The organism is Paenochrobactrum gallinarii (genome assembly GCF_014205685.1).
In the GTDB taxonomy this organism is placed as follows: Bacteria; Pseudomonadota; Alphaproteobacteria; order Rhizobiales; family Rhizobiaceae; genus Paenochrobactrum; species Paenochrobactrum gallinarii.
In genome coordinates, this window is record NZ_JACIIU010000016.1 from 1 (window position 1) to 45,809 (window position 45,809).

The 45,809-nt window shown below is 47.7% G+C and carries 42 protein-coding genes and 2 pseudogenes; 23 read left to right on the forward strand and 21 right to left on the reverse strand.

Features of this window, described 5'->3' with window-relative positions; translation table 11 throughout:
- Positions 1-330: 330 nt before the first annotated feature.
- Positions 331-1,068, reverse strand: coding sequence for a putative nucleotide-diphospho-sugar transferase (locus FHS77_RS12770; protein ID WP_184223987.1), 738 nt, complete (start codon positions 1,066-1,068; stop codon positions 331-333).
- Between the two features lie 323 nt (positions 1,069-1,391).
- On the opposite strand from FHS77_RS12770, the gene FHS77_RS12775 reads away from it, so the two are divergent.
- The 7 genes from FHS77_RS12775 (at position 1,392) to FHS77_RS12805 (ending at position 7,347) form a co-directional block, all read left to right on the forward strand.
- Positions 1,392-1,580 carry a hypothetical protein gene (locus FHS77_RS12775; RefSeq protein WP_184223989.1) on the forward strand — a complete coding sequence of 63 codons (189 nt, stop codon included), beginning with the start codon at positions 1,392-1,394 and terminating at the stop codon, positions 1,578-1,580.
- A 614-nt stretch (positions 1,581-2,194) separates the two neighbouring features.
- Positions 2,195-2,863, forward strand: a complete 669-nt coding sequence (locus FHS77_RS12780; protein WP_246431332.1) for an amino acid ABC transporter permease — start codon at positions 2,195-2,197, stop codon at positions 2,861-2,863.
- An 8-nt stretch (positions 2,864-2,871) separates the two neighbouring features.
- Entirely contained in the window at positions 2,872-3,522 is a 651-nt protein-coding gene (locus FHS77_RS12785) for an amino acid ABC transporter permease (protein ID WP_184223991.1), read from the forward strand.
- Positions 3,509-4,237, forward strand: coding sequence for an amino acid ABC transporter ATP-binding protein (locus tag FHS77_RS12790; RefSeq protein WP_184223993.1), 729 nt, complete (start codon positions 3,509-3,511; stop codon positions 4,235-4,237). Before FHS77_RS12785 ends, FHS77_RS12790 begins: the two co-directional genes overlap by 14 nt.
- Before the next feature lie 39 nt (positions 4,238-4,276).
- Positions 4,277-5,065, forward strand: a complete 789-nt coding sequence (locus tag FHS77_RS12795) for a transporter substrate-binding domain-containing protein (protein WP_184223995.1) — start codon at positions 4,277-4,279, stop codon at positions 5,063-5,065.
- A gap of 110 nt (positions 5,066-5,175) precedes the next feature.
- The gene (locus FHS77_RS12800; protein ID WP_184223997.1) at positions 5,176-6,180 is read left to right on the forward strand and encodes a M14 family metallopeptidase; all 1,005 of its coding nucleotides are present in this window, start codon (positions 5,176-5,178) and stop codon (positions 6,178-6,180) included.
- Between the two features lie 90 nt (positions 6,181-6,270).
- Complete coding sequence (locus FHS77_RS12805; protein WP_184223999.1) at positions 6,271-7,347, forward strand: LacI family DNA-binding transcriptional regulator; 1,077 nt, start codon at positions 6,271-6,273, stop codon at positions 7,345-7,347.
- A 45-nt stretch (positions 7,348-7,392) separates the two neighbouring features.
- Here FHS77_RS12805 and FHS77_RS12810 read toward each other — a convergent pair whose 3' ends face one another.
- Genes FHS77_RS12810 through FHS77_RS12840 form a run of 7 tightly spaced genes read right to left on the reverse strand, consistent with a single transcriptional unit; the run spans position 7,393 to position 14,537 of the window.
- The gene (locus tag FHS77_RS12810; RefSeq protein WP_184224001.1) at positions 7,393-7,737 is read right to left on the reverse strand and encodes a RidA family protein; all 345 of its coding nucleotides are present in this window, start codon (positions 7,735-7,737) and stop codon (positions 7,393-7,395) included.
- A 47-nt stretch (positions 7,738-7,784) separates the two neighbouring features.
- Positions 7,785-9,086, reverse strand: coding sequence for an alanine racemase (locus tag FHS77_RS12815; protein WP_184224003.1), 1,302 nt, complete (start codon positions 9,084-9,086; stop codon positions 7,785-7,787).
- On the reverse strand, positions 9,079-10,026 hold the full coding sequence (locus tag FHS77_RS12820; protein WP_184224005.1) for an amidohydrolase family protein: 948 nt from the start codon (positions 10,024-10,026) through the stop codon (positions 9,079-9,081). The genes FHS77_RS12815 and FHS77_RS12820 overlap by 8 nt, the downstream gene beginning before the upstream one ends.
- Entirely contained in the window at positions 10,023-10,976 is a 954-nt protein-coding gene (locus FHS77_RS12825; protein ID WP_184224007.1) for an ABC transporter permease, read from the reverse strand. The genes FHS77_RS12820 and FHS77_RS12825 overlap by 4 nt, the downstream gene beginning before the upstream one ends.
- The gene (locus FHS77_RS12830) at positions 10,976-11,932 is read right to left on the reverse strand and encodes an ABC transporter permease (protein ID WP_184224009.1); all 957 of its coding nucleotides are present in this window, start codon (positions 11,930-11,932) and stop codon (positions 10,976-10,978) included. The genes FHS77_RS12825 and FHS77_RS12830 overlap by 1 nt, the downstream gene beginning before the upstream one ends.
- Positions 11,932-13,464 carry a sugar ABC transporter ATP-binding protein gene (locus tag FHS77_RS12835; RefSeq protein ID WP_184224011.1) on the reverse strand — a complete coding sequence of 511 codons (1,533 nt, stop codon included), beginning with the start codon at positions 13,462-13,464 and terminating at the stop codon, positions 11,932-11,934. Before FHS77_RS12835 ends, FHS77_RS12830 begins: the two co-directional genes overlap by 1 nt.
- Before the next feature lie 8 nt (positions 13,465-13,472).
- A complete protein-coding gene (locus FHS77_RS12840; RefSeq protein ID WP_184224013.1) occupies positions 13,473-14,537 on the reverse strand; it encodes an ABC transporter substrate-binding protein in 1,065 nt (354 codons plus the stop codon).
- 201 nt (positions 14,538-14,738) lie between these two features.
- Between FHS77_RS12840 and FHS77_RS12845 the strand changes: the two genes are divergently transcribed.
- Positions 14,739-15,524, forward strand: a complete 786-nt coding sequence (locus FHS77_RS12845; protein WP_184224015.1) for an IclR family transcriptional regulator — start codon at positions 14,739-14,741, stop codon at positions 15,522-15,524.
- 51 nt (positions 15,525-15,575) lie between these two features.
- Here FHS77_RS12845 and FHS77_RS12850 read toward each other — a convergent pair whose 3' ends face one another.
- Positions 15,576-16,754 (reverse strand): glycoside hydrolase family protein, encoded by a 1,179-nt coding sequence (locus FHS77_RS12850; protein WP_184224017.1) that lies wholly within the window; start codon positions 16,752-16,754, stop codon positions 15,576-15,578.
- 217 nt (positions 16,755-16,971) lie between these two features.
- On the opposite strand from FHS77_RS12850, the gene FHS77_RS16505 reads away from it, so the two are divergent.
- Positions 16,972-17,175: a transposase gene (locus FHS77_RS16505; RefSeq protein ID WP_374786270.1), complete on the forward strand. Its 204-nt coding sequence runs from the start codon at positions 16,972-16,974 to the stop codon at positions 17,173-17,175.
- 207 nt (positions 17,176-17,382) lie between these two features.
- Here FHS77_RS16505 and FHS77_RS12860 read toward each other — a convergent pair whose 3' ends face one another.
- Positions 17,383-18,441 (reverse strand): NAD(P)H-dependent flavin oxidoreductase, encoded by a 1,059-nt coding sequence (locus tag FHS77_RS12860; protein WP_184224022.1) that lies wholly within the window; start codon positions 18,439-18,441, stop codon positions 17,383-17,385.
- Positions 18,442-18,591: 150 nt separating this feature from the next.
- On the opposite strand from FHS77_RS12860, the gene FHS77_RS12865 reads away from it, so the two are divergent.
- The 5 genes from FHS77_RS12865 (at position 18,592) to tsaA (ending at position 22,501) form a co-directional block, all read left to right on the forward strand.
- Positions 18,592-18,975 carry a winged helix-turn-helix domain-containing protein gene (locus FHS77_RS12865; protein WP_184224024.1) on the forward strand — a complete coding sequence of 128 codons (384 nt, stop codon included), beginning with the start codon at positions 18,592-18,594 and terminating at the stop codon, positions 18,973-18,975.
- A 145-nt stretch (positions 18,976-19,120) separates the two neighbouring features.
- Complete coding sequence (locus FHS77_RS12870) at positions 19,121-20,149, forward strand: iron ABC transporter substrate-binding protein (RefSeq protein WP_184224026.1); 1,029 nt, start codon at positions 19,121-19,123, stop codon at positions 20,147-20,149.
- Positions 20,149-21,192, forward strand: a complete 1,044-nt coding sequence (locus FHS77_RS12875) for a FecCD family ABC transporter permease (RefSeq protein ID WP_184224028.1) — start codon at positions 20,149-20,151, stop codon at positions 21,190-21,192. The genes FHS77_RS12870 and FHS77_RS12875 overlap by 1 nt, the downstream gene beginning before the upstream one ends.
- The gene (locus FHS77_RS12880) at positions 21,189-21,977 is read left to right on the forward strand and encodes an ABC transporter ATP-binding protein (protein ID WP_184224030.1); all 789 of its coding nucleotides are present in this window, start codon (positions 21,189-21,191) and stop codon (positions 21,975-21,977) included. Before FHS77_RS12875 ends, FHS77_RS12880 begins: the two co-directional genes overlap by 4 nt.
- Positions 21,974-22,501, forward strand: coding sequence for a tRNA (N6-threonylcarbamoyladenosine(37)-N6)-methyltransferase TrmO (gene tsaA, locus FHS77_RS12885; RefSeq protein WP_184224032.1), 528 nt, complete (start codon positions 21,974-21,976; stop codon positions 22,499-22,501). Before FHS77_RS12880 ends, tsaA begins: the two co-directional genes overlap by 4 nt.
- 49 nt (positions 22,502-22,550) lie before the next feature.
- Here the strand turns inward: tsaA and iolG are convergent, their stop codons facing one another.
- A complete protein-coding gene (gene iolG / locus FHS77_RS12890; protein WP_184224034.1) occupies positions 22,551-23,558 on the reverse strand; it encodes an inositol 2-dehydrogenase in 1,008 nt (335 codons plus the stop codon).
- A gap of 238 nt (positions 23,559-23,796) precedes the next feature.
- Between iolG and FHS77_RS12895 the strand changes: the two genes are divergently transcribed.
- The 6 genes from FHS77_RS12895 (at position 23,797) to FHS77_RS12920 (ending at position 30,969) form a co-directional block, all read left to right on the forward strand.
- Complete coding sequence (locus tag FHS77_RS12895) at positions 23,797-24,618, forward strand: MurR/RpiR family transcriptional regulator (protein WP_184224035.1); 822 nt, start codon at positions 23,797-23,799, stop codon at positions 24,616-24,618.
- A 135-nt stretch (positions 24,619-24,753) separates the two neighbouring features.
- On the forward strand, positions 24,754-26,670 hold the full coding sequence (locus tag FHS77_RS12900; RefSeq protein ID WP_184224037.1) for a bifunctional 5-dehydro-2-deoxygluconokinase/5-dehydro-2-deoxyphosphogluconate aldolase: 1,917 nt from the start codon (positions 24,754-24,756) through the stop codon (positions 26,668-26,670).
- A gap of 64 nt (positions 26,671-26,734) precedes the next feature.
- Positions 26,735-28,558, forward strand: coding sequence for a 3D-(3,5/4)-trihydroxycyclohexane-1,2-dione acylhydrolase (decyclizing) (gene iolD, locus FHS77_RS12905; RefSeq protein WP_184224039.1), 1,824 nt, complete (start codon positions 26,735-26,737; stop codon positions 28,556-28,558).
- A gap of 3 nt (positions 28,559-28,561) precedes the next feature.
- Positions 28,562-29,461 (forward strand): myo-inosose-2 dehydratase, encoded by a 900-nt coding sequence (gene iolE, locus FHS77_RS12910; RefSeq protein ID WP_184224069.1) that lies wholly within the window; start codon positions 28,562-28,564, stop codon positions 29,459-29,461.
- A 3-nt stretch (positions 29,462-29,464) separates the two neighbouring features.
- The gene (gene iolB / locus FHS77_RS12915) at positions 29,465-30,292 is read left to right on the forward strand and encodes a 5-deoxy-glucuronate isomerase (protein ID WP_184224041.1); all 828 of its coding nucleotides are present in this window, start codon (positions 29,465-29,467) and stop codon (positions 30,290-30,292) included.
- Positions 30,293-30,669: 377 nt separating this feature from the next.
- On the forward strand, positions 30,670-30,969 hold the full coding sequence (locus tag FHS77_RS12920; protein WP_184224043.1) for a DUF1344 domain-containing protein: 300 nt from the start codon (positions 30,670-30,672) through the stop codon (positions 30,967-30,969).
- A gap of 74 nt (positions 30,970-31,043) precedes the next feature.
- Here FHS77_RS12920 and FHS77_RS12925 read toward each other — a convergent pair whose 3' ends face one another.
- From FHS77_RS12925 to FHS77_RS12965, 9 genes and pseudogenes are all read right to left on the reverse strand, one after another.
- Positions 31,044-31,847, reverse strand: a complete 804-nt coding sequence (locus FHS77_RS12925) for an inositol monophosphatase family protein (protein ID WP_184224045.1) — start codon at positions 31,845-31,847, stop codon at positions 31,044-31,046.
- A 26-nt stretch (positions 31,848-31,873) separates the two neighbouring features.
- Positions 31,874-32,935 carry an ABC transporter ATP-binding protein gene (locus FHS77_RS12930; RefSeq protein WP_184224047.1) on the reverse strand — a complete coding sequence of 354 codons (1,062 nt, stop codon included), beginning with the start codon at positions 32,933-32,935 and terminating at the stop codon, positions 31,874-31,876.
- The gene (locus FHS77_RS12935) at positions 32,932-35,151 is read right to left on the reverse strand and encodes an ABC transporter permease (RefSeq protein ID WP_184224049.1); all 2,220 of its coding nucleotides are present in this window, start codon (positions 35,149-35,151) and stop codon (positions 32,932-32,934) included. The genes FHS77_RS12930 and FHS77_RS12935 overlap by 4 nt, the downstream gene beginning before the upstream one ends.
- Before the next feature lie 79 nt (positions 35,152-35,230).
- Entirely contained in the window at positions 35,231-36,256 is a 1,026-nt protein-coding gene (locus FHS77_RS12940) for an ABC transporter substrate-binding protein (RefSeq protein ID WP_184224051.1), read from the reverse strand.
- A gap of 254 nt (positions 36,257-36,510) precedes the next feature.
- Positions 36,511-37,572, reverse strand: a complete 1,062-nt coding sequence (locus tag FHS77_RS12945; RefSeq protein ID WP_184224053.1) for a sn-glycerol-3-phosphate import ATP-binding protein UgpC — start codon at positions 37,570-37,572, stop codon at positions 36,511-36,513.
- The gene (gene ugpE / locus FHS77_RS12950; RefSeq protein ID WP_184224055.1) at positions 37,572-38,420 is read right to left on the reverse strand and encodes a sn-glycerol-3-phosphate ABC transporter permease UgpE; all 849 of its coding nucleotides are present in this window, start codon (positions 38,418-38,420) and stop codon (positions 37,572-37,574) included. The genes FHS77_RS12945 and ugpE overlap by 1 nt, the downstream gene beginning before the upstream one ends.
- A gap of 15 nt (positions 38,421-38,435) precedes the next feature.
- A complete protein-coding gene (ugpA, locus tag FHS77_RS12955) occupies positions 38,436-39,317 on the reverse strand; it encodes a sn-glycerol-3-phosphate ABC transporter permease UgpA (RefSeq protein ID WP_184224057.1) in 882 nt (293 codons plus the stop codon).
- 72 nt (positions 39,318-39,389) lie between these two features.
- A complete protein-coding gene (gene ugpB, locus FHS77_RS12960) occupies positions 39,390-40,694 on the reverse strand; it encodes a sn-glycerol-3-phosphate ABC transporter substrate-binding protein UgpB (RefSeq protein ID WP_184224059.1) in 1,305 nt (434 codons plus the stop codon).
- A 971-nt stretch (positions 40,695-41,665) separates the two neighbouring features.
- Positions 41,666-42,600: pseudogene (locus FHS77_RS12965) on the reverse strand (IS5 family transposase).
- Positions 42,601-42,857: 257 nt separating this feature from the next.
- Here FHS77_RS12965 and FHS77_RS12970 point away from each other — a divergent pair.
- The 3 genes and pseudogenes from FHS77_RS12970 to FHS77_RS12980 form a co-directional block, all read left to right on the forward strand.
- Positions 42,858-43,886 (forward strand): fatty acid desaturase family protein, encoded by a 1,029-nt coding sequence (locus tag FHS77_RS12970; protein ID WP_184224061.1) that lies wholly within the window; start codon positions 42,858-42,860, stop codon positions 43,884-43,886.
- Positions 43,883-44,785, forward strand: coding sequence for a DMT family transporter (locus tag FHS77_RS12975; protein ID WP_184224063.1), 903 nt, complete (start codon positions 43,883-43,885; stop codon positions 44,783-44,785). The genes FHS77_RS12970 and FHS77_RS12975 overlap by 4 nt, the downstream gene beginning before the upstream one ends.
- 144 nt (positions 44,786-44,929) lie before the next feature.
- Positions 44,930-45,238 (forward strand): annotated as a pseudogene (locus tag FHS77_RS12980) (integrase core domain-containing protein); the annotation flags it as partial.
- Here FHS77_RS12980 and FHS77_RS16510 read toward each other — a convergent pair.
- The gene (locus FHS77_RS16510) at positions 45,215-45,694 is read right to left on the reverse strand and encodes an aminotransferase class III-fold pyridoxal phosphate-dependent enzyme (RefSeq protein ID WP_210307137.1); all 480 of its coding nucleotides are present in this window, start codon (positions 45,692-45,694) and stop codon (positions 45,215-45,217) included. The pseudogene FHS77_RS12980 and the gene FHS77_RS16510 sit on opposite strands and share 24 nt — an antisense overlap.
- Positions 45,695-45,809 lie beyond the last annotated feature (115 nt).

Sequence of the window (45,809 nt, forward strand, 5' to 3'; positions counted from 1 at the left end):
GCAATAAAAATGGCTCTAGAAAAACGGGCCGCTTAAGGCCAATAGTATAACCTAAGACTCTACTGAAAAATGGAGGAGCATTGGGGCCCAGGTCAGACGCGAAACAGGGATGAGTTTTAAGGCGTGGTGTATGCAAGCCTGTCAGCAATCGGCCATACCACGCCTTCCCAGCGGTGAGCCGGTTACCAATGTGGCGCTGGATTTAGGCTATGAAATCCGGCAGCTTTTCACTGATGTTCAAACGCACTTTAGGCAGCTCGCCACTCGCATATCCGGGACTTCGAAACGTTAAGAAAATTGGCGCAAAACACTTAAAACATGCCAAAAAAACTATCGAAAAAGTACTTTCTCAATTTCTTTTATTCTGTCATCGCGGCGGGTTAATCCCTTGCCTTTGCGATTAAGTAAACGCTTGCGTTTCTTTTTCTCACGGCTTGCCTGCAAATGCTCAACGTAAATCACGCTCTCTGGCTCGTTATTGATTTTATCAAACACCCAACAATAAGAAACAGGCAGTCTTTGCAGCCGGTAGCGCGGGCTTTTGCTCTGTTGATCGTCAGCAATAACTTTTTGTAAAACCCGTTGATCCCACTCTTCCGGATTGTCACGGCAAGCCTGATCCCAAACGCTCAATAAATCTTTTGCTGCCGGTGTATCGCCAATGAACAATGTTCCGCTTAAGAGATTACCCTCAGGCTCGAAATACACCGCAAGATCACAATCTTGCTCCAGCAAAAATGGCCAAGGGTTTCGATGAAAAACAGCATCGACATCCACATAAAGCAAAGGCCCTTGATGTTTTTCACGCATTTTAACCAATACTGAAGGCTTCATTCCGGCATTGCGTACCCAGGATTGCTGATTTTCAATTTCTGACAAATCATATCGCAAATTGAGTAAGTCCAACGAACGCTGGAGCCGGTTTTTCTCCAACTCATAAATACTATCTTTTGTATAAAACCCAACGACTGTTCCCTGGATGGCTTCATGACCAATCCGGTTCGTTACCAGTTCTTCAAAACTTGGAAAGTCGCGAATAATCTTTTTATGTTCCGGCGACCACGCCATTAATCTCTTTTGAAGCCACTTAAGCAAAAAGGTTAGTTCCTTTTGACAACAGAAAAGCAGAACTTATAGCACTAAAGCTTTTAAATAACAGAAACATGATAGGTATGAGACCCTTACAAACACTTGTCTAATAAATCAATCTCGAATAAATTCTCCTCGTTTCAAGCAATATGCTAACCGGTTCCGAAAAAACGGTTTTCTTAAACCTTATCCACCCCATGAAAAAGTTCCTATGCCTTGCGTTCTCCGTCTAGGATTTCTTGCTATTGCACTCTCACTTTCATGCCCAGATTTTGCACAGAACACGCAGATTTTCACGGCGAATGACAACAGCTAAACATTTCAGCGCCCAGAGAATTTTTCCCTGCCATATGGTTGCAGATGGTACTGGTGATATCACAGGCGTGATCGCTCCATCGTTGGTAAAAGGCGATGTAAACATCACCTTTTCAGGACCGTGTGACAGCGGTAACATCAATGAAATCAGCGAAAAAACTAACAAGCTTTCATAGATGAGCTCACCCGGGCAATAGCGGTTCTGCCGTCAATCAAATTCCAATCTGCAAAGATGGCAACGATGGCAACGATGCTTGGGCAGCCTGCTTCAAAACAAAGGCAATTTGTTCGTCTGAAAACTTAACCGCGTTCATGAAATTCTCCTTCTCCTATAAACAAGAATAAAAATGGAAAATTCCAGCTGAAAATGATCCGATTTTAAGGAAGCACGTCGGCAAGTTGATTTGGCTAACTATGAGATTGACGAATGCAATACCATTACGGCTCATTATGCCAGTTAAAAAACACGTTTATGATTTCCCATGTCTTACTTCTATTATTGTTATCAATTAATACGAATGTCGCAAAAATTCATTTCAGCATCAACTTGAACTGAATTTTGATTTTCTAAAAAACTTTAATGACAACGTTATCATTTAGTGATAGCGCTAATGATAACGTTGTCATTTGGGAGGGCAGATATGTTGATGATGGTCAGAAAGAGGTTTCTTCGTAAAAAACTCGATGAGGATCAATACACTTCATGCAGCAGTATTTACTTGGCTCAGGATATAAATACTCAGTCAATCAGTCATACCGCCTACGTATTTCAATTTCAAAGTAGCGAAATATGAGCGCCATGAATTTTCGACCTATTTGGCGCTATTGGGATGCATTGATCTCAGGCGTTTACACAACCCTCACGCTTGCACTTATTTCTGCAGCGATCGGCATAATTATCGGCATATACGGCGCATATTTAATACGAGGCGGTTCTCGTCCGGTTCGTGTGTTCTTGCAGTCCTATATAGAAATTATTCGCAACACTCCCATTCTGATTCAGATATTTATCATCTTCTTCGGGTTGCCGGTATTGGGTATCAAGCTTGATCCTATAATCGCGGCGTCAGTCGCATTGAGTTTATATTTTGGTGCCTATTCGATTGAAATTATTCGTTCAGGAATTGACTCCATTCCCGCCAGTCAAACCGAAGCGGGCATGTGTATAGGGCTCACGCATTTCCAAGTCATGCGTTATGTTATTTTACCTCCTGCCTTACGTAATATTTATCCGTCCATTACCAGCCAGTTCATTTTGCTACTGTTAGGCACCTCAATTGCTTCGCAAATCTCCGTTGATGAGCTCTTCCACGTGGCAGGCATTGTCGATAGCCGCACCTATCGTAGCTTTGAAGTCTACGCCTTAATCTGCGCGATTTATCTCGCCCTCTCACTGTCTTTCAAACTTTTATTCGCGGTGCTTGGGCATTTGATGTTCCGCTGGCCAGTGCGTCGTTAGGAAAGTAAATGCGTAGTTTTAATATACTCGACTTATTGGCTCTTCTTACCGCGTTGCAATGGACTGTTGCGTTAGTCATTCTGGCGCTGGCATTTGGTACTCCCTTGGCACTAGGGCTTGCACTATTGCGCACAGGTAAAACAAAAGTGCTCCGCATCTTGTCCTCATCCTTCATTCAAGTCATTCAAGGTATTCCCCTCTTAGGGTTGCTGATGTTTTTTTACTTCGGCATCCCAGTTTTTCTGGGCTATGACATACCGGCTATGGTCGCGGTGGGCGTTGCTTATGCAATTTATACAGCCGCTTTTCTTGGTGATATCTGGCGCGGCGGCATTCAGGCCATCAAACATGCGCAATGGGAAGCGGCCGCATGCCTCGGAATTAGTAAATGGCATCAGTTTCGATATGTCATTGCACCGCAAGCCTTTCGCATCGCGCTGCCTGCAACTGTAGGCTTTCTCGTTCAACTGGTGAAAAATACATCGCTGGCCTCAATTGTAGGTTTCGTTGAGCTTGCACGTGCAGGCCAAATAGTCAGTGCAGGCACCTTTCAGCCACTATTGGTCTATTCCATTGTTGCGGTCATTTATTTTGCCGTTTGCTTTCCCCTGACCGCGTGGTCCCGTAAATTAGAGGTGCAGTATAATGGCGCTCGTTGAGATAAAAAATCTTCGTAAAAATTTTGGTGCGCTTGAAGTTTTAAAAGGTGTATCGCTCGATATTAATAAGGGTGAAATCGTCACGATTATCGGTAAAAGCGGTTCAGGTAAAAGTACACTTCTACGCTGTATCAATGCGCTTGAAACCATCAATGAAGGCGAAATACGCATCGGTGGTAAACGCATGGCAACTGACATGCCTGATTTACGCGAAATGCGGCAAAAAGTCGGGATTGTTTTCCAGGCGTTTAACCTCTTTCCGCATATGAACATTGAACGAAATGTGACCCTTGCACCGGTTTTAACTGGTAAAATTTCAAAAAAAGAAACCAGAACTCTTGCGCTTGATGTTCTCTCGCGCGTTGGTCTGGCCGATAAAGTTGACGCCTACCCTGAGCAACTATCAGGCGGGCAGCAGCAACGTGTCGCAATAGCACGCTGTCTCGCTATGAGCCCGCAACTGATGCTTTTTGATGAAGTGACATCAGCACTTGATCCGGAGTTAGTGGGCGAAGTTTTAAAGGTCATGGAAGATATGGCCCGCCAAGGAATGACCATGGTGTTGGTAACGCACGAAATGGGCTTTGCCCGTAATGTCGCAACCAAATTGGTTTTTATGCATCAAGGACGTGTTTGGGAGCAAGGCACCCCCAAAGATCTTTTCGAAAATCCGCAGACACCTGAACTACGCAGTTTTATTGGCGCTGCGGCTTAATGTGTAAGTCACACACTAATAACCCTTGGGAGGAAGAACATGAAACTATTTCGTAATTTGACAGTAGCAACTGCTTTGGTGGCCGGATTATTTGCATCCGGTTCCGCTCTGGCAGATAAACTTGAAGATATTACATCCAGCGGTAAAATCCGCGTTGGTGTGCTGCTAGATGCAGCACCATGGGGTTTCAAAGGTGCCGATGGCAAAGATACAGGTCTGGATATCGATCTCGCACGACTTTTGGCGAATGATATTAATGCAGAGCTAGAACTTGTTCCATTAACCGGACAGAGCCGTATTCCAAGCCTTTTAGCCGATAAAATTGACGTCATGATTGCAGCTTTAGGCGCAACGCCGGAACGCGCCCAACAGGTCATGTTCTCACAACCCTATGCTGCCGTCAGTCTTGGTGTTTATGGCGCTAAAGGTACTCCACGCGTGCAAGATGCCGCTGATCTGGCAGGAAAACAGGTAGCAGTCGCAAAAGGCTCAACACTTGATATCTGGCTGACTGATAACGCACCGGATGTGAAAGTGGTACGTTTTGAAGATACCCCAACCGCTATTGCAGCCTATCTGGCCGGTCAAGTAGAAATGTTTGCAGAAAACAGCGCCATTTCTGTGAAAGTCGGTGAAGACAATCCCGACAAAGCAACTGACTTAGTATTTCTGATCCGCCAGTCGCCTGCGCATATCGCAGTAAAACAAGGCGAACAAAATCTGCTTAACTGGATCAATACATTTGTCTTTTTCAATCGCCTGAACGGCAAACTTGGTGATCTGCAACAAACATATTTTAAAGAGAAACAAGAGCTGCCAAACATGTAATCATCTGTTTCACACTTTAATATAGCTTTTCATCCGGCGTATAACCGTCGGATGAAATTTTGAGCATCTTCATAAATTACGGGGGCGCCCTCCCCATATCAGGTAAACAAATGCACACAGGCTTATACCATTCCATTGATTTCAGCCGAGACGGTAAGATCATTGATTATTTAGGGATGCCTTATTCCGTTGATCGTTCACCTTATTATCATGTCAGAACACCTGTTTGCCGTATTAAGAATGGCAGCGGACCACGCGTTCTTTTAATGGCTGGTAATCACGGAGATGAATATGAAGGGGAAATCTGCCTTTCACGCCTGATACGCTTGGTTGAACCCGAAGATATCAAGGGCGAACTGACGATTTTACCTTTTAGCAATCTGCCGGCCGTTATGGCGGGACGTCGTCGTTCACCATTCGATAACGGCAATTTAAACAGATCATTCCCTGGCAATCCTGCAGGTCAGCCGACTGAGCGGCTTGCACATTTTCTGGAGCACGACCTGTTTCCGCAGCATGATATCATCTTCGACCTCCATTCGGGGGGGACATCGATGGCGCATCTCATTACCGGTTTGATCGAAGAGAGTGATGATCCAGTACGCTCTGAACGTGCCATTGAATTATTAAAAGCAATGGGTCTGCCCCATGCATTCATCGCTCGAAATGGTATTGATGCTCCCACATCAATGGCAGCAGCTGCAAGAGCAGGCGCAATTGGAATAAGCGGCGAATTTGGCGGCGGCGGCACAGTTACAACTCAGACCATGCAAATGACCGCTTTAGCGATTAACAAATTGCTGCTGAAAACTGGCTTAACCGATAAAGAATTTTTGCCGACACAGAGACAGGCCGTAACAACCCAATTATTACGTCTTAATTCACATGAGCAAGCGGTTTATGCAACGCGACGTGGCTGGTTTGAACCAGCAGTGAATTTAGGTGACCATGTGCAAAAAGGTGATGTAGCCGGCTGGTATCATGACTTTCAACGTGTTGGCGAAGCAGAAGAAATATTACATTTTTCTGCATCAGGCATTGTCATTTCTCACCGTTTACATACAGACAGTGAAGCAGGTGACTGCCTTATCCAAGTGGCGGCCATTATAGAATGAGGAAATGAGCCAACCGGTTGCCAACAATCGGTTGGCATCTATAATACAGATAAAAGGCTTTTATTTTAAAAGCATTACCGGAGCCTTATGATGAGCCTGTCGCCGGAAAATGAGTTTGAACCCACATTTGATAATGTTTTGCGGATGGGCGGAAATACTCAAAATAATGAGACCGAAAAACCACCAGTATTTATTGAAGATGTAGCTCGTTTGGCAGGGGTCTCCCCTATTACCGTATCACGTGCGATCCGAACGCCGTCAAAGGTGAGCGTTGAGAAACAAAACCGCATCCGTGAAGCTATCGAGGCAACTGGATATAAGCCAGATTCGATAGCCAGAGCATTACGATCCGGACGCACGAACATCGTGCTGGGTTTTATCTCCAATATGTTCAGCCAGCAATTTGCCAAAGCGGTCAGAGGATGCTCGCTAATTTTGGAAGAATCCGGCTATCAGTTCTTGATAGGCGAAACCACATACTCATATAAAAAAGAATCTGCCATCATTTCTGATCTGCAACAGCTAAAACCAGCCGCCGTGTTTTTTACAGGCGTTATTGAGCTCGAAGAAAATCGGGAGCAATTACGCAAGCTAAAAATTCCTATTATGGAAACATGGGCTTACCCGCGTGATCCCATTGATCTATTGGTCGGGATTTCCAATACTGATGGTGGAAAGCTGGCTGCCCGACACTTAGCTAATAAGGGTTACAAAGAAGTCGCATTCATCGGTCGTGGTGGCGGGCGAGGTGCCTTACGCTATCAAGGTTTCGCTGATGAATGTGAGCGTTCCGGCATATCCATTGTTAAAAAAATACATTGTAAGGAAGTCATTGATATTAATGACGGCCGTAAGGTTTTTCACGAATTATATGCTGACGGCAATATGATTAAAGCTGTCTTTTGTGCCAATGAACTACTTGCAACAGGCGTCTATTTAGCTGCACGTGATGCTGGTTTACGCATTCCCCAAGACCTGGCAATTATCGGCTTTGGCGATAATGACTTAGCAAGTTCCTTACAGCCAGGCATCACCACAATCCGTTTTGACAGTGAAGCACTGGGGCAGCACGCGGGGCGGATGATATTAGCAAGCCTGCGTGGTGAAAAATTAAATCAAAAAACGCGCTATATGCCTCTTTCTGTCATCGAACGCGGCAGCACATGATAGTTGATATAAGGCCGGAGCGAACCAGCCTTATATATGTGTTATTTAAAGAACTGCGATTGCTGTCATTTCAACACGTAAATCAGGGTCAGCCAAACGGGCTTCAACGCAAGCACGTGCTGGCGGGTTTTCAGGATCAATCCACTTGTCATAAACAGAATTCATCGCATCAAAATCAATAATGGCAGGCAGAAAAACATTCACGGCCAGAAGCTTGGAACGATCCGTGCCTGCTTCATGTAATAAAGCATCAATTTTGGCTAAAACATCACGTGTCTGGTCTTCAATGCCAGCTTTGCGGTCATCAGCAACCTGTCCTGCGATATGAACGACACCGCCATAGCTGACGGCCTGACTCATACGGGAGCCCTTCTGATAACGAATAATCATGCTTCATTCCTTATTAGTTAGTGAAGTGGGTCATGTGAATTTCGGGTTCAGCCAAAATGTGTAGGATAAACGCAGACAACGGTTTGATTGTCATCCAACCCATAAATCAGTGAGTGTCGATCAATGCAGGTACAAGGATGCGAAATCCCCAGCTCAACAACATCACCGATTTTAATGTCGGCATTGGCAGCGCATTCAATAAAAGCATGCTGATCGTTTAGTTTCAGCACACGGCTATCTGTTAACGCGCGCAAGAAACGGCCATCACGATATATGTTTAAAATGCGCGGTAGATCCTGATCAAATGCAACATCGCGCATCCCGAAGCCACAAATGACTGTTTGCGGTTCCGGACGAGATAAGACCTCAGCCCATAATCGTAATGCCGGAGAAAAAACGTCTGCTGCTTTTTCACTGCCGAAGCCATGGCGATTATCCAGCTGCGTAATTCCGCGTTCATAGACGCCATGATCATGAAAGAAAATGGCACCACTGCGCAAAATGATCTGAAGATTTTGGTTCGTAGTTTTTAACGGCTTCCATTTCGCAACAACACGATCGAAAAAGAGCGAGCCACCGGCAGTCAATATCAGTGGTCTGGACATCTGTAAGCGGGTTACGATCATTTGATAAGCTTCTGTCGCTTCATCAAGCAAATGATCAACCCGTCTTATCGTTTCATCAGGATCAGCAACGCCTGCTGCACCTTCATAAGCTGCGATACCGCTTAAGCGGAGATTGCCTGTTTCATGGCTCAAAATAGTTTCAATCACCGGCAAAGCCGATTGCGCATCCCGTAAACCTGCACGTGCTACACCAAGCTCCACCAACAAGCCGAGCTTTGGCAAATTGTCATCAGCAGACCATTCAGCAATCAACATCTCAGCAAAGGCCACTGAATCGACAAAGACATATAATTCAGCATCCGGATAAGAAGACATCAGTCGTGCAAGTCTTTTTACAGCATTTGCCCCACCAATCTGGTTACCTAGTATAAGCTTGCGAAAGCCGTTTTTGAGAAAAACAGACGCTTGACGGATATCGGCAACCGTCACCCCCCAAGCACCATGAGCGATTAGGCGGCGAGCCAAATCAGGCGACATTGGTGTTTTCGCATGTGGCGCAATCTCAACATCATTTGCTTTTGCAAACTGCATCATCGCCCGCGCATTATCTGAAAAAGCTTGTTCACTCAGCGACATAAGCGGCAGTGCCATTGCCCCTTCATAAGGTTTCCAGCCAGCCTGACCGATCTCTTTCAGGGTGAGTGGTTTATAGCCACTGGGAAAACCGCGGAAACTATCATCAATCATCATTTCATCATTTTGAGAATGAAGGTGGTCAGACATGTATGTTTCCTTTATTGAAATTTTCTGATTTCAAATTCAAACGGTAGACCCGATTGGCCGTTTCAAAGAAAAGAAGACTTTGCTCTGCATCGCTATAAACAGCGGCAATCTTACGATACGCCGCATAAAGATCGTTAAAAGAGGCATGCAGCCCTGCGACCGGAAAATCGCTGCCAAACATGGCTCGGTCAGGCCCAAAACAATCAATACAATGATGGATGACATCGGCTAAACTGGCTACAGTCCATTGCGTATCATAAGCAACCGGATTGGAAATCTTGATAGAAAGATTTTCAAACCGGCTTAAGCGCTTCAGACCGCTGCGCCACTGCTGCATGCCTTCCGGCGAGCGATCTGCCGGACTACCGCAATGATTAAGAATGAATGCTAAATCCGGATAATCATCAAGCAAACGCTCTGCCTCCGCCATTTGCCATGGATAGAGCATGAGATCAAAAGTCATCTTATGGCGTGCCAAAGCACCGAGCCCCGCACGCCATTGCGTATTACTCATCAATCCTTCAACAGCAAAACTCTTATGTGCAACAGGATGCCAGCTGACGATGTCACGCACGCCTACCACACGTTCATTGGCCGCTTGCTCTGCAATTTTTTGCTCGGCATCCATATCCAGCAAAGAAACGCGCGAAACATAGCGTTGCGCGACGCTTTCTCCTTTCGGCAACTGATCCAGCCACCGGGTTTCTTGCGAAAGAAAATGGCCGTCCCATCCCGCTTCAATATGAACCGTTGCGACAATATTCTGCCCCGCAGCATCACGCATATAATCGTCTGGCAAATAATTCCGTCTGATCGCCTCTATGCTGCCAAAGACCATTTCATCATCTGGTTTTGGAGCAAGCCATGGATGGCGTTGCATCGTTAAATCCCAAAGATGATGATGGGGATCGATGACCGGCCCTTGATAAATATTGCTCATCGACGTGCTTCCCGCCCTGAGATCATCAGGAGAGCAAGGATCAGTGTACCAAACAATATAGAGCGTAAACCCGGAGAAGCATTGACCATGGTGATAAGTGCCGAAGCTGTCACCAGCAATATCGCACCCGGAATGGTTCCGGCATATGTCCCTCGCCCGCCAAGAATAGAGGTGCCACCCAAGACAACGGCTGCAATGGACAAAAGCACATATGGCTCACCAATGCCGACATAACCCTGACGGTTCATACCCAGCAATACCAGCCCTGCAAGCCCTGCGAAAAAGGCTGATAAAGCGTAAAGCGCAATTGTATTGCCTTTGACCTTAACACCGGACAAGCGTGTTGCGACAGGATTTGCACCCAAAGCTAAAAAACGCGCACCCAGAGGCATTTTATGCAACAAAACCAATACAATAAGTGCAACTAATATCCATAAAACAACACTGGCAGGCATGCCATAAATGCGTGCAGAGCCCAAAAATATAATTGATGGATTTTGCACAGATACCGCACTGCCCCCCGCAACAATCACCAGCAGTCCTTGCAAGAAAGTTGCCATCGCCAATGTCATGATGATTGGCGGAACACGTAAATATGCCGTACCAATGCCGTTCAAAACACCAATGAAAGTTGCAATGGAAAGCGTAATCAGAATGCCGCTGATGCCGGTCGGGTCCCATTCGGGCGTCAGAACCGGCAATAAAATAGCGGTGACCGTCATGATTGCGCCGACAGAAAGATCAATGCCGCCGACGATAACAACCAGTGTTTGGCCTGCTGCGACAATGCCAATAATGGCCGCCAGCTCTAATAAATAACGCAGATGTCCATAAGCACCAAAACCTCGCACCGTTAAACTTGCCACCAGCCAGACTAAAATAACCAGTAACAAGGTAAGCATGGGCGGATTTTTAAGAATACGCTGTCCGTAATTCAAAACATTGCTCATCACTTTCTCCAATCCGCAATCAACTCAGGCAAGGCAACGGCACAAACAATAATCAATCCTTGTGCGATATATTGAGCCACAGGCGGAAAGCCGAGAAAGAACATGACGTTAATCATAACTGACAGAAGCAAACTGCCGCATATTGCACCCCGCATAGTGCCTTTGCCACCTAAGAAACCAACCCCGCCAAGTACTGCGGCAGCAATGGAATTCAAGGTAAAAGGCGTACCAATTACGGGATCACCCGAGCCGGTTTGTGCCGCAACAAATAATCCGGCAGATGCTGCCAGCACGCCTGATAAAGCAAAGGACAGAACCTTAATTTTTTCAACTTCAACGCCGGAGCGATAAGCGCCAAGTGGATTTTCACCAGCTGCATAGATCCCCAAACCGGCAGGTGTTTTTAAAAACAACTTCCAGCCAAGCAAAATCAAAATCAAAATCAGAAATGCCGAAGGTGTATGCCCAGCCAGAAAAGTTGAAAACCAGTCCGGAATAAACCCGCCAGGTCGTGGCATGATCAACAAGGCTATTCCGCCGATGATAAAGGAGCCTGCAAGCGTCACGATAATGGCTGGCAAACGCATATAGGCAACAATAGCGCCAGTAAGCCCGCCGACGACAAAGCCGCTGGCAATCACCGCCAATATTCCTCCGGCAACACCAAAGTAACTGGTCATGGTTGTTGCTGCAATCACAGCACCCAAACTAACAAGCGGGCCTACTGCCAGCGTAATGCCGCCATTTAGCATCAAAAGGGCCTGCGCCATTGTCACCAAGGCGAGCGGAAACCAATTTTGTGTAAACTTAGAAAAGCCGCCAAGGCTCAAAATGCCGGGAAACAACCAGATATAGAGTGCAAAAAACAAGGCAACAACAGCATAAAGGCCGAACAAACCTTTATTCCGGCTATGCTGAATTGACCAATAAAGACTTCCCGTTACTGCTTTTTGCATCAGGCAACCTTTCTTTCAGCACGCAAACCCATTGCCGCCCCGACGATGGATTCTTCCGATAAACCGGCATGATCAATAATGCTGACAACCTTGCCTTCTCGGAAAACCATAACGCGATCACATAAATGAACCAGTTCCGGCGTATCCGAGCTTAGCAGCAGGATCAGTTTTCCCTCATCTGCAAACTGCCGTAACATCAGATAAATTTCCCGCTTGGTTTCCATGTCCACCCCGCGGGTCGGGTCATTAAGCAGTAAAATTTCGGGTTGCATCGGCAACCATTTAGCTAAGGCAACCTTTTGCTGGTTACCCCCCGACAAAGCCTGCACCGGACGGTTGGTATCACCTTTGATCGTCAACCTCTTTACCAACGCCGCGACAGCGGAGTTTTCGGCACTCTTTTGCCGTAAACCGTGACGGGTATAATGATCCAATGTTGGTAAAAGCAGGTTGGCTGCAATTGAATGCGGAAGAACCAAACCCTCTTTTTTGCGATCAGCCGGCACATAAGCAAAACCGGCGGTATTGGCGGCGCTAACAGTCTTAAACAGACCGACATTTCCATTGAGCTTAGCAACATTGGCGGTCGCACTCATTGCACCATAAAGCCCAAGTAAAAAGTCTTCCTGTCCTTGCCCCACCAATCCACCGATACCGACAATTTCACCTGCGCTGGCATCGAGGCTGACATCCTTGACCATGCCGGCATTGAAACCTTCAATCTCAACCAGTTTTTTACCTGTTGAACTGTGCTTCCATTCAGGAAAAATATCTCCGGCATCACGCCCGACCATCAACCGGACCAGTTCTTCTGAATCAGTGGTGGAAAGCGCTTTATCTGCGGTGACAACACCATCTTTCAAAACAGTTACATGCGAGCAAAGTGCCCGTATTTCGTTTAAGCGATGCGAAATATAAAGCAGTGCCACACCTTCATCGCGCAGCTTTAGAATTACAGATGATAATATGCCTGCCTCATGGGCTGACAAAGACGAGGTCGGCTCATCCAGAATAAGAACCCGTGGATTACGATAAAGTGCTTTAGCAATTTCAACCATTTGGCGCCGGCCAAGCGACAAGTTTCCGACCGGTGTTTCCAATGGTTCGGTTAAGCCTACCCGCTCGCAAATTATGCGCGCTTGTTCATAAAGCTTTTTATAATCAATAAAGCCGAAACGACGCGGATAAGCACCAAGTCCAATATTCTCAAGAATAGATAACTCAGCCGTTAAACTCAGTTCTTGCTGTACGACAGAAATTCCTGCTTCACGCGCTTCAGCCGGATTAAGACGGGGTAATGAAACCCCGTCCAAAATAATCTCCCCGCTATCCGGTGCGAGTGCACCGGATAGCAGGTTTATCAGTGTCGATTTGCCTGCACCATTTTCACCCAAAAGCGCATGAATACGCCCTGGCTGCAGAGCAATATCCACGCCTTTCAAAACCGGGTTGCCAAAAAAACCCTTAAAAACCTGACGAGCAACTAAAACCGGTGTTGCTGCGCCTTGATATGAACCGGATGATACAGACATTGCTGATCTTATTGTCCGAGCAGCTTGTCAAACAATGCACGGTCATAATCTGAATAGATATAACCATCGGCAGGGAACTGATCGGCACGATCAAGATAGCTTTGAATATTGCTGTCATCAATCACTGGAATCGGCACTTTGATTGTTTTAGCAACGTCTTTGCCCTCAAGTGCTTGCACTGCTGCATAGACAGAAAAAGCTCCCAACCAGTTAGGCTGCATTGTTGCCCAACCCTGCATGCCTTTTTCTTTCCAAAGCTCAAGGAACTGACGTGCATTTTCACCCGTTACCGGAACCAGCTCACGCCCTTGACGATCAAAGGCCATCACAGCGCCAGCCGAAATTGCCCCGCCAAGTGAAAGCACGCCATCAATATCAGGATTAGCAAATAGCAGGCTGGTCATCGCTTCTTGGGCAGGTGCTGCATTATATTCGGTGTTTGTTTCTGTAATAATTTCAATGCCCTTATTGGCATCCAAAACCGGCTGCGCGCCCTGACGACGACCATCGCTTACTGAAACGCCGGCGGGGCCATTCATGATAATGATTTTACCCTTGCCATCGAGCTTATCGACCAGCCATTGCGCTGCGCGCTCACCCCATTCATGCGAATCCGTATTGACTTTTGCGGTCAGATTATCGGTATCAACCAAACTATCGAAGTTCATGACCGCAATGCCTTTTTCGCAGGCATCGGTGATGACACGATCAAGCGCCGAGGAAGAACCAGCAATGACAATGATCGCGTCCACATTCGCATCAATCATGGATTGAATATGCTGGATCTGCGTTTGGGCATTGCCTTGCGCATCCGTAACCATCAAATCTTTGACAAGGCCGTCTTTTTTCAGACGTTCAACTTCATCAACAATTGTTGCTTCTGTTTGCTTCATCCATGTCGGCACGGAATAAATATTCGCCCAACCGATAGTATAAGGCGCCTTACGATCACCTTTAATGCAGTTGGCAGCAGCTTCCGCGCTTACCGCGCCAGCCATCAGCATCAAAACAGCACTACTGGCACCTGTGAGCATTTTAGCCACTCGGCTTTGTGGTGTTTTCAAGAATTTCATTTTACCCCTCCCAAGGATTAACGACTTCCATAATTATAAATGTCTGCTATAATAGACATATGTTTATAAAACCGGACATCGTGATCTTATGTTTTTTTAAAAACTTGGCAAGTAGAAAAATACTGTCATCACGAGGCGTAGAATTGACAGCTGAACAAAGCTTCAGCAAAAATGAAAAAAAGAGCGGAGCACATTAATTAAATGGAACCAGTCCGAGCAGAGCCCACCGCGAAGCGATCCCGCGGCCTTGAACGCGCTTTTGAAATACTGGATTTCCTTCGCAAATCTCGCGAACCTGCAAATCCGAATGAAATTGCAACACATATTAAAGCGCCGCGTTCGACAGTTTATGAACTTGTTAATCTGCTGCTCAATCTTGATGTTTTGGAATATTCCGACAATGAAGGCCGCGTTTATTTAGGCAGAAAGCTCTATTTTTTAGGTGCGGCCTATGAGGATCACTTCGACTTTATGCGCGAATGTGATCGCGTGTTAGAAAAAGTTGCTGAAGAAACGCGCGAAACTGCACAATTCTGCATGCTGGATAAAAATAAATACACTGTTTTACGCATGCATGAGGGCGCACGGCCTTTCAGGATCTCGTCAGATATTGGCCAAAGAGTACCAATTCCATGGACGGCATCAGGCAGGCTTTTGCTATCCCATATGAGCGACGAAGAAATTCTTGCCTTTATTCCTCCAGAAGATTTTCAACTGGCCAACGGTCAATGGCTCGACCCGCAGCTATTTCTTAATCAGGTTCATGCCGCGCGTGAAGCAAAGGCCTTCACATTTGACAGTATTGTAGACAGTTTCACGCATTGCTTTGCCGTTCCGGTGGAAAGCGATGACGGTACTTTTTGCGCAACTGTCTGTTTGATTGCACCACGTGAAGATGGCTTGCGAAACCATGAACGATACTTACAGAGTCTGCATGAAGCAGCAGCCAGCCTTAAAGGCAAAGTTTCGCAATTCAAACGCAATTAATAGCAAATATCAGCGCTATATTTATCATTAGCGCTGATATTTTAAGCTGAGCTATGCCTTTAAAGCCGCACCGATCCATTCCAAACGCTTTTGAGGCACCAATCCAAAATTATAAAAATTGATGCCATCGACACCTGCCTGTTTGCCGGCATGTACGCGCCGCTCCAGCTCTTCCCGTTCTTGGATTAATGAGTAAAACAAACTGATCCCCAAGCCGATAAACTTATCATGCGGCAAGCGCTTTTTAGTATCAAGCAAAGCTTGCTCAATTGCATCCGCAGCCATGTCGTAACAACAAAGAATAATACCATCACAAGCAGCAACTGCACTCTCCAGATCAACGCCACCCAGCCAGCCATCTTTTAAATCCAGCAATATGATTTTTGATGCCGGATCAGCCGCCTGTTTAATTTCTTTTATCAGGCTGGTCACTGGCTCACTTCGCCAATTAAGGAATGAATACAGCGACGGATAAGCATGAAAAGCATCATTTCCGGCGCTTGGAAAATCAGCAAATTGTTTTTGCGGAACTTCGCGTTCGCAACTGGCAGCAATGAATTTTCTAACAGTCTGTTGTGCTCCATCAATGTCAATGCCGGCTGTTTTGGCTCGCAATTTGCAATCATCGCAGAAGCATAAAGACATCAAAAAATCATCTTCGTCGGTCAAACCAACGCCATCTTTTTCATGATGGTGTTCATGGGCAAACCCCATGAAATTAACACTTTCCAGCTCTACGCGATCAGGCTGATAACGTGTGGTAATATCCTTTACCATAGTGACAACATAATCACGCGCAACGGGACTGGACGGACATAAATTGTAATAATTAGCGTTACCGAAAGCGTTACGGGTTACATGTTGCGGGTGCAACATACCCAAGCGGCTATTATGCAAGCCGACTGTCCAGCAAGACACTTGCAAACCATCTTTTTTGCGCTGTTCAATCAACTGAGCAAGCACATCGCCGCGCTCATTCAAATTTTGCGAAACCAGAGGCCGCATTTCCTTGCCCGCCCACAAATTTTCGTCAGGCTGGTAATAAATAGTTCCATCCTCTGGAAAATAAGCTTTTTGACTTGGACTCCTTGGCTGGAAAAACCGACCAGCATGATAGGATGTTGCAAGACTGATCATATTGCCACCAGCCTTTTGGTAAAGATCATCAAGCAGCGTTTGAAGTCCTAAATCCTGAACATCCCACGGATATGTCCAAAGTGAAATTTGCATTATGTCTGCTCCCCATTTGATTTGCCTTACATAAGGGTAAATGCTGCGCAGATGTAAATATAAATTTTAATTGGAACTGACCATCAATTATTTTTCAAATATATTGTGACGTCCTTCCCTTAAATCGGACCATTTTCAGCTGCGATTTTCCATTTATATTCTTTTTTATTGGCGAAGGAGGATTTCATGAAAGCGGGTAAATTTTCAAACGTAAAAAATTGCCTTTGTTTTAAAGCAGGCTGAGGAAGGCATGCCGATTGGCGAAGTTTGCCGCAAGGCAGGTATTGCTGAATCGACCTTTTACAGCTGGCGAAAACGCTTTGCCGGACTGATACTCTCAGATGTAAAAGCCTGTTGCGGATCGAACGCTTTCTATGCACCTATAAGCACAAGCGTGGCGAGAAGACAGTCTTCGGATTAAGGAGAAAGGTAATAACCCAGTCGTTTCTGTATCAAAAACAATAGCGCGTTTTTTACGTGTATGAAACGCTGGATTATTATTATCTGCCATGCCTCTCCCCAGTTAATCAGAGAATGGCATCATTATAGCAACTCTTAAACTACATCTTTTGATCATTCATTTCGACAGATTACAAATAACGCACCGGATTAATTCAAAAGATGTGCCTCAAAATGTTGAGCTATAATTGTTCAATTCCTGTGCCAATAAAGCCACCAAATCAGCCGCCGGCATGGCGCGGGAAAGCGGCGCGCCTTGCCCTGCCCATTGCGCGCCAAAGCCGTTTTCACCTTTAGCTTTCGCTGCCGCATGCAATGCTTTGGCGGCATCATAAGCAATCGGATAAGCAGGCGGCAAATGACCGTTAAGCACTTTATGCAATGCCGTATAGCGATTAGCCAGTGATCGCGCCGGACGACCTGAAATAATCGGGGTCAAAAGGGTGCGATAAGCCCCTTCGCTTTTTAATGCAGCACGATAAGCATCATCAGCCGCAGATTCCGGGCAGGCAATAAAAGCGGTGCCCATTTGCGCAGCAACCGCGCCATAATTAAGTGCCGCAGCAATACCAGCGCCATTCATGATGCCACCTGCAGTAATCACCGGCATATCCAGTTCACGCGTTAAAATTTGCGTCAAAGCCAAGGCGCTCAAACCATCATCCGCACCAGCGGGATTAAAAATACCGCGATGGCCACCGGCTTCAATGCCTTGAGCAATCACAATATCAAGGCCAGCTTTTTTAATCTGGCGAGCCTCGTCAAGGCTGGTCGCCGATGCCATCAAAGTAATTCCGGCAGATTTCATCGCTTGAATGGCTTCGGCAGATGGTAAGCCAAAATGAAAGCTTGCCACTGCGGGTTTTGTTTCCAGCAAAAGCTGCAATAATTCCGGATCGTGCTTGAAGCTTCTATAAATTGTGTTGAGTTGCTTTGGCGGTTCAGCACCAAATTCTGCAAATAATGGTGCCAGCCATTCAAGCCAAGCCGCTTCACGCGATGCATTGGCTTCACCTGCTTCATGGGTGAAAAAATTAACGTTAAAAGGGCGGTTCGTGCGTTGGTGTAATTCTTCAATCATCGCACGCGCGCCTTTTGCATCTGTTGCGCCCACCCCGATAGAACCAAGTGCACCCGCATTCGACACTTCAGCTGCCAAAAGCGGTGTTGCCACTCCTGCCATCGGTGCCTGAATAAGCGGAATTGTTACACCTAATTTATCCAGCATCTGCACATCCCCTTTGAAACGACTCAAGCACTATTATTGGCTTTGATAAATATAACGCCTTTTTTCAATTCCCATGCAAAATCTTGCTATCTTCACGTTGCCCCTTTATGGCTTAGTAAAGCCTATGCGTACTTGTCTGAGGAGAAACAATTGTCCGGGATTGCTCTGAAACCAATCATCCGCATTGATGCCTCCGACGAAAAGTCGAATGCCGAGCGTATCGGACGCGGCAAAATCCAATTGCTTGAACATATAAAAGAAACCGGCTCCATTTCATCGGCCGGAAGAGCAATGAATATGTCTTACCGGCGCGCATGGATGCTGGTAAATGCCATGAACACTATGTTTTCCCAGTCGGTAGTAGATTCCCAACGCGGCGGCAAACATGGCGGCGGTGCTATTGTTACCCCTTTTGGCGAAGAGCTGATTAAGCACTTTCGCACAATGGAGCGCCTGACAGCCGCAGCAATCGAGCCGCAAATGCAATGGCTGCGTGAGCATTTGAACGAAACACTTGAGCCGCCAAAAGACTAAGCCCGAAATTTCTCTATTTGCTAATATAAATGGAAAAAACGGGTAAGGTTTGACAAGCGTTATGTTTTGTCAAATATAATGCTAGCTATAATAAATCAGCCTTCGTTGCATTAACGCAGACACGGCTTAAACGGGAACCATCAGCATGCGCTTTCTCACCCTGCTTATCGCAGCATTTTTTGCCATTATCGGGACAGTGCACGCCCGAACATTTACCGACTCCGCCGGTCGTAAGGTCGAATTGCCGGATACGGTCAATTCGGTGCTGGCCGCAGGCCCGCCGGCATCCGTGCTGATTTACACGGTCGCGCCTGAAAAACTGGCCGGCTGGGTGCGTGAACCTGGTGCAAAAGACAAAGAATATCTGCTGAAAGCGGTTGCTGATCTGCCAACTTATGGCCGCCTGACTGGCAAAGGCGGAACAGCCAATATTGAAGCCGCCCTTGCTGCCAAGCCTGATTTTATTCTTGATGTCGGCACAATCAGCGACACCTATATTTCCTTGGCCGACAAGGTGCAGGAGCAAACCGGCATCCCTTATATTCTCATTGATGGCAGTTTTGATAAAACCGCAGATGTTTTCAAGCTGATGGGTGAATTGCTCGGCACTGAAGAACGCGCTCAGCAATTGGCTGATTACGCTACCAAAACCATTGATGGTCTGAATACAAAGCTTGGCGCTATTGCGCCGGAAAATCGTCCGGCCGTTTATTATGGCCGCGGTGGTGATGGCTTGGAAACCGGCATGGACGGTTCCATCAATTTGGAAATTCTAAACTTTGTCGGTGGCAAAAATGTTGCTGCTGTCACTGGTAAAGGCGGGTTGACCAATGTGTCGCTCGAGCAGGTTCTCACATGGAACCCGCAAATTATCTTAGGTTCGGATGAGAAATTTGTTGCCGCAGTCAAGACCGACCCATTGTGGAAGGAAGTGAATGCCGTGCAAAATGGTCTGGTTTTCCGCACTCCAATGCGTCCCTTTGGCTGGTTTGACACCCCCCCAAGTGTAAACCGCCTGATTGGCGTGCGTTGGCTGGAACAGATCCTTTACCCCGATAGTTTTGAAGGGGATTTGCGCGCCGAGACACGTGATTTCTACAAGCTGTTTTATCAGGTGGATCTGTCGGACGCCCAAGTGGATGCTTTGCTGCATGATGCGGTGCGCGCCCAATAATGACAGGCAACAAAAAAGGGCTGGCTGCTCATTACCTTCAAAGGCGGCCAGCCCTTATTTTTTATCTTTTTGTTTTAGCAGCACTGGCGGTTTTATCTTTAACCATCGGCAAATATCCGCTGAGCTTTAAAGACATTGCCGATGTGATTATCCATACCGTCGCGCCAAGCTCCGCTCAACCGGATGCAATGGCGCAAAATGTCATCTGGAACATCCGGCTGCCACGCATTTTGCTGGCACTCTTAGTGGGCGCATCCCTTGCAGCGGCTGGCGCCACCTATCAAGGTATTTTCCGCAATCCGCTCGTTTCACCCGATATTCTGGGCGTTTCTGCCGGAGCCAGTTTGGGTGCCATTTTAGGGCTATTCCTATATCTGCCGGTCGTGACTGTGCAGATTTTAAGCTTTTGCGGCGGATTGCTGACTGTTGCCGCCGTTTATTCACTGGGCCTTGCCATCCGCAACCGTGATCCGGTGCTTGTGCTGGTGCTCGCCGGTATAGCAATTGGTGCCTTGGTGGGTGCCGCTATTTCTCTCTTGAAAATTCTGGCTGATCCCTATGATCAATTACCAGCCATCACCTATTGGCTGCTTGGCAGTTTGACCGCAATCACCAGATCAGATGTTTTATCTGTACTCCCCGCCTTTTTGCTCGGTTTAGTGCCGCTGATGATTTTGCGCTGGCGGGTCAATTTACTGACACTCAGCGATGATGAGGCGAAAACCCTTGGCGTCAACACGACCATTTTGCGCCCGCTGCTGATTGCTTCTGCCACGTTGATGACAGCAGCAGCTGTCTCCGTCACCGGTATTATTGGTTGGATCGGCCTTATCATTCCACATATTGCACGCCTTCTTGTCGGCCCCGATTTTCGCAAGCTATTACCCGTTTCAATGATTTTAGGCGCTGGCTATTTGCTGATAGTCGACCTTTTAGCGCGCTCTATAGCAACCATTGAAATACCGCTTGGCATTTTAACTGCCACGGTCGGCGCACCATTTTTCATCTGGCTTCTCGCTTCCGGCAAACGAAGCTGGCAATGAAATTAAGCGCAGAAAACCTCAGTTTTGGCTATGGCAAACGCATCATTGCGCAAAATATCAATTTAAGCGTTGCGCAAGGTGAAGTGCTATGTTTGCTGGGTGCCAATGGTGCCGGTAAAACAACGCTTTTTAAAACGCTGCTCGGCCTCATCAAGCCGCATAGTGGTCGCATCACACTTGATAATGCACCATTAGAGCAATTGAGCCTCCACCAGCGCGCCCGTAAAATTGCCTATGTGCCGCAAGCCCATAATGCGCTTTTTCCGTTTGATGTTCTGGATGTGGTCATAATGGGGGCGGCTGCCCAATTAAGCCTGACCACCAAACCATCCGCATCAGAAATGCAGGAAGCATTGCGCTTACTTGAGCGTTTCAACATGGCGCATCTGGCCGATAAAGCCTATACGGAAATCAGCGGTGGCGAGCGCCAGATCGTTCTGATTGCCCGCGCATTGATGCAAAAAGCACAAATTCTGGTGATGGACGAGCCAACCGCCAGCCTTGATTACGGCAACCAATTACGTATTTTGCAGCAGATTAAAGAACTGTCAAAATCCGGCATTAGCGTCATTTTATCGACCCATAATCCTGATCACGTTTTTATCTGCGCCGATCAGGTCGCGCTGTTACATCAAGGCGCACTCATTGCCAGCGGAACACCACAAGCAGTGATCACGCCGGAAAACCTGAAAAAGATTTACCAAATCGACGTCACAATCGGCCAGCTTCACGGTAGCCCCTACCCGCTTTGCGCCCCTGTTTTACCTGAAAGCGATCATCAATGAGCGAGCTAACACCCAAACAGGCCCCTGCTGAGAGTTTCGAAAGTGATCTGCGCCTTAATGAGCGCGCTGTCACACCACCCAAAGCGCAGGATGCAGGGCTTGAATTTATTGGCCGCATCACAACCCCTTGGACATCAAGACTTGAATGTCCGCGCCAAGGCCGTCATGACGGGCCTTTATGCCAGATTGAAATTTTTGAGCCTTGGGCGCCAGCTCTTGAAGGCATAGAAGAATTTCAACACTTGGAAATTCTTTATTGGTTGCATCAATCACGCCGAGATCTGATATTTCAGAGCCCCGCCAATAATGGTGAGATACGCGGCACATTTTCCATCCGCTCACCCATCCGGCCAAACCCAATCGGCACATCTACCGTTTTGCTGGAAAAAAGAGAAAATAATCTTCTCTGGGTGCGTGGGCTTGATTGCCTGAATGATACACCGCTACTTGATTTAAAGCCGGAGCGCTCAAGTTTCAAACCACTGGCCGCCCCGCAAAAAGGCGATTTTGACATCTGCCCTTAAAGAAAACTGCGCTTAGAATAAAACATCCAAGCGCAGTTCATCGCTCAATTTAAGCGGTTATTTCCGAGAGCTTAACAGCGCGCTTTTCGTGCACCGATTTAAGGGCGGCTTCCGCCAATGCCAAAGCCATCAAACCATCTTGCGCTGAAGGCGATGCAGGGGTTTTATTATCCAGCGCATCAATAAAGGCAGCGATTTCTGCTGCATAGGCTTGCGTATAGCGTGTCATGAAAAAATCATGCAGAGCGGGGCGATTATAGCCGGTTTTCGTTGCCACTTCGATGGAAACCGGACGCTGATTTTCAGCAGATACTGCCCCCAATGAACCATGCACTTCAATGCGCTGATCATAGCCATAGCTTGCGCGGCGTGAATTAGAAATCACGCATTGCTTGCCGCTGGCAGTCGTCAAAATCACGCTGGCACTGTCAAAATCGCCAAGCTCACCGATTTTCGGATCAACCAGCACCGAGGCAGAAGCCATCACGCTGTCAATTTCTTCACCAAGCAAATAACGCGCCATATCAAAATCATGAATGGTCATATCGCGGAACATACCACCCGAAACAGTGATATATTCAGGCGGCGGCGCACCCGGATCGCGGCTGGTGATGGTTACCATTTCCACATCGCCAATGCGCCCCTCATCAATGGCACCGCGTACCGCCTGAAAATGCGGATCAAAACGACGATTGAAGCCGAGCATCACCGTTGCATTGGTTTCAGCAATGGTTTTCAGGCAATCGCGCACACGCTCAATGCTCAGATCCACCGGCTTTTCACAAAAAACCGCTTTGCCGGCACGCGCAAAACGCTCGATCAATTCAGCATGGGTGTTGGTTGGCGTGCAAATCAGCACAGCATCCACATCATCCGACTGCTCAATTTCTTCAATGGTGCGAATTTCGCAATCACCGGCCGTTTTGGCTATAGCTTCAGCAGATGGCGCATGTGCATCCGCCACTGCAACAAGACGGGCACGCGGATCAGATGCAATTGCACCAGCGTGAACTTTGCCGATACGACCTGCCCCTAAGAGCGCAAGACGGGTTACCATAAATGTCTCCTCCCATTCACATTCAAGAACCTTTGGCGCACGCAAGAACCTGTGGTCAAAAAGCATCTGCAATGGAACAGTCATGGTTAGCTGTGGAATATTTATTCTATTTTGCTAGATTGTGATATAAGTTATGTCAAGAGGGCAGAAAATTTCATACACATTGCTCGTGTAAATTGCGCTCAACCAACGAAAGAATGTTGACCAGCTTCCTGCTGAAAGTTTCGAAAGAGATATGATGGACGATTTGCTGCCGCCGGAAAGCATAAAAGAATTTGAAACAAGGCTTCTTGAAATATCGCCTGATCTGCCGAAACGTTTGAAACAATGTGCGGATTTTGTAGCCGCCAATCAAGACAGAATTGCCGTTTCCACTGTTGCCGAAATGGCGGAAGGCGCTGGCGTCCAAAGCTCTGCTTTCATGCGTTTCTGCCAGATTTTGGGCTTTTCCGGCTTTTCGGAAATGCAGCGTCTGTTCCGCAACTCTTATGCTGGCGGCTGGCCTGATTATAATACAAGGCTGCATCATTTACGTGAAAGTGCCAGCGGCAGCGCATCCGCCTTATTGGCAGAATTTGCCGAAGCGGGACGCACATCACTCGAATCTCTGCTTGGCACCATTGATCCGCTTGCTTTGGAAGATGTCGTGCGCATTCTCTCGCAAGCACGTATGATCCATATTGTCGGCTTGCGCCGTGCTTTTGCTGTTGCCAGCTATCTGACCTATGCTTTGGAAAAAATGCAGGTGCCAGCGATGTTGCACAGCAGCGTTGGCGGTCTTGTAACGCCGCATGCCATCCGTGAAGGCGATGTGCTGCTTGCTATTACTTTCTCGCCTTATTCGGCTGAAACTGTTGAATTAACTGAACAAATTTCAAATCGTAACATCCCTGTCGTGGCGATTACCGACACCATCGTTAGTCCCTTATGCCGTGTGGCTAAACAATCTTTGCTGATTTCGGAAGTTGATTTCGGTGCCTTCCGCTCCCTTTCCGCCACGCTTTGTCTGGCTATGACATTAGCGGTTGCAGTGGGCGGCAACAGACAGGAAAAGGTTTAAAAATATATTTGGTTTTGATATTGCCAGTCTAAAAAATAGAATTTAAAATCTATTTTAAAATAAAAATGGAACATCAATATCAAGTCACTTGAAGTACCAATGGTGACGGACTGATCGAATGATGCGGGGAGGCATATGACTAAACCACTGGATCTGATTACGATCGGGCGCTCATCGGTTGACCTTTACGGCGCGCAAGTGGGCGGGCTGTTGGAGGATATGGCATCTTTTAACAAATATATTGGCGGTTCTCCCACCAATATTGCCTGTGGCACCGCGCGTTTAGGTCTTAAATCCGCACTTATCACCCGTGTAGGCAATGAGCATATGGGGCGCTTTATCGCCCGTGAATTGGAACGCGAAGGCGTGAATATTCAAGGTGTGGTCACTGATCCTGAGCGCCTCACCGCACTTGTTTTGCTCGGCATCCGCGATCAGGAACAGTTCCCGCTGATTTTCTATCGCGAAAATTGCGCCGATATGGCGCTTTGCGAAGATGATATTGATCCGGCTTTCATCAGCCAATCGCGCTCTGTTTGCGCAACCGGCACACATTTATCACATCCGCGCACAGAGGCGGCCGTTTTAAAAGCCTTGCGCATTGCCCGTGAAAATGGTGCCAAAACTGCGCTTGATATTGATTATCGCCCTAATCTGTGGGGGCTTTCCGGCCATGATGATGGTGAAAACCGCTTTATCTCCTCGCAACGCGTGACAGAAAAACTGCAATCAACCTTGCATTTGTTTGATCTCATTGTCGGTACAGAGGAAGAATTTCATATTGCCGGCGGCAGCACCGATACATTGGAAGCCCTGCGCAATGTACGCGCTGTTTCCAAGGCCGTGCTTGTCTGCAAACGCGGGCCGATGGGTGCCGTGGTTTTTGAAGGCGACATTCCCGCAAGTCTGGAAGATGGCCAAACCGGCGAAGGTTTTCCGATTGAGGTTTTCAACGTACTTGGTGCGGGTGACGGTTTTATGTCCGGCCTGCTTTGCGGCTGGCTGAATGGAGAAAACTGGCCGACATCCCTAAAATATGCCAATGCTTGCGGGGCATTTGCAGTTTCGCGTCATGGCTGCACCCCTGCCTATCCAAGCTGGGAAGAGCTGCAATATTTCTTCAAAACCGGCATCCGCAAAAAAGCTTTGCGCAAAGATGCCGCATTAGAACAAGTTCATTGGTCAACCAACCGCCATGGCAACTGGCCGCATATGCGTGTCTTTGCCTTTGACCATCGCTATCAGCTGGAAGACATTGCCAAAGAATGCGATGCACCGCTCGAAAAAATCGGTGCGTTTAAAAAACTATGCCTCAAGGCAGCCCAAAAAGTCGCCGGAAATGATGCGCACAATCAAGGCTATGGCATTTTATGCGACAGCCGCCTTGGTCGTGATGCACTTTATCAAGCTTCTGGTTCCGGTCTTTGGATTGGCCGCCCTGTCGAATGGCCGACCTCGCGCCCGCTAACATTAGAGCCGGAGCTTGGTCTTGATTATGGCGGGCTTAATGAATGGCCGGTTGAGCATGTGGTAAAAGTTCTCTGCTTCTATCATCCTGATGATAATGAACCGATGCGCTTGTCGCAGGAAGAAACCGTCAAACGCCTATTTACGGCGGCACGGCGTAATCGTCTGGAGCTGCTTTTGGAGATTATTCCTTCCAAAGTTGCCCCTGTTGACGATGAAACCAATGCGAAAATCATCGAGCGTTTCTACGAAATCGGTGTTTATCCTGATTGGTGGAAGCTGGAGCCGCTGAAAACCAAAGCCGCTTGGCAAAATGCCTGCGATGCCATTACCCGCAACGATCCTTATACACGCGGCATTGTGGTACTGGGGCTTGAAGCACCACAGGAAGAACTGGCGCAAAGCCTGAAAATTGCCGCTGAATTTGATCTGGTTAAAGGTTTTGCCATTGGCCGCACCATTTTTGCCGATCCGGCGCGCCTGTGGTTTGCTGGTCAAATGAGTGATGATGAAGCGGTAAACGAAATGGCAGCACGCTATCAAAATCTTTGCAATATCTGGGATGGTCTGCGCCAACAGCAGTAAAACATACCCGCCAGTGTGCCAAAAACATGCCAAAACATGCCAAAACATGATTGGGAGTGAGATCATGAAAAAAGTCCGATTAACCGCTGCGCAGGCAATGATCCGTTATCTTGCCAACCAGATGACGCCGGAGGGAGAGCCTTTTATTGCCGGTGTCTGGGCGATTTTCGGTCATGGCAATGTGGCAGGCATTGGCGAGGCTCTCTATGCCGCGCGCGATGATATACAAACATGGCGCGGCCATAATGAGCAAACTATGGCACATTCGGCCATTGCCTATGCCAAGCAGCTTGGCCGCAAGCGTGCCTGTGCGGTTACATCATCAATCGGCCCCGGCGCACTCAATATGGTGACAGCGGCAGGCCTGGCACATGTTAACCGCTTGCCGGTTTTGTTCATTCCGGGTGATGTATTTGCCAATCGCGGCCCGGATCCGGTGTTACAACAGATTGAAGATTTCAATGACGGCACTGTGAGTGTGACCGATTGTTTCCGTCCTGTCAGCCGCTATTTTGACCGCATCACGCGACCGGAACAATTGCTGACCGCTTTGCCGCGTGCCTTCCGCACTATGACAGATCCGGCCGATTGCGGCCCTGTTACCCTTGCCTTCTGTCAGGATGTGCAAGCGGAAGCTTATGACTATCCGCTTTCGTTTTTTGAACGCAAAGTCTGGCACCAGCGCCGCCCGGAGCCAGACCAGTTTGAGCTGGCAGAAGCCATCAAAGCCATTCAGGATGCCAAAAATCCGGTCATTATTGCAGGTGGCGGTGTGCATTATTCCGGAGCTTGTGCTGCTTTACAAGCATTTGCAGAAAAGTACTCAATTCCGGTGATTGAAACACAGGCCGGAAAATCGGCTCTGCCTTGGGATCATCCGCTTAATTTTGGTCCTGTCGGTGTCACAGGCGCATCAAGCGCCAACAAAATTGCCGAAGATGCCGATCTGATCATCGGTGTCGGCACCCGTTTTCAGGATTTTACCACCGGTTCATGGGCACTCTTCCGCAATCCTTCCCGCCGGATTCTGGCGCTGAATGTGCAAGCCTATGACAGTGTCAAACATGACGCATTGCCACTGGTTGCTGATGCCAAGACAGGGCTTGCAGCTTTAACCTCTGGCTTGAATAGTTATCGTGCAGCCACGCCGGATGCGGCTTTGAAGGCAGCTTGGTTTGCCAGTGCCGATCAGGATACAGCCGCACCAAAAGACAACAACCAATTGCCAACTGATATGCAGGTGATCGGTGCAGTTCAGCGTCAATCGCATGAAAACACTGTTGTCATGTGTGCCGCAGGCACCATGCCCGGCGAGTTGCACCAGCTTTGGAAAGCCTCACGCCCGATGTCCTATCATATGGAATACGGCTTTTCCTGCATGGGCTACGAGATTGCCGGTGGTTTGGGTATCAAAATGGCCGAGCCTGATCGCGATGTGATCGTGATGGTGGGAGATGGCTCTTATATGATGGCCAATTCCGAACTTGCTACGGCAGTGATGATGGGTATCAAAATCACTGTCGTGATTACCGATAATCGCGGCTATGGCTGCATCAACCGGTTGCAAATGGCAACCGGTGGCGCAGAATTTAACAATCTGCTTGACCACAGCCATCATGTGAACCCGTCACATATCGACTTTGCCGCTCATGCCGCCGCTATGGGAGCCGATAGCTATAAAGTCTCATCCATTGCAGAGCTCGAAACAAGTCTGGCAAACGCCCGCGATAGCAATAAGGTCAGCGTTATCGTGATTGACACCGACCCCTACCCGACCCCCGCCACTGGCGGATATTGGTGGGATGTTGCCGTGCCTGAAGTCTCTGAACGCGCAGAAGTGCGCGAAGCCCGTAAAAATTATGAAGCCGCTCTGAAAGAAAGAAACTGAGTGATGATCCTCTACGGTACAAACCCAATTGCATGGACCAATGATGACGACCGCAGCCTCGGTGCGCATATCTCGCTCGACCAATGTTTGGACGAGGCTTCAGCCATCGGCTTTGACGGCATCGAAAAAGGCCATAAATTTCCGCAGGAACCTGTCGCGCTCAAAGCCGTGCTGGAACCACGGAACTTACGTTATATTTCCGGCTGGCACTCGCTCAATCTGCTGACAAACAGCATTGAAGACGAGAAACAGGCCATGCAGCCAGCGCTTGATTTGTTAAAAGCAATGGATTGCAAGGTGATTATCACCTGCGAAACATCCAATGCCATCCACGGCGACAATGACAAAGCCTTGGAACTGCGCCCGCAGCTTGATGCAGACGCATGGGCAAAATTTGGTGCCGGTGTTGAAGAACTGGCAAAATTTGCTGCCTCCCAAGGCATTGCGCTCGTTTATCACCACCATATGGGCACGATTGTCGAAAGCGAAACAGAGATTGATTTGCTTATGCAGCACACAGGGCCAGAGACCAAATTGTTGCTTGATACCGGCCATTGCCTGTTTGGTGGCGGCAATCCTGAGCGCGTTGCCCGCAAACATATGGCGCGTGTTGCTCATATCCATGCGAAAAACCTGCGCCCGAACATTGCAGCAGAAGTCAAAGAACAAAAACTTTCCTTCCTCGAAGCTGTACGCCGTGGTGCTTTCACGGTGCCGGGCGACGCTGAAGGCGGCGTTGATTTCGTGCCGGTTTTAAAGATCGCTGCCGAACATGACTATCAGGGCTGGCTGGTAATTGAAGCTGAGCAAGATCCGGTGGTGCGCAATCCGCTCGAATATCAAACCCTTGGTTTGAAATCTTTGAAAGCCTATGCCCGTGAGGCCGGTTTAGATAAAGGATAGGTCATGGCAAATCTGTTACGCAAACCCGTCGCAACACATGGTAAAGTGCATGACATCACACCGGAAAGCGCCAATTGGGGTTATGTTGGCTTTGGTCTTTACAAGTTAAAGCCGGGTGAAAGCGCTTCAGAAGCCACCAATGACACCGAGGTCATTCTGGTACTGGTGGAAGGCAAGGCGAAAATCAGCGCCACCACCTCCGACACTGCCTATGATTTTGGTGAACTGGGTGAGCGGATGAATGTGTTTGAGCGCTTACCGCCGCATTGCGTCTATATTCCGGCGCAAAGCAACTGGCAGGCTGTCGCTACAACCGATTGCACGCTGGCCATTTGCACAGCGCCTGCTAAAGCTGGTCGCCCTGCACAAATTATTGGCCCTGAAAACATTCAGCTCGAACAGCGCGGACAAGGTGCCAATACCCGCTTTATCCATAATATAGCAATGGAAGGGCGTGATGTTGCCGACAGCCTGCTGGTGACAGAAGTGTTCACCCCGCAGGGCAACTGGTCCTCTTACCCGCCACATCGCCATGATGAAGATAATTATCCGGATATGACCTATCTGGAAGAAACTTATTATCATCGTCTCAATCCATCACAAGGCTATGGCATCCAGCGCGTCTTCACCGAAGACGGCAGCTTAGATGAAACCATGGCTGTTGCTGATGGTGATGTGGTGCTGGTGCCGAAAGGACACCATCCATGTGGCGTGCCTTACGGCTATGAAATGTACTATCTCAACGTCATGGCAGGGCCTTTACGCAAGTGGCGCTTCCAAAATCACCCTGATCATGACTGGATTTATCAGCGGGACAGCAAAAAAAGCTAAAGATCAATTGAATGTGATTAGAGTTTTTTGCCTTATTTCGACCCAAAATGAATTCAAATGCCACTTTTAAATTATGCTGCCGGAGAAGGTAAAAAATCTCTTTGGCAGCTTTTTATATTAGAAATCAATTATTTATGAAATTTTTATGACAGCCGTGATGATTGCAACAATTCTTGATTTGCGACGTCTTATTCATTGTTCATTTTAAGAATACACGAAAATGTGATTGTTCACTCATCTTCAACACTTCGTTACCTTTCCAACTATTGTTTATTTAAAAGTTTCACCCCAAATTAGGTCCATCGAAAGCAGTGACTACGTAATACCCAATATCCTCTCAATAACGTTACTGCATATTACAAAGAATGGAAAATAAAATGCGTAAGATTCTTATTTCTACTCTTGCTGTTTCAACACTTGCTTCAGCTTCTATTGCATCGGCTGCAACATTTACTACAACTGGTACAATTGAAAAACTGAACATGCTTGCAAATACCGTACAGCTTTCAGATGGTGACTCATTTAAGCTTCCTAGCGACACAGACCTCAGCGGTGTTTCTGCTGGTCAGAAAGTACAGATCAACTGGTCTTCACAGACACCATCATGGTTCACTGACCACGTAAATAACAAGGATGTTGCTCAGTTTGATGCAAATAGCATCTCTGTTGCTCAATAATTTCTATAAAAATTCAAAATCGGGCGTTGTCTGCACATGCAGGCAGCGCCCGATTTCGTTATACAAGACCAATACTATGATAGCTGGGTAATCTCTTTTAATGCTTCAACCGCTTGCGGTGCCGCCGCAAAAACCGGCGCTCCTTTAGTCAGATTTTCTCCATCGACCGGAAACGGATAGCAATAACCGCCTGCTTCTTCGATCAGGCAAAAGGCGGCCATGCAATCCCATGCATGCATATAGCCTTCAAAAAAGCCCACCAAACGCCCTGCAGCCACATAAGCCAGCATCAACGCCCCTGATCCGTTACGGACAAAAGTGCCCTTTGCCTCAAGCAAGCGCTCAACTACACCAGCAACAAAAGCCGGCGTCACATGAGTATTGGCACTAATCGCCGTCACACCCGTCTGCACTGTGTTAATTGGGTCAACCCTGATGGCTTTGCCGTTTAAAACAGCGCCCATGCCTTGAGCTGCCGCGTAAAGCTCATTGTGACAAGGCGCAAAAATTACGCCGATAACTGGTCTATCCTGATATAAAACCGCAATTGATACACACCAGTTCGGCATGCCGTGGACAAAAGGGCTGGTACCGTCGATCGGATCGACCACCCAAGTATAGCCGCTTGTGCCTCTGTTCAGGCCATATTCTTCACCCAAAAAGCCATCATCGTTGAAATGAGCCGTTACCTCATCACGAATGAGCGTTTCCACATTGCGGTCAGCGATGGAAACCACGTCCTGCGGGTCCCGTTTGGTTTCAATCACCAGCGTTTCGCGCCGGTTAAAGTAATCCAGAGCCAAGGCTCCGGCTTTTTCTGCAATCAGTTTTGCCAGCGCAAATCTTTGCTCAAGTGCAGATGCAGCCGCTGTCACCATGATATTCCCCTATCCAACCGATAAATTTAATGATGAATTAGCGCCAGCCCGCGCCCTGTCAGATGCACTGCCACCGATATATCGCGCGGCAAAGGTTCATGTGCATCCATATCAACGACAAATAATTTGCCGAATTTGGTTTCCACTTCATATTCGATATGGTCGCCAAGATAGGCTGAATGAGTAATCATGCCCGTTAAAGCACCAATTGTCGCCTGTTCAAGCTTGATAGAATTTGGCCGAACGGCCAATTGTGCCTTGCCGGTGACCGCATGGGCGCTCGGTAATTGATGCATCAGATCACCGATATGCACACTCGCCAAACCATTTTCCACATGGCTTACTTCACATGGCAAAACATTGGCCTCCCCCATGAAATCGGCAATGAAAGCGGAAGCAGGTGCTTCATAAAGCTCGCGTGGCGAGCCTTTTTGCGCAATATCACCATCTTTCATTACGATAATCGTATCGGAAACCGCCAGTGCTTCATCCTGATCATGGGTCACATAAACAGCGGTAAAGCCAAGGCGCTGTTGCAGCTCACGAATTTCCGTCCGCACGCGGCGTCTTAACCGAGCATCCAGATTGGAAAGCGGCTCATCCAGCAGCAAAACCTGCGGCTCCAGCACCAAAGCACGGGCTACCGCAACACGCTGTTGCTGTCCACCTGAAAGCTCTGCCGGCAAGCGATGCCCCATACCGGCCAAGCCTACCAGAGCAAGCCCCTCCTCGGCGCGCTCGCGCGCCTCTGCCTTTTTCAAACCCGATGATTGCAAACCATAAGCCACATTATCCAGTGACGTCATATGCGGAAATAAAGCATAAGACTGGAAAACCATCGACACATCGCGCTCATTGGCAGGCAGATTGGTGACATCTTTCCCGCCAATCAGCACCCGCCCCGAGGTTGGATGTTCCAGCCCTGCCAGCAAGCGTAAAGTCGTGGTTTTACCGCAACCGGAAGGCCCCAAAAGCGTCACCAGCGTGCCGGGTTCCACTGTCATGGATAAATCCGGCAGCGCAGTGAAATCACCAAATTTCTTGATCACATTCTGAAAACTGACAGAACCTGCTTTAATCATAGTCATACAGCATTCTCCTGTTGCTGTGAGGCTTTGGTTGAGGCGATGCGGTTTTCACGCCGCAACTGGCGCTGTCCGACCAGTAGCTGGAACACCGTAATCACCACCAGCATCACAACGATAAGCATCGAGGAATAAGCAATCGCCACGCCGAATTCGCCGTTTTCTACCAGCCCGACAATATAAGATGTCGCCATATTATATTGCGCGCTGACGAGGAAAATAACCGCACTGATTGAAGTGATCGACCGCACAAAGGAATAGACCAGCGACGCCGTAATGGCAGGGCGCAACAGTGGCAGAATAACTTTGCGCAAGGTACGCAAGCTGTCTGCGCGCAATGTCAGCGATGCTTCATCAAGGCTGCGGTCAAGCTGGCTCATCGCGGCAATACCGCCGCGAACGCCCACCGGCATATTGCGGAAGACAAAACAGGCAATCAGCACCAAGGCGGTTCCGGTCATTTCCAGCGGCGGCAGGTTGAAAGCCATAATATAGCTGACACCTATAACCGTGCCCGGAATGGCAAAGCTCAGCATCAGCGCAAATTCAAACACGCTGCGGCCATAGAATTTCTGCCGCACGATCAGATAGGCGGTCAGCATCCCAACAGCGGCCGTCAAAGGTGCGGAAATCAGCGAGATTTCCATGGTTGTCCAGAAAGAATTCCACGCAACACCCGTCCATGCAATGCCGTCTTCAGTGATAGCGACCGAGAACGCACGTCGATAATGGTCGATTGTCAGCGTATTATCGAGCCCCCATGTTTTGACAAATCCGCCAACGATAATCATGCCGTAAACAACAAGCGTGAAGATAACCCACGGAATGACCAGCGCATAAACGCCGATTTCCAATGATCTGGGCAAAGCGGCATGCATGCCTGAATCGCCCTTGCCCGTAACGGTGGCAAAATTTTTGCCCGACAACCACATGCGCTGAATAAGAAAAGCACTGAGTGTGAAAATCAGCAGCACAATTGCCAGAACGGCTGCGCGTGAAGGGTCGGTTTGTGAACCAACAACGGCGAAGAAAATTTCCGTCGACAACACGCCATGACTGCCGCCCAACACCATCGGATTGCCAAAATCAGCCATACTTTCAATGAAACTAATCAGAAAAGCATTGGCAATGCCTGGTGCCATCAATGGCAATGAGACTTGCTGAAATGTGCGCCAACGGTCGGCACGCAAGGTTTGCGAGGCCTCTTCCATTGAAGGTGAAACACCTTCCACCACGCCAATGAGCACCAAAAACGAAATCGGCGTGAAAGATAAAACCTGCGCAATCCAGATACCGGTAATGCCATATAACCAACGCCCCGGCTCAATACCAAGAAATGAGGAAACGGCTTGTGTCGCCACACCGGCACGGCCAAAAAGCAGGGTCAATGCCAGACCGATCACGAATGGCGGCGTGATGATCGGCAAAATGGTTAAAAGGCGCAGGCCTTTTTTATATGGAAAATTGGTGCGTGTTGCGAGCAGCGCAAAGGCTAATCCAAGCACAGTAGAACCGCTCGCTGTCATCAGCGCCAGCCATAAAGTGCGCCATGCAACACCGCAGCGGGTGCCATCAATGACACAGCCAAAACTCCAGATCGACGGATCCTGAATATTGCGGATAAAGCCATCCGGCTTGAATGAACCGTCAAAATCCTGCACCGATCCGGCAAACATGCTGAAAAGCGGGTAGAAAACAAATACGACAACCAGCACCGACAACATCGAGATGGAGGCCAAGATAAAAGCATCACCTTTCAGCACGCCGCGCTCGGCCAGACTAAAGGCAAAAATCAAAACAAAACAAATACCGGCAATCACCGCGCCGGCACCAAAAGCGGGCTGCCCATCCGCCAATATGCCAAAGAGATTTTCAGTAAACGCCCAGTTCCAGCCGCCAAAGCCAATGGCAAGCCCTTGGAAGGCCAGATATAAAAAGCCCAGCACGCTGAGAAGCGTCAATAAATGACTGCGTTTTGATGGCGGCGCTAATAAACGCGCAGCACCACAAAGCGCCATCAGCAAAACAATGCCCCACAGCCAGAAACGGTTATAAGCCAGCAATTGCATCATGCCGGAGCCGTGATCCTGATTGTTCAGGAAATCCGACAACCATTTCAAACTAAAGAACCCGCCTTCAATGCGGTACCAGGGCAAAAGGATGAAGCTTGCCAAAAATACGGCCAGCACAACATCCAGTCTACGGTTTTGCTGCTTCATTGCGTGCCACGCTTTCTGATTGAGTGAAACCACCAACCGCAGGCCGGTTTCAGCCTGCGGTCAGATTTTTACTGTTCCATCAGTTGGCACTGGCTCCGATTTCACGATCCCAACGCTCCAGAATTTGCTTGCGCTTTTCCGGATCGCCATAGGTTTTAAAGTCATAATCAATCAGCTTGATATCTTCAAAACGCGGGGATTCTTTCGGCACTTCCGCATTTTTATTAGAAGGAAGCTGGAATGATTTTGCATCCTTCATGGTTGATTGCACGTCTGCTTTGAGCGCCCAATCATACCATTTCTTTGCATTTTCCAGATTGCGCGCGCCTTTAATGATCGACATAGAGCCGATTTCATAACCGGTGCCTTCGCATGGGCCCACGCTCACAATCGGAAACCCTTCCGCCGTCATGGAAACGGCATCATGCATAAACACAATGCCAATGGCATTTTCGCCGCGTGCTGCCGATTTAACCGGTGCTGAACCCGACTTGGTATATTGTGAAATATTGGCATTCAGCTTCTTCAAATATTCAAAAGCCTTATCTTCACCCATAATCTGCACCAGTGTTGCAAGTGCTGTATAGGCGGTGCCGGATGAATTCGGATTGGCCATCTGGATCTCGCCTTTTAAGCCCGGATCCAGCAAATCTGCCCAGCATTTTGGCGGTTGCAGGTTTTTCTTGGCCAGCAATTCCGTATTATAGCCCCAGCCAAGCGCACCAGCATAAACGCCAACGGTTCTGAAACCTGAGCTTTCTGCCTGTTTAATCGCCCAATCATTCAGCTCGGCCAGCATCGGTGATTTATATTCCAATGTCAGCCCTTCAGAAGCTGCCTGCATATGCGGATCGCCTGTCCCCGCCCACCAAATATCGGTTTTCGGATTGCGCGCTTCTGCGCGCACTTTGGCGTAAGTCTCGCCCGATGAAAGGCGAACCATATTCACCTGAATATTGGTTTCTTTTTCAAACATATTTTTCATCTGCTCGCAAAGGACCACATCGGCCGAGCAAATGAGATTAAGATTGCCTTCCGCTTGCGCAGAATACGCAAACATTGAGGCTCCGGCTGCTAAAGTCGCCACCAAAACTGTTGAACGCATGAAATCCTCCCGTTTATACGGCGCCTCCACGCCGCTCGCTTTTAACGCGAAACTAAATAGTTGGACTAAATCCGCCGACTGTCAACAGGTGCAAAAGAATAATTCTATTTAATGCATGGAATAGCTCAAAAATTCTAAATCAAAAAGGTAACAATATATATAAGCTGGCGGGACGCATAGGTTCCGCCAGCTTTAAATCACTACATGCCCCCCATTGGTCTGCAAGAATGCAAAAGGGGCTTAATAATTGAATTTTAAAGATTTATCCGCTGACCATCACGATCAAAAAGATGGATATTTTCCGCTTCCGCACCAATGTGGATCATATCACCAACATTCATACGGCTGCGCCCGGCAACGCGGAAAATAAAGCTCACATCATCATTCAGATGGCTGTGAATATAGCTTTCCGCCCCCACCAATTCGATTGCATCGACATGGACTTGCGTTTTAAAGGCCGGTTGAGCATGGTCTTCAACCACAACCACATCTTCGGGACGCACGCCAATAGTGTGAATGTCGCGCAGCAACGCTTCATTGGCGCTTAAATTCAGGCTGTAATTGCTGTTGCCGACCTGATCGAGCGCCAGCAAGTTCATTGAAGGCGAGCCGATAAAGGTTGCCACAAAAGTGGTTGCCGGTTTTTCGTAAAGCTCAATCGGCGTGCCAACCTGCTCGATGCGCCCGCCATTGAGCACCACCAGCCTGTCGGCAAGGGTCATGGCCTCCATCTGGTCATGGGTCACATAAACGCTTGTTGTAGCAAGGGAGCGCTGCAAGCGTTTGATTTCTACGCGCATCTGCACGCGCAATTTCGCGTCCAGATTAGAAAGCGGTTCATCAAACAAAAATGCTGCCGGTTCACGCACAATTGCCCGCCCCATCGCCACACGCTGACGCTGGCCACCGGAAAGCTGACGCGGTTTGCGATCAAGGAAATCATAAATTTCCAGTGACTTTGCAGCTGCCTCGATGCGACGATCAATTTCGGCTTTCGGCGTTTTACGGTTCTTGAGGCCGTAAGCCAGATTTTCACGCACCGTCATATGCGGATAAAGCGCATAATTCTGAAACACCATGGCAATATCACGCTCAGACGGCTCAATATCATTCACCACACGCTCGCTAATGGAAATCGTGCCGCCGGTGATGCTTTCAAGCCCCGCAATCATGCGCAAAAGTGTCGATTTTCCGCAACCAGACGGGCCGACCAGCACCAGAAACTCGCCGTCATCAATGGTCAGTGAAACGCCTTTGATAACATCATTTTTGCCATCATAGGATTTGCGCACATTATCGAGAATAATTTTACTCATTATTTTTCCGTTTCAACCAGACCTTTGACGAACCAACGCTGCATCAGCACCACCACGAGGATGGGCGGCAGGATCGCCAGAATTGCTGTAACCATGACGTAATTCCATGGTGTGGAAGCATCGGCAAAATCGACCATACGTCGTAAACCGATAATGATTGTGTTCATCTTGGCATCATTGGTAACAAGGAGCGGCCACAAATATTGCGTCCAGCCATAGATGAACAGGATGACAAAAAGTGCTGCGATATTTGTTTTGGAAAGCGGTAGCAAAATATCGCGCATGAAGCGCCAAGGCCCGGCATTATCAATGCGTGCAGCCTCCACCAATTCGCCCGGAATGGTCAGGAAAAACTGGCGGAACAGGAATGTCGCTGTCGCTGATGCAATCAATGGCAGTGTCAAACCGGCATAGGTATCGATCATGCCCAGGTCGACAATCACCTTATAGGTCGGCAAAATGCGCACTTCTACCGGCAGCATCAGGGTGACAAAGATCATCCAGAAAAACACCATACGAAAGCGGAACCGGAAGAACACAATCGCAAAAGCTGACAAGAACGAAACGATAATCTTACCGACGGCAATGACCATCGAAACTACAAATGTGTTCCACAGCAGGCGTTCAAGGCTGACACCAACAACGCGCTCTACACCGCCGAAAATGGCCGATTTATAGTTTTCCACCAAGTGATCGCCCGGCAACAACGACATAGGTGCACGGATGATTTCAATCGAACTCATTGATGAGGCGATAAAGGTATAATAAATCGGAAAAGCAACGATAATTATCCCTACGATCAGGATCAAATGCCCGATCAAGCTGGATAGCGGACGTTTTTCAATCATATCAACCGCCTCCTTTTAAGAATAATGCACGCGCTTCTCAATGAAGCGGAATTGAATTGCAGTCAAAGCGATGACGATCACCATCAAAATCACCGATTGTGCCGCTGAGGTGCCAAGGCTCAAATTGACGAAACCATCGTTATAAACCTTATAAACCAGCGTTTCAGTGGCTTTGGCAGGCCCGCCGCCGGTGACAGAATGGATGATGCCGAAAGTGTCGAAGAAAGCGTAAACAATATTGACCACCATCAGGAAGAAGGTTGTCGGTGCCAAAAGCGGGAACACAATTGTCCAGAAGCGGCGCGCTCCCCTCGCCCCGTCAATAGCTGCGGCTTCAATCAAAGATTTTGGAATGGCCTGAAGGCCGGCAACAAAGAACAGGAAATTATAACTGATCTGTTTCCATGCAGCTGCAACCACAATCAGCCCCATTGCCTGATCGCCATTCAAAAGCGGATCCCAATAAATACCGTTTTTGCGCAGTAAATAAGCCAGCGTTCCCATCGCCGGATTAAACATGAACAGCCATAACATACCGGCAACAGCAGGTGCCACGGCATAAGGCCAGATCAGCAAAGTGCGGTAAAAGGTTTGCCCTTTAACAACTTTATCAACGGCAGTAGCGAGCAACAAGGCTGCACCCATCGCCAACAAAGTTGTCAGCACATTGAAAATAATCGTTATTTTAAAAGAGTGCAGATAGTTCGGATCAGAAAGCACCAACTGAAAATTGGCTAGCCCGACAAAAGTGCTGCGTAATCCGAAAGGATCCTCGCGCATAAGCGACTGGTAAATCGCCTGACTGGCTGGCCAGAAGAAGAAAATAACGGTTAAAATAATTTGTGGTGCCACCAGCACATAGGGCAGAACCTTATTGGGAAAGGCAACTTTCTGCACGGTATCTCCTTTAAATAAGACTGCCGCCGGTTTTTTTTAAAACAGGCGGCAGAAGCTCAGAGATGAAGCATTTTAGCGAATTGCTTCCGCAATTGCTGCATCACCACGCTTGACGGCTTTATCCAAAGCGGTTTGTGCATCCTGATTGCCAGCCAGCATGGCTTCAAACTCTTCATTCAGGATGTCACGCACCTGCGGCAGGTTGACAAGACGAACACCTTTGGAGTTTTCAGTTGGCTCACGGCCCATCATCTGCAGAATTGGTGTTTCACGTGCAGGGTTCTTTTCATAGAATCCTGAATCCTTGGTTGCTTTGTAAGCTTCCATTGTCACAGGCAAATAGCCGGAAACTTCATGCAGTTTCTGCTGGATTTTGGTCTGAGACAAGAAGTTGAAGAACTCAGCAACACCCTTATACTGGTCGTCGCTCAAGCCTGCAAAAACCCAAAGACTTGCTCCGCCCGGAATAGTATTTTGCGGACCTTTGCCTTCATAATAAGGCAACTGGCCGATACCGTAATTGATGCCGGACTTGATCACATCACCCAAACCACCTGATGATTCAGTCATGATCGCACATTCACCGGAAAGGAAGAGGTTTTTGGCTTCCGAAGTGCGGCCGCCATAACGGAACACGCCTTCCTTGGCCAAGTCAGCAATTGCCTGGAAATGGCTGACAAACGGCTCTTTATTAATTGCCAGTTTGACGTCATTGCCGCCAAGACCATTTTCATTGCTACCATAAGAAACATTGTTCCATGCAGCAAAGTTTTCAGTCTGAATCCATGTCAGCCAAGTGGAAGTGAAGCCACATTCTGCAGCACCGCTTGATTTGATCTTTTTCGCAGCTTCAAAAACTTCCGGCCATGTCTTTGGCGGGTTTTCTGCATCAAGTCCAGCTTTGGTGAAAGCGTCTTTATTATAATAAAGCACTGGCGAAGATGAGTTATAAGGGAAAGACAGCATGGTGCCGTCCGGCTTGGAATAATAAGCCGTAATACCAGAAAGATAAGCGGATTTATCGAATTTATAGCCGCCTTTTTCCAAAGCATCCGCTACAGGCATGACAGCACCTTCCGCCGCCATCATCACACCACTGCCAGCATCAAAAACCTGCAAAATAGCTGGTGACTGCTTGGCACGGAATGCAGCAATACCTGCATTCAAGGTTTCAGGGTAGCTGCCTTTATAAACCGGAACAACCTTATATTCGCTCTGGCTTTCATTGAACTCTTTAGCCAGTTCATTGACTACTTCGTTGTTGGCACCGGCCATTGCGTGCCACCAAGCCAATTCGGTCTGTGCCAGAACGGGTGCGGTCAGTGCAAGCCCCAGAAGTCCGGTAAGAATTGTCGTTGTCATCAATCGGGTATGCATATCTTCCCTCCAAAAGGTCAGTTGGCGATCACTAAAAGCTCTAAGCAAGAGCCACATTCATGCACGTGAACAACACCAATCAATATGAGTCACTGGCCGGATTACACGAACACTGACTGCCTCCATAACTCCTCATTACGAAAGCTATACGAATTCATACGAAAAAAAGCGAAAATACAATAGGCAATTATATCAATAGGAGCTGAAAGTGAAATGGATCAATTTAAAATTTTGGGTAGATAATTATAAATAATTAATATTATCAATGACTTATTTAATTGCCACTATAAGATCAGACAACGAATGATACCTATAATTTTCTCGCAAAATTTATGTGGAATTCAAATTTTATTCTCTAAATGAAAGACAATCACAGTTTCCAGAATTAAGCAGAGATATCAAGAACCGCATGTCTCATGCATTTTATCTCACATAAGACTTTGAAAGTTGCACCAAACAATTGATCTGGTCAATTTAATAAGATTGGTAGGGAATATACAAATTCAATCATGCTAGATGGGCACAGATTTTGTGTCATTTGTAAAATAGAAACTGATAAATTCTCCCAAGCACGTTTTATAAATCCCAAAGAACCTTCGGGCAAAGAATCGTATAAAGCTATGCGATTTTCTTGAATTTTATACCGAGGTATTCATGTCTACTTCTGAAATCGGCCTGCAAGCGCAGTCTTTCTCGTTGGCATATGGCTCTTACTTTCACACTGACGGCTGTGGTCTGTCTTGTGATTGAATATTGTTTGTACTTGAACTGGCACCGATCGGGATTTTGGCTGTTGCAGCCAATGAATATTTACTCCGTAAAATCCAGCATGAAAGCCCAATACTCATTGCCGGTCTTGATGGCGTTTAGCTCCTTATCAGTCTCTTTGTTATTCGCATTGGCCTATGGATTGTCCTGGACGTTGGTGCATGGATGCGCTTTTGGTCAGAATCCGCAGTTTGCTGTTAGTTTTATGCGGTTGTTTCTGTGACGCGGACGGAATTCGGGCGTGCACGGTTAAGCATTCGGTTGAGAATGCGACACCCAAGTATAACTTCGGTTTTCTGATTGGCTAATTTGCGTGAGCGCAGCCGGTTGCCAATAATGGATTTGTAACGGCCCATTGATGTCTCTGCTTTGGCCCGTCTACCATAACCGGTGATGCTCTGCCAACGCATTCGGCCATGGTGTGCGATTGCGTTTGTGTGCCAGTTACGCTGATCGGATGGGCCATGATGCTTGTTCTGGGGTTTCCGCATTCGCGGTGGAATGATAATACTGGCAACGGTACTATGCCGACGTGCAGCTTGATATGTCTCGTCACTGTCATAGGCACCATCACCAGTGAAACTGGTGATGGGTATGTCAATTTGCTCAAGCAGTGCTTCAAGCTGGCTGATGTCACTTATGCTTTGATCGGTGAGAACCTCTGCAAGGATTTCGCCAGTGTCGGCATCCACAGCAAGATGCAGTTTGTGCCATTGTCTGCGGGCTTTAACCCCATGTTTTTCCTCAAGCCGCTGACCCGCGCCACAGATCTTCAGACCTGTGCTGCCGATGAGAACATGGACTGCCCGCTGTCTGCTTTCCCCTGGTTGTGACGTGCCATTCTGCAAACCGAAAGAGTTGTGCAACGTCTACTCAATGTCGTGTGATCCGGCACCGAAAGATCGACACGCAACAGTTTGAACAAAGAGGCCATCAGCCCTTCAGTTTGGCGCAAGGGCTGATGAAAGACTATGCCACACATCAGGGCAGTTTCGATCGCCAGATCGGAGTAGCGCAGTTAGCCACCCGGTGTCGTAAGCCGAGGGGCATAACAGCCAGAAACCGCCTCATCACTCATCCAGAGCGTGATGCTGCCACGCTGGCGCAAGCCGGCTTCATATTGGGCCCAATTGCTAATCCGGTATTTCTATTTGGGGATCTTATGGCGATGAGCTGCATTGTGTTTGAAGGGGATGGGCAGGTTCCAGCTGTGGGCGAAAAGCCACTATAGCGAATTAGGGTAATATTTTCAGTGATGCACTTTGACCCAAAGGGGAGGTAAAGCTGAGCTATGCCCCAAGGGTGGCGACGGCCCTCCCTATAATATGGAATAGATTATAACATTAATTAGTGCCAACAAAAATTATAGTTCATATATAATTTTTGGAGGAAGAATTGCATCACGATTTTCTCAGGCCAAAATTAAATAATGATCAAAAAATCCGGATAAAAAATTTATATAAAAGAGATAATTACCACGGTTTAATTGCATTAACTCAGGATTTTATTTGGATTTCTGTAGCGATAACACTGCCAATATTCTTATCGTTTTGGCTGTATCCGCTATCTGCTTTGATAATAGGAGCACGCCAACGAGTCTTGGCGAGCTTATTACATGAAGCTGCACACGGAACATTGTTCAAGAAACACTTCCTCAATATCAGCATCGGGCGGGTGATCTCTGGCTGGACAATCCTTCAATCATTTGGGGCATACAGACAGTCACATGTCCTTAATCATCATCCGAGGATCGGAGAGGAAGTAGACGATCCTGATCTTCGTTATATGATAGCGGAAGGTGTGTACGTAAAACAGAGTCGCTCTGTCTTCATAGGCCGATACGTCTTGGGTCCCCTTATTGGGACAAGAACCGTCAAATATATATGGTTTTTGCTCAAAGACCGCCTGATTGGCCCTCTTCACACAGGAGAGCATCGCGTCGAAACTATTGCTGTTGTGATCTTTCACGCCACCGCAGCTATCTTGATGTACCAAATGAATGCGCTCAGTTATTTTCTACTGTACTGGTGGATTCCATTCGTAACCATATACCCAATTATTGGCTGGTTCAGCGAACTCTCCGAGCATTTTCCTATGATGAAAAATACACCTAACGATCCCATCTATTCTTCTCGAAATAGATACGCCTCGCCTGTAGAAGCGTTTTTCATAGGTACGCACGGAGACAACTATCACCTTACACACCACCTGCTGCCGGGGGTACCTCATTGGAATTTAGAAAAGGCAACTAAGATTCTTCGAGAACATGAAGAGTTCCGGAACTGGGACGATATTTGGGGTGGTATTTTCACGTCCAGCAATCCATCGCGCATCAGCCTACTGGACTACATAGTTAACTATCATACGTTTCAACCAGCAAATTCGCATGTGATTTCGCCGTTGTATACGGAGATGACCGTATGACAAATATACTGCGCACGCGCTCCGAGCTTTTTGCATTAACTGCGGCGGCTCTGAACGGAACGATCGGACCCTTCAATAGATTCGGCTTTATGGACGGAGCATCCCATCATGAGATTGCATTCTTGAAATGCTTCATCGCATTTCTGATACTGCTTAGCTTCTGTACTGCAAATGTTGACAGAAGAAGACAAGTATTCTCTCTGAAGAGCAAAGCGCCCCACTTTTTCGTTCTGGCATTCTTGGGAATATTTTGCTTGTACTTCTTCGAAACATGGGCTTTCAAGGAAGCAAGCATCCCTCTGGTATCGTTTCTGACTTACGCCGCAGGCGGTATAACAATTGTCCTCTCAGCGATATTCCTCGGAGAGCGGATAGGCATGTTTCGCTTGATCGCATTCGCGCTGATCATTTGCGGAGTGTTTCTGATATACTCATTTGAGGCCGGTGTCTCCGGGAGTCCTCTCGGAATTCTCCTCGCATTGCTAGGAGGGCTAGGGTATGCACTTTTCATCTTCACTTCCAAACTCTTCCGAATGGGAAGCGGGTTAGCCCATCTTGTTTGGCTGTTTGGTTTCGGCAGCCTCTATTTGCTAGTACCGGTTCTGATTGATGGCTTCTCTGTGCCTAGCATGACAACTATGGCTGTAATCCTTGGGTTAGTGCTTTTACCCACAATTGGTGGGTTCTACTTTACAACGAAAGCCGTCCAGACAGGGGAAGCCAGCAGTGTGCAAATCATCGAAACGAGCGATCCACTTTTTGCAACAATATTTGCTTTCGGTCTATTCGGGGATCAACTAGGCGTGGCCGGATGGACAGGGGCAGCGTGTATTATGATAGGGCTACTTTTGGCACTGAAGAAAGAGCCGGAGGCTGCACCACATGCCACATTGCGCTGACAATGATCGTACCCGAACGGAACGCGCCTTACAACGCGCTACAGTGATGTTCGGTTATGATCATTGACTCACATAAATGCTGTTCGGCATCGGCAGGACGACCACCTATCGCACGCGGCCTACAGACTCAGCCCGCGATCATAATCCAACCGCGGGAGCCAATATGCTGCGCATGATTATCGCATGCTTCTAAAAGCCCACGGCATACTCCCGTCCATGAGCGGAAAAGGCAATTGTTATGATAATGCCATGGTTGAAACCGTCTTCAAGACGATTAAATCAGAACTGATCTGGCGCACGGTGTTTCAAACTAGAAATCATGCCATTAAAGCTATTGGACAATATATTGATGGCTTCTATAATCCCATCCGCAGACATTCCGCACTGCGATATAAATCGCCAATCTCATATGAGATGACAACGCGAAATCTAGAGCCGGAAACTCTCCACTAATGCAGGGCAAGTCCACCCAATACCAGTCTGAATTTCATCGAAGATCAGGCATATACCGTTGTCCGTGCAGAAATCTCTCAGCTCATGCAAAAATGGTCTGCTGCACACAAACCCGCCGCCGTTCCCCAAGATAGGCTCTATAACTATAGCAGCGATTTGGTTTTGAGAGTTAAATCGCAATACATTCTTGATATCATTCATAACGACCAGATGGTCATCTATTCCGCTATCATCTGGATAAACCCTATCAGCCGGATAAGAGACGCAATGGAGTGCTTGTTTTGCCACTGGGAAACTTTCTGACCGGAAGGAAAATCCAGACATATTCATAGTGTAGAATGTTTGTCCGTGATGGCTTCTTCTAAAAGTTATAATCTCGCGGCGACCAGTGTTAAACATTGCATACTTTATTGCTCCCTCCATCGCAGTTGAGCCGCTACAAACTTTGGTGTGCACATGTATGAAAGTATTACTAGTGACCTGGGCCCCAATGCTCCTCCATTTTTCAGTAGAGTCTTAGGTTATACTATTGGCCTTAAGCGGCCCGTTTTTCTAGAGCCATTTTTATTGC

Excerpts from the sequence above, each read along its gene's own strand:
- FHS77_RS12770 (WP_184223987.1), bottom strand. The coding sequence starts at position 1,068 with ATGGCGTGGTCGCCGGAACATAAAAAGATTATTCGCGACTTTCCAAGT.
- FHS77_RS12775 (WP_184223989.1), top strand. The coding sequence starts at position 1,392 with ATGACAACAGCTAAACATTTCAGCGCCCAGAGAATTTTTCCCTGCCAT.
- FHS77_RS12780 (WP_246431332.1), top strand. The coding sequence starts at position 2,195 with ATGAGCGCCATGAATTTTCGACCTATTTGGCGCTATTGGGATGCATTG.
- FHS77_RS12785 (WP_184223991.1), top strand. The coding sequence starts at position 2,872 with ATGCGTAGTTTTAATATACTCGACTTATTGGCTCTTCTTACCGCGTTG.
- FHS77_RS12790 (WP_184223993.1), top strand. The coding sequence starts at position 3,509 with ATGGCGCTCGTTGAGATAAAAAATCTTCGTAAAAATTTTGGTGCGCTT.
- FHS77_RS12795 (WP_184223995.1), top strand. The coding sequence starts at position 4,277 with ATGAAACTATTTCGTAATTTGACAGTAGCAACTGCTTTGGTGGCCGGA.
- FHS77_RS12800 (WP_184223997.1), top strand. The coding sequence starts at position 5,176 with ATGCACACAGGCTTATACCATTCCATTGATTTCAGCCGAGACGGTAAG.
- FHS77_RS12805 (WP_184223999.1), top strand. The coding sequence starts at position 6,271 with ATGAGCCTGTCGCCGGAAAATGAGTTTGAACCCACATTTGATAATGTT.
- FHS77_RS12810 (WP_184224001.1), bottom strand. The coding sequence starts at position 7,737 with ATGATTATTCGTTATCAGAAGGGCTCCCGTATGAGTCAGGCCGTCAGC.
- FHS77_RS12815 (WP_184224003.1), bottom strand. The coding sequence starts at position 9,086 with ATGTCTGACCACCTTCATTCTCAAAATGATGAAATGATGATTGATGAT.
- FHS77_RS12820 (WP_184224005.1), bottom strand. The coding sequence starts at position 10,026 with ATGAGCAATATTTATCAAGGGCCGGTCATCGATCCCCATCATCATCTT.
- FHS77_RS12825 (WP_184224007.1), bottom strand. The coding sequence starts at position 10,976 with ATGAGCAATGTTTTGAATTACGGACAGCGTATTCTTAAAAATCCGCCC.
- FHS77_RS12830 (WP_184224009.1), bottom strand. The coding sequence starts at position 11,932 with ATGCAAAAAGCAGTAACGGGAAGTCTTTATTGGTCAATTCAGCATAGC.
- FHS77_RS12835 (WP_184224011.1), bottom strand. The coding sequence starts at position 13,464 with ATGTCTGTATCATCCGGTTCATATCAAGGCGCAGCAACACCGGTTTTA.
- FHS77_RS12840 (WP_184224013.1), bottom strand. The coding sequence starts at position 14,537 with ATGAAATTCTTGAAAACACCACAAAGCCGAGTGGCTAAAATGCTCACA.
- FHS77_RS12845 (WP_184224015.1), top strand. The coding sequence starts at position 14,739 with ATGGAACCAGTCCGAGCAGAGCCCACCGCGAAGCGATCCCGCGGCCTT.
- FHS77_RS12850 (WP_184224017.1), bottom strand. The coding sequence starts at position 16,754 with ATGCAAATTTCACTTTGGACATATCCGTGGGATGTTCAGGATTTAGGA.
- FHS77_RS12860 (WP_184224022.1), bottom strand. The coding sequence starts at position 18,441 with ATGCTGGATAAATTAGGTGTAACAATTCCGCTTATTCAGGCACCGATG.
- FHS77_RS12870 (WP_184224026.1), top strand. The coding sequence starts at position 19,121 with ATGCGCTTTCTCACCCTGCTTATCGCAGCATTTTTTGCCATTATCGGG.
- FHS77_RS12875 (WP_184224028.1), top strand. The coding sequence starts at position 20,149 with ATGACAGGCAACAAAAAAGGGCTGGCTGCTCATTACCTTCAAAGGCGG.
- FHS77_RS12880 (WP_184224030.1), top strand. The coding sequence starts at position 21,189 with ATGAAATTAAGCGCAGAAAACCTCAGTTTTGGCTATGGCAAACGCATC.
- tsaA (WP_184224032.1), top strand. The coding sequence starts at position 21,974 with ATGAGCGAGCTAACACCCAAACAGGCCCCTGCTGAGAGTTTCGAAAGT.
- iolG (WP_184224034.1), bottom strand. The coding sequence starts at position 23,558 with ATGGTAACCCGTCTTGCGCTCTTAGGGGCAGGTCGTATCGGCAAAGTT.
- FHS77_RS12895 (WP_184224035.1), top strand. The coding sequence starts at position 23,797 with ATGGACGATTTGCTGCCGCCGGAAAGCATAAAAGAATTTGAAACAAGG.
- FHS77_RS12900 (WP_184224037.1), top strand. The coding sequence starts at position 24,754 with ATGACTAAACCACTGGATCTGATTACGATCGGGCGCTCATCGGTTGAC.
- iolD (WP_184224039.1), top strand. The coding sequence starts at position 26,735 with ATGAAAAAAGTCCGATTAACCGCTGCGCAGGCAATGATCCGTTATCTT.
- iolE (WP_184224069.1), top strand. The coding sequence starts at position 28,562 with ATGATCCTCTACGGTACAAACCCAATTGCATGGACCAATGATGACGAC.
- iolB (WP_184224041.1), top strand. The coding sequence starts at position 29,465 with ATGGCAAATCTGTTACGCAAACCCGTCGCAACACATGGTAAAGTGCAT.
- FHS77_RS12920 (WP_184224043.1), top strand. The coding sequence starts at position 30,670 with ATGCGTAAGATTCTTATTTCTACTCTTGCTGTTTCAACACTTGCTTCA.
- FHS77_RS12925 (WP_184224045.1), bottom strand. The coding sequence starts at position 31,847 with ATGGTGACAGCGGCTGCATCTGCACTTGAGCAAAGATTTGCGCTGGCA.
- FHS77_RS12930 (WP_184224047.1), bottom strand. The coding sequence starts at position 32,935 with ATGACTATGATTAAAGCAGGTTCTGTCAGTTTTCAGAATGTGATCAAG.
- FHS77_RS12935 (WP_184224049.1), bottom strand. The coding sequence starts at position 35,151 with ATGAAGCAGCAAAACCGTAGACTGGATGTTGTGCTGGCCGTATTTTTG.
- FHS77_RS12940 (WP_184224051.1), bottom strand. The coding sequence starts at position 36,256 with ATGCGTTCAACAGTTTTGGTGGCGACTTTAGCAGCCGGAGCCTCAATG.
- FHS77_RS12945 (WP_184224053.1), bottom strand. The coding sequence starts at position 37,572 with ATGAGTAAAATTATTCTCGATAATGTGCGCAAATCCTATGATGGCAAA.
- ugpE (WP_184224055.1), bottom strand. The coding sequence starts at position 38,420 with ATGATTGAAAAACGTCCGCTATCCAGCTTGATCGGGCATTTGATCCTG.
- ugpB (WP_184224059.1), bottom strand. The coding sequence starts at position 40,694 with ATGCATACCCGATTGATGACAACGACAATTCTTACCGGACTTCTGGGG.
- FHS77_RS12975 (WP_184224063.1), top strand. The coding sequence starts at position 43,883 with ATGACAAATATACTGCGCACGCGCTCCGAGCTTTTTGCATTAACTGCG.